Raw genomic sequence first — 42,689 nt, forward strand, 5'->3', positions numbered from 1 at the left:
GCGGGGATGGTCGGCCGTGCCTCGACCGTGTCGTCAGCTCGCCGCACGGAGGTCGACCCGCCGTTCGGCGGTGCCGGGAGCGAGGAACGCCAGCAGCTCGGCTGCCTCGGCGTGCACCGCGTCGACGTCGGTGGCGGCGAGCCGCCGGTACGGGCGGACGACAAGCGTCGCCGCGCCCGGGGCCCGCTCGAGCCGCCAGTCGCCGGCGGTGAACCCGTCGACCAGCAGCAGTTGCGAGACCGGCCCGTGCGGGTCGTACCGCTGGTTCCGGTGCTCGCTGGTGACCACGCGGCTGCGGTCGGCGTACGAGACGAGGAGGTTGTCGAAGTCGTACAGGAAACGGGGTGGCGCCGGGGTGTCCCCGTCGGGGCGTGGGGCGTCCGGCAGGTCCACCAGCTCCCGGCCCCGCTCGTCGCGGAACGTCACCAGCCGGGGCCGGAGCCGGTCGACCACCTCGGCGAGCCGGGTCAGTCCGCACCATCGCTGCACGTCGGCGACGGAGGCGGGGCCGAAGGCGGCCAGGTACCGCAGCACCAGGTCGTCCAGGGTCGCCCCGGCGGAGGGGGCGGGTCCCAGCCAGGCGTCGGCGGTGGTGTGCGCGATCGGGCCGCTGCGCCCCCACAGCCCGCGCGGCGGCACCTGGACGAGTGGTACCTGGGTGCGTACCGCGTACGCCAGGCTGGCCCGCGGCCGGTCCGGGAAGCGGACGGCGAGCCGCTCGCCGAGCTGACGGTTGGTCATCGGCGTCTCGGCGAGGATCTCCTGGGCGGCGGCGATCAGGGCGGGCAGGTCGATGCCGGCGGTCGGCGGTCCGTGCGTCGAGTTGCCGAACAGGTCCCGGTCGAGGGCCGGCTGCACCAGCGGCCGCAGCAGGCGCGCGTCGGCGGCGGTGACCAGGTGCAGGGTGGAGCGCATCAAGGCGATGCGGACCAGCCGGCGGTCGACGAGCAGGCCGGCGACGGCGGCCGGGTCGAGGTCGGCGAGCCGGCTCCACAGCCCCACGTACCAGGTGTGCGGGGTCTGTGCTTGAACGCCGGCGAGGTGCGTCACCGCGTCGATGACCGGCAGGTCGTGCCGGCGCAGCAGGAGCTGTCGGGCCAGTGTGGCGCGGTTGAGGCGGCGGCGGTCCAGCATCGGGTTCATGGGTGGTCCTTCCGGGTGGCCGCCGGCCGGCCCGGGTGGGGCCGGCCGGCGGGAGCGGTTCAGCGCACGGCGCGGAAGAACTGCCGCAGGTCGGACACGAGCAGGTCCGGCGCGTCCTGCGCGGCGAAGTGGCTGCCCCGGTCGTAGGCGTTCCAGGACACGATGTTCTTGTGGTCCCGCTCGGCGAGCGGCCGGATCGACTGGTAGTCCCAGGCGAAGTTCGCCAGGCCCAGCGGCACCGTGGTCGGCGCGAGCGGCTCGGTGCCGCGCCCGTTGACCTTGTGCCGGGGGTGTACGGCCGCCGCGTCCTCGTAGTAGAAGCGTGCCGACGAGCCGCCGGTGTTGGTCAGCCAGTAGATCATCGCGTTGGTGATGACGAAGTCCGGGTCCAGGTGCTCGCCCATCAGCTGCGCGCTCCAGGCGAGCTGCCCCACCGGTGAGTCGGCCAGGGCGTGCGCCAGGTTCTGCGGCTCGGTCGACTGGAGCTTGTCGTACGTGCCGCGGTTGTTGACGAACCACTCGGCGAACGCGAGCTTGCTCCGGTCGGCCTCGGACAGGCCGGTCAACTCGTCCGGGTCGCCGGACGGGAACGCGAAGACCTGGGTGACGTGCACGCCGAGCACCCGCTCCGGGTCGGCCCGCCCCACCTCGGGGGAGATCAGCGAACCGCCGTCGTTGCCGGCCGCGCCGTACCGGTCGTAGCCGAGGCGGCGCATCAGCTCGGCCCAGGCGCGGGCCACCCGGAAACGGTCCCAGCCGCGCTCGGTGGTGGGCCCGGAGAACCCGAAGCCGGGGATCGACGGCAGCACCAGGTGGAACGCGTCGGCCGGGTCGCCGCCGTGGGCGCGGGGATCGGTCAGCGGGCCGATCAGCTCCAGCCACTCGACCGGGGTGGTCGGCCAGCCGTGGGTGAGGATCAGCGGGGTGGCGTCCGGCTCGGGGGAGCGGACGTGCACGAAGTGGACGTTCTGGCCGTCGATCTCGGTGTTGAACTGCGGGTACGTGTTGAGCCGCTCCTCCTGCGCCCGCCAGTCGTAGCCGGTGCGCCAGCGCTCCACCAGGCGCTTCACGTAGCTCAGCGGGACGCCGTACTCCCAGCCGGGCGGGACCGGGCCGGCGGGCGCGGCGGCGGCGTCCGCCGGCAGCTCCTGCGCCCAGCGGACCCGGGCCAGCCGGTCGGCCAGGTCGTCGAGGTCGGCCTGCGGGACGTCGATGCGGAACGGGGTGATCGCCGTGTTGTCAGCCATGCCAGCAAGCCTAGAGATCAATTAGGAAGACTTCGTTCCTGATTGTCGGCCAGAATGAGGAAATGTTGGAGACCTCCGCGCGGCTGCTGCGCCTGCTGTCCCTGCTGCAGGCGCCGCGCGCCTGGACCGGAACCGAACTCGCCGAACGGCTGGAGGTCAGCACCCGGACCGTCCGCGCCGACGTGGAGCGGCTGCGCACCCTCGGCTACCCGGTGCACGCCACCCGGGGCGCGATCGGCGGCTACCGGCTCGGCGCCGGCGCCGCCCTGCCCCCGCTGTTGCTCGACGACGAGGAGGCGGTCGCCGTCGCGGTCGGGCTGCGCACCGCCGCCGCCGGCAGCGTCACCGGGGTCGAGGAGACCTCGCTGCGCGCGCTCGCCAAGCTCGAACAGGTGCTCCCCACGCGGCTGCGCCGCCGGCTGAACGCGCTGCACGCGTACACCGTGCGGGTCCCGCACGACGAGCCGGGCCCGCGCGTGGACGCCGCCGCGCTGGCCACCATTTCCGCCGCCTGCCGGGACCGGGAGCGGCTGCGGTTCGGGTACGCGAGCCACGACGGCGCCGGCAGCGGGCGCACCGTCGAGCCGTACCGGCTGGTGAACTGGGGGCGGCGCTGGTACCTGGTGGCGTACGACCCCGAGCGGGCCGACTGGCGCACCTTCCGGGTCGACCGGATCACCGCACCTGTCCCGACCGGCGGGCGATTTCCGGCCCGGGAGCTGCCCGAGGACGTCGTCGACCGGGTCCGGCGCGGCGTGTCGTCGGCCGGCTGGCGGGTCCGCGCCCGGGTCACCGTGCACGCGCCCGCCGAGCTGGTCAGCGCGCGGATCAACCCGGCCGTCGGCACCGTCGAGGCGGTGGACGCACAGACCTGCGTCCTGCACACCGGCGCCGACCGGCCGGAGACCATCGCGGTCTGGCTCGGCCTGCTCGGCGTCGACTTCACCGTCACCGACCCGCCCGAGCTGGTCGAGGCGCTGCATACCATCGGCGAGCGCTACCTGCGCGCGACCGGAAATTGAGCTGCGGGCGTTGTTAGGGTTGGAGCGCAACCGGATCGAGGAGTTCGACATGCTCAGCGGGGACGACGACATCTCCGGGTGACCGCACCCGCGGGCGCCCGCGCCCGCCCCGTCGTCATCGGGCGATCACCGCCAGCCCGTCCGTTTCGCCTCCCCGAGGATCGATCCATGTCCGACGCCTGCGTCGTCTGCTCCCACCTGTCCTTCTCCTGGCCGGACGACACCCCGGTGTTCACCGACCTCTCCGGCACCGTGCCGGCCGGCCGCACCGGCCTGGTCGCGCCCAACGGCGCCGGCAAGAGCACCCTGCTGCGGCTGATCGCCGGCGAGCTGGCCCCGACCGGCGGCAGCGTCACCGTCGACGGGGTTCTCGGCTACCTGCCGCAGACCCTGCCCTTGGACGCCGGCCGCACCGTGGCCGAGGTGCTCGGCGTCGACGCGGTGCTGCGCGCCCTGCACGCCATCGAGTCCGGCGACGCCGCCGAGGAGCACTTCGCCACCGTCGGCGACGACTGGGACGTCGAGGACCGCAGCCGCCACGAGCTGGACCGGCTCGGCCTCGCCGACGTCGCGCTCGACCGGCGGCTGGGCACCCTCAGCGGCGGGCAGGTCGTCTCGCTCGGCCTCGCCGCGCAGCTGCTCAAGCGTCCCGACGTGCTGCTGCTGGACGAGCCCACCAACAACCTCGACCTGGCCGCCCGGCACCGGCTCTACGCGGCGCTCGACGGGTTTCCCGGCTGCCTGCTGCTGGTCAGCCACGACCGGGCCCTGCTGGACCGGATGGACCGCATCGCCGAGCTCGACCGCGGTGAGCTGACCTTCTTCGGCGGGAACTTCACCGCGTACACCGAGGCCGCGCAGGTCGCCCGGGAGGCCGCCGAGCGGACCGTCCGCAGCGCCGAGCTGGAGGTGAAGCGGGAGAAGCGGGAGATGCAGCAGGCGCGCGAGCGGGCCGAGCGGCGGGCGAGCAACGCCGCGCGGAACCTGAAGAACGCCGGGCTGCCCCGCATCGTCGCCGGCGGTCTCAAGCGCAGCGCGCAGGAGTCGGCCGGCCGGGCTCAGGACCTGCACGCCAACCGGCTGAGCGAGGCGCGAGCCCGGCTCGACGAGGCCGGTCGCGCGCTCCGCGACGACGCCACCCTCACCCTCGACCTGCCGGACACCACCGTGCCCGCCGGCCGCACCGTCTTCGAGGGTTCGGGGCTGCGGGTGCGGGGCCTCTTCGCCGCCGACGGGGTCGACCTGACCGTCCGGGGACCCGAGCGGATCGCCCTGACCGGCCCGAACGGCGCCGGCAAGTCCACCCTGCTGCGCGTGGTCGACGGTTCCCTCGCCCCGGACTCGGGAACGGCGCGGCGGGCCGACGGCCGGGTCGCGTACCTGTCCCAGCGCCTCGACCTGCTCGACCCGGACCGCACGGTGGCGGAGAATCTCGCCCGGTACGCCCCGGACCGGCCGCCGGCCGAGCGGATGAACCTGCTGGCCCGCTTCCTGTTCCGGGGTGCCCGCGCCCACCTCCCGGCCGGTGCCCTCTCCGGCGGCGAGCTGCTGCGCGCCACCCTCGCCTGTGTCCTGTACGCGCAGCCGGCGCCGCATCTCCTGCTGCTCGACGAGCCGACCAACAACCTGGACCTGGTCAGCGTGAGCCAACTGGAGAGCGCCCTCACGGCGTACCGGGGCGCGTTCGTGGTGGTCAGCCACGACGAACGGTTCCTGACCGAGATCGGGGTCGACCGCTGGCTGCGGCTCGCCGACGGGCGGCTCGGGGAGACCGGGCCGCCCGACGGCGACTGACCCGCCGCGGCACCCGGCGGCGGCCGCGGCCGCCCGCACCCGGTCGTCGCGCATCTTCCGGGAAGATGTGCCCTCCGGTGGTGGTCGAGGCCGCATCTTCCCCGAAGTTGTCGCGGGGGCAGGCGTGCGGCCGTCCGGAACGGACGGCCGCACGCGGCCGTCAGCGGTTGCCGCGGACCCGGCGGACGGTGTCGCGGTACCAGAGCGCGCTGCGCTTGGGGGTGCGCCGCTGGGTGTCGTAGTCGACCCGGACGATGCCGAACCGCTTGCCGTAGCCGTACGCCCACTCGAAGTTGTCCAGCAGCGACCAGGCGAAGTAGCCGCGCACGTCCGCGCCGGCCTGGCGGGCGCGGGCCACGGCGCGCAGGTGCTCGGCCAGGTAGGTCACCCGGTCGTCGTCGGCGACGAACCCGTCGGCGTCGGGCCGGTCGTCGAACGCCGCGCCGTTCTCGGTGATCACCAGTGGCACGCCCGGGTAGTCGCGGCTGAGCCGGACCAGCAGGTCGGTGAAGGAGTCCGGGACGATCTCCCAGTCCATCGCGGTGCGGGGCAGGTCCCGGCGGATCACCCGCTGCACCGGCCGGCCGTCGTCGTCGCGCTCGCGCCCCTGCTCGTCCACCCCGGAGAAGAGCTGCCCGAAGTAGAAGTTGACGCCGAGCACGTCGATCGGGCTGGCGATGACCGCGAGGTCGCCGTCCTCGACGGGGATGCGTACGCCCTCGCGGGCCAGGTCGGTCACCACGTCCTCCGGGTACCGGCCGTGGATCAGCGGGTCCAGGTAGAGCCGGTTACCGAGGCCGTCGGCGGCGCGGGCGGCGTTCCGGTCGGCCGGGCTGTCGGTCGCCGGGTCGGCGGTCGCCAGGTTGACGGTGATGCCCAGCTCCAGCGGCTGTTCGGCCGCCGCGCGTAGCCGCCGGACCGCCAGCCCGTGGCCGAGCAGCAGGTGGTGGACGGCGGCGATGGCGGCCCCGAGGTCGCGCCGGCCGGGGGCGTGGGCGCCGTAGGCGTACCCCAGCATGGCCGAGCACCACGGCTCGTTGAGCGTGGTCCATGTCCGTACCCGGTCGCCCAGCGCGTCGAAGACCAGCTCCGCGTAGTCGGCGAACCGGTACGCGGTGTCCCGGGCCGGCCAGCCGCCGGCGTCCTCCAGCTCCTGCGGCAGGTCCCAGTGGTAGAGGGTGACCCACGGGTCGATCCCGCGGCCGAGCAGTTCGTCGACCAGCCGGTCGTAGAAGGCGAGCCCGGCGGCGTTGGCCGGCCCCCGCCCGCCGGGCTGCACCCGGGGCCACGCCACCGAGAAGCGGTACGTGTCCATTCCGAGGTCCGCGATGAGCGCCACGTCCTGCGGCATCCGGCGGTAGTGGTCGCAGGCCACGTCGCCGTTGTCGCCGTTGGTTACCGCGCCGGGCACCCGGCAGAAGGTGTCCCAGATGGACGGCGTGCGGCCGTCCTCGGCGACCGCGCCCTCGATCTGGTACGACGAGGTCGCCACGCCCCACCGGAACGTCGGCGGGAGCGTGTCGATCGGGTCGGCCGCGGTCGTCGCCGGGCTGGTGGGGTTGCTGTCCATGGTTCTCCTCGCGGTCGCCGACGGTGGGTCGGAATCGGGGGTGCGGGCGTCCGCCGGGCGGGTCACCGGGGGGCCGCCTCGCCGGCCGGGTGCAGCCAGCAGGCGACGGCCCGCGCCGGGTCGCCGCCGGGCGCGCCGAGCGACGGGATCCGGCTGTCGCAGGGGTCGAAGGCCCGGGGACACCGCGGGTGGAAGGCGCATCCGCCGGGCATGGCGCGCAGGTCCGGCGGGGAGCCGGGGATCCCGGTGAGTTCGCGCCGCGGCCCGCGCAGCGCCGGGAAGGAGTGCAGCAGCCCCTCGGTGTACGGGTGCAGCGCCGCCCGGTACAGCTGCGCCGCGGGCGCCTCCTCGACGATCCGCCCGCCGTACATGATGGCGATCCGGTCGGAGAACTCGACAAGCAGCGAGAGGTCGTGGGTGATGAACAGCACCGCGAAGCCGAGCCGTTCGCGCAGCTCGGCGAGCTGGCCGAGGATCTGCCGCTGCATGACGACGTCGAGCGCGGTCGTCGGCTCGTCCATGATCACGATCTGGGGCTCCAGCGCGAGCGCCATGCCGATCATGACGCGCTGGCGCATGCCCCCGGAGAGCTGGTGGGGATAGCTGTCCATCCGGTCCGCCGAGATGCCGACCAGCTTGAGCAGGTCACGGGCCCGGGCGGTGCGGGCGGCGGCGCTCATCGTCGGCTCGTGCGCCTTGATGACGTCGAGCAGTTGCGTGGAGATCCGGTGGACCGGGTTGAGCGAGTTCATCGCGCCCTGGAACACGATCGAGGTCTCCGCCCAGCGGAACCGGCGCAGCTCGGCGGGGGAGAGGGCCATGATCTCGATCGGGGCGCCGTCGGCCGGGTGGTAGCTCACGGACCCGCCGCGGATCACGCCGGGCGGCGGCAGCAGCCGGGTGATCCCGTACGCCAGGGTGGACTTGCCGCTGCCGCTCTCCCCGGCCAGGCCCAGCACCTCGCCGCTGCGCAGGGTCAGGTCGACGTCCCGGACCGCCCGTACGGCCTGGTCGCCGACGCCGTAGTCGACGTTGAGTCCGGTGATCTCCAGGACCGTCCGCGTCATCGCCGTTCACCCTTCCGGTCGGTGCTGTCCAGGACGACCGCGTCCACCGGGACCGGTGGCGGGCTCGCCGGCGGTGGGTCGAGCACGGGGGTGAAGCCGACCCGCATCCGTACGGTCCGCCCGGACGCGGTCCGGATGCGGCTGCGGCCGCTGCTGCGCAGGCGCGGGCTGACGAACTCGTCGATGCCGAAGTTGATCAGTGCGAGGGCGGTGCCGAGCAGCGCGATGGCCAGGCCGGCCGGGACGAACCACCACCACGCGCCCTGCGCGAGAGCCTGCTGGCCCTGCGCCCAGAACAGGATGGTGCCCCAGTTCCACGAGGTGATCGACGAGATGCCGATGAAGGCCAGCGTGATCTCCGACATGACGGCGAAGATGACGGTGCCGACGAAGCCGGACGCGATGATCGCGGTGAGGTTCGGCAGGATCTCGAACAGGATGATGCGCCAGGTCCGTTCGCCGCTGGCCCGCGCGGCCTCGACGTAGTCGCGCCGACGCAGCGACAGCGTCTGCGCGCGCAGCACGCGGGCGCCCCACGCCCACGACGTGAAGCCGATGATGAGCGCGACAAGCGTGTCGCTGGCCCGCTCGACGATCGACGTCACGATGATGATCAGCGGCAGTGCCGGGATGACCAGGAACACGTTGGACAGCGCGGACAGGCCCTCGTCGGCCACCCCGGCGAGGTAGCCGGAGGTCACGCCGATGAGGATGGACAGGATCGTCGCGACCACGCCGGCGATCAGGCCCACGACCACGACGCTGCGGGTGCCGACCAGGATCTGGCTGAAGATGTCCTGGCCGAGGTGGGTGGTGCCGAACCAGTGCTCGGCCGACGGCGGCTGCAGCACGTCGTTGCTGCGCGCCGACGGGTCGTACGGCGCCACCCACGGTCCGATGACCGCGAAGAGGCCGTAGACGGCCAGCACGACGAGTCCGGTGGCGACCTTGCCGTTGGCGAGGAACCGGAACCGGCGCCGTTTCGCCCGGCCCGGCACGGCCGACGGCTGCGCCATCGCGCCCTGGCCGGGGATGACCTGCTCGATGCTCGACGGTGAGATCGCCATTCGCTCAGCTCTTTCGGGTCCGCGGGTCGAGAAGCAGGTACGCCACGTCGGCGAGCAGGTTCGCCACCAGCACGGAGATCGTGATGATCAGGAAGATCCCCTGCATCAGCGGGTAGTCCTTGGCGCCGACGGCCTGGAAGAGCTGGTACCCGAGGCCCGGGTAGGAGAAGACGATCTCCACCAGCAGGGTGCCGCCGACGATGAAGCCGAGCGACAGCGCGAAGCCGGAGACGTTGGGCAGCAGCGCGTTGCGGGCCGCGTAGGCCAGCGCCACCCGGCGCTCGGACAGGCCCTTCGCGTGCGCGACGGTGATGTAGTCCTCCGACGAGACGGTGACCATCATGTTGCGCATGCTGAGGATCCAGCCGCTCATCGAGGAGACCAGGATGGTGGCGGCGGGCAGGATGCTGTGCTGGATGGCGCTGGGGACGAAGTACCTGTCGAACGCCGGCACCAGCCCCGGCTCGTAGCCGCCGGAGGACGGGAAGAAGCTGCCCGGCCCGGCGAACAGGGCGATCGCGACGAGGCCCAGCCAGAAGTACGGGATCGAGGACAGGAACGTCGTGGCCGGTAGCAGGGCGTCGATCCAGGAGCCGCGCCGCCAGCCGGCGCCGACGCCGAGCGCGGTGCCGAGCAGGAAGCTGACGACGGTGGTGACGCCGACCAGGCCGACGGTCCACGGCAGGCTGTCGCCGATCACCGTCGACACCGGCGTCGGGAAGAACGTGAACGACAGGCCCAGGTCGCCGTGCAGGAGCTGCCGCCAGTAGTCGACGTACTGCTTCCCGAGGCTCTCGTTCTCGTCCAGGCCGAACAGCACGCGCAGCGAGGCGATGGCGTCCGCGCTGATCCGGCCCTGGTTGCGGGAGATGAGCGACTGCACCGGGTCGCCGGGGACCAGCCGCGGGATGAAGAAGTTGAGGGTGATCGCCGCCCAGGCCGTGAACAGGTAGAAGGCCGTGCGTTGCAGCAGGAACCTCATCGCGCGTCCCCCACGGTGGCCGGGTCGTAGAGCCAGCAGGCGGCCCAGTGCCCCGGCCGGTCCCCGATCTCCAGCCGGGGCGGCAGCTCGGTGGCGCAGCGGGGCATGGCGTACGGGCACCGGGGGTGGAACCGGCAGCCGGCCGGCGGGCTGATCAGGCTCGGCGGTTCGCCGCGGGCGCGGTCGGCCCCGGTGCCGCCGCCGTCCGCGCCGGTGATCCGGTCCGGGTCCGGCGCCGACTCGATGAGCAGCCGGGTGTACGGGTGGGCCGGGTGCTGGGTGACCGTCTCGCTGTCGCCGCCCTCGACCATACGGCCGGCGTACATGACGATCGTCTCGTCGGCGAAGTAGCGGGCCGAGGCGATGTCGTGGGTGATGTACAGGATCGCGAGTGCGAGCCGCTCCTTGAGGTCCCGCAGCAGGTTGAGCACCCCGAGGCGGATCGAGACGTCCAGCATGGACACCGGTTCGTCGGCGAGCAGCACGTCCGGGTCGGCGCCGAGCGCCCGGGCGATCGCGACGCGCTGCCGCTGGCCGCCGGAGAGCTCGTGCGGGAACGCGTCCAGGTAGCGCTCGGGCGGGGTGAGGCTGACCCGGGCGAGCAGGTCGGCCAGGGCCCGCTCCAGGTCCTCGGCGGTGCGCCCGGCGTTGCCGTGGATGCGTAGTGACCGGGTGAGGTGGTAGCGGACGGTGTGCACCGGGTTCAGCGACGCGAACGGGTCCTGGAGGATCAGCTGGACGCGGCGCACGTACGCCCGGAAGGCGCGACCGCCGCGGACCCGGGTCGGCGTGCCGTGCAGGCGGATGTCGCCGGCCGTGCGGGGGTGAAGCTGGGCCAGCAGCCGGGCCACCGTGGACTTGCCGGAGCCGGACTCGCCGACCAGCGCGGTGACCCGGCCCCGGCGCAGCGCGAACGAGACGTCGTCGACGGCGTGGACGGCGGCGGTGGTGCGGGAGAGGAGGTCGCGCAGGCGCCTGCGGACGGGGAAATGCTTGGTCAGGCCCACGGCCTCCAGCACCACCTCGTTGACCGGCGCCTCCGCGCTTTCGCTCAACGTCATGGGCGAGTTCCTGTCTCGGGGGTGGGTCCTCCTCCCCGGCCGCCCCGTGGCCGGCCAGGGAGGAGGCGTGAAGATCAGCTGCCGGCCGGCTTGAGGTGCAGGACCACGTCCAGCGCGTTGGGCTGGGTGGGCTGCATCGCGCCGTACGGGTTGGAGTCGTCGGGCCAGCCGACCCAGTTCTTCGTGCTGTACGCGCCGCCGATGTTGTCCGCGCCGACCGGGATCATCGGCATCTGCTCGACGAAGATCTTCTGCAGCGTGTGCAGCGCCGTGGTGCGGGCGGCCTCGTCGGTCGCGTTCGCGTACGCGACCAGGGCGTCGGTCGCCTGCTTGTTGTCGAAGCGGCCGAAGTTGCCCGCTGGGGAGGCGGTGCCGACGGGCTTGAGCACGCGGCCGTCCATGACGGTCCGGTAGATGTCGTACGGCGTGGCGCCGCCCTCGGTCCACCGGAAGGTCGCGTCGAAGTTGCCCTGCTCGACGTTGCGGAACCAGGCGTCCTGGTTGGCCTTGTCGATCGTCGCGGCGATGCCGATCGTGGACAGGTTGTCCTTCACGATCTCCAGGCTGGTCTGGTAGTCCGACCAGCCGGCCGGGTCGGTCAGCGTGAGCGTGACCGCCTTGCCGGTCCGGTCCTTGAGGGTGTTGCCCTCCAGCTTGTAGCCGGCGCCGGCGAGCAGCGCCTTGGCACCCTCGACGTCGACCTTGTGCTCCTGGCCCTTGAACTCGGGGGCGATGAAGGCGTCACCGGCGGGGCTGGGCAGGCCGGTCACGCTCTTCACCAGCGGGTGGAAGTACTCGGCCTCGGCGGTGACGAAGATGTCCTCCCGGTCGATGACCATGTTCATCGCGCGCCGCAGCGCCGGGTCGTCGAACGGCTTCTTGGTGGTGTTGATGTAGAGGCCGTGGATGCCGAGGATCGCCGGCGCCCACACCTTGTGGTGGGCCGGGTCCTTGTCGACGAAGACGGCCTTGTAGTTGGGAATGAAGACGAAGCTCCACTCCGACTCGCCGTTGGCCAGGGCGGTGGTCTGCGCGCTGTTGTCGGTGTACGACGTGAAGCGCAGCTCCTTGACCTTCGGCAGGTCCTGCCAGTAGCCGCTGTCCCGAACGGACAGGGTGGTGGTGGCCGGGGTGAACGACTTCAACGTGTACGGGCCGCTGCCGACCGGCTGCTTGACCGGGTCGGTCGTCGGGTCGCTGATCTTCTCCCAGATGTGCCTGGGGACGATCGGCACCCGCCACAGCACCTTCTGCTGGTTGACGAACTGCGGGCTGGACGTCTTGATGGTGACCTCGTTGCCGCTGGCCGTCGCCTCCGTGTACGGCACGCCCTGGTCGTTGAGCGCCGGGTACTTGACGAGCAGGTTGTAGGTGAACGCGACGTCCTCGGCGGTGACCTTCTGCCCGTCCGACCAGGTGGCGTTGTCCCGGATGGTCACCTTCACGGAGGTGTAGTCCGCCGACCACTCGGCCTTGGTGGCCAGCCAGGGCTTCATGGGGTCGGCCGGCTTGACCGGGTTCCACATCATCAGCGGCTCGTAGAGCTGCCACCGGTAGCCCAGCGAGGCCGCCGCCGACGTGGTGAGGAACGGGTTGTTGTTCTCCGTCTGCGGGCCGTTGGGCATGCCGACGTTGAGCACGGTGGCGGCCTGGTCGCTGTTCCGGTTGGCGTTCGGGCTGTCGCCACACGCGGCGAGGGCGGTGGCCACCGCGCCGGCGAGCGCGATGGCGAGGAGCCGTCGTCTTCTCATGGGGGTCTCCCTCGGTGTTCCCCGAGCGGGGATGTGGTGGATGGAGGGTGTGCGGTGTTACCACCGGTGGGCGGTGCCCGCCGGCGTCGTCGGTGTCGGTGTGGGGTCAGGTGGCGCGGGTCGAGGCGCGCACGGTGAAGCCGGTGGGGATGACGATGGGAGAGTCGGGCAGGGGTGTGCCGTCGAGGTGGGAGATGAGCGTGCGGGCGGCCGCCGCACCCATCTCCCGCAGCGGCTGGCTCACGGAACTCAGCGGCGGGTGCGTGTGCCCGGCCAGGGGCAGGTCGTCGAAGCCGACGACCGCGACGTCGTCCGGCACCCGGCGGCCGGCGTCCGTCAGGGCCTGCAGGGCCCCGGCGGCGGACAGGTCGTTGTGGGCGAACACGGCGTCGAACGGCACGGCGGCGGCGAGCAGCCGCTGCACCGCCGCCCGGCCGCACTCGAAGGTGAAGTCCCCCTCGACCACGCGGTCCGGGTCGATCGGCAGCCCCGCCTCGGCGTAGACGTCGGCGAACCCGGTCAGCCGCTCGGTCGTGCAGCCGAACTGGGGCACGCCGGTGATGACGACGGGTCGCCGCCGCCCCAGGTCGAGCAGGTGCGCCGCCGCGTCGCGGGCACCTGCCTCGTTTGTGGTCTGCACGGACGGGAAGCGGGGACGGTGGGCCCGGTCGTCGATGAGGATGACGGGCAGGCCCTGCTCGTGCAGGGCGGTGATGTAGTCCAGCGTGCCCTCCGGCTCCACCACCAGCAGGCCGTCGAACGACTTCGCCGAGACCTGGGAGGCGAACCGCCGCATCGACTCGTCGCCGCGGTGGCAGCTGAACAGCAGCAGCCCGTACCCCTCGTCCTCGACCACGTCGACCGCGCCCTGGAGCACCTCGCCCATCCACGGCCAGGTCAGCGCGGGCACCAGCATCCCGAGCACCCGGGTCCGGCCGCGGGCCAGGTTGACGGCACGCGCGCTGGGCACGTAGCCGAGGGCCGAGATGACCGCGCGCACCCGGTCGGCGGTGCTCTGGTCGACCTCGCCCTTGCCGTTGAGCACCCGGGAGACGGTCGTCTTGCTCACGCCCGCCCGGCTGGCGACGTCGGCGATGGTGATCGGCACGGCAGGACGCTCCTCGGCGGCGGTCGGAACCGGTTGCGGAACCGGTTACGGAACCGGTTCCGTCGCAGTCAACTAAAGTGATGGCGGTCACGTCAATAACGTGCCGGTAACAATGGTTAGCTTTCTTACCGGTGCCGGCGCCGCCCGGCAGCGCCTAGGCTCGGCGCATGGCGAGGTACTACGACGTGCACCCGGAAAACCCGCAGCCCCGGATCCTCCGGCAGGTCGTCGACCTGCTCCGGGACGGCGGCCTGATCGCCTACCCCACCGACTCGTGCTTCGCGTTCGGTTGCCAGCTCGGCAACCGCGACGGGCTGGACCGGATCCGCGCCGTCCGGCACCTCGACGACCGGCACCACTTCACCCTCGTCTGCCGGGACTTCGCGCAGCTCGGCCAGTTCGTGCACGTCAGCAACTCGGTCTTCCGCCTGGTGAAGGCGTCCACCCCGGGCAGCTACACGTTCATCCTGCCGGCCACCAAGGAGGTGCCGCGCCGGATGCTGCACCCCAGGAAGCGCACCGTGGGCGTACGGGTGCCCGCGCACACCGTCACCCAGGCGCTGCTGGCCGAGCTCGGCGAACCCCTGGTGTCGAGCACGCTGATCCTGCCCGGTGAGGACGAGCCGCTGACCCAGGGCTGGGAGATCAAGGAACGGCTGGACCACGCCCTGGACGCGGTGGTGGACGCGGGCGACTGCGGCAAGGAGCCGACCACGGTGGTCGACCTGTCCGGGGACGAGCCGGAGATCCTGCGCCGGGGCGCCGGCGACCCGTCCCGCTTCGAGTGACGCCCGCTAGCCCAGCCAGGCCGTCAGCAGCGCCCCGACGAGCGCGCCGGCCAGGAACGTCACCGCGTACGGCGCGATGCGCCGGGCCGTCGCCCGGACCCCGGTGACGGCGAGCAGGTCGATCGGCTCGGCCGGCGCCCGCGGGGCGGGCACGGCCGGGGCGGGTGCCGCAGCCGGGGACGAAACGGCGGGCTGACCGGTCGGCGCGCCGGGCCGGGTGTCCGGGGCGGCGGCCGTGGTCCCGCCGGAGTCCGGGGCGGCGGCCGTGGTCTCGCCGGCGCCCGGGGCGGCGGCCGGCGCCGTGGCCGGTGCCGGGGCGAGCTGTCCGGCCAGGCAGGCGGTGAACTCGTCGAGCAGGCGGGCGCTCACGTCCGCGATCATCCCGCGCCCGAGCTGGGCCACCCGGCCGGCGATGGTGAGGTCGGTCAGCACCGTGACGGCGGTGACGTCACCGTCGGCGCGCAGGGTGGCGTGCACCCGGGCCGACGCCGAGCCGGCCCCCTTGGTGTCCCGCCCGGACGCCTCGACCACCATCCGGTGCGCCGCGGCGTCGCGTTCGACGAACCGGCCCCGGCCGGCGAAGGTCATGGCCATCGGGCCGAGCTTCACCCGGACGGTGCCGGTGAACTCGTCCCCCTCGTGCGAGGTGAGCGCCGCGCCGGGCATGCACGGGACGATCCGGTCCAGGTCCAGCAGCACCTCCCAGGCGCGGTCGACGGGTGCTGCCACGACGAAGTTCTGTTCCAGCTGCATCAGTACCGATCCAGGTTCTCGTGAATGGAACCGTCCAGTCCGGACAGTCGTTGGCCACTGCCGCCCCACCGCGCGGCGATCAGCTCCGCGGCGATGCTCACCGCCGTCTCCTCCGGCGTACGCGCGCCGAGGTCCAGCCCGATCGGCGAGGCGAGCCGGGCGAGCTGCTCCGGTGTGACGCCCTCGGCCCGCAGCCGGGCGAGCCGGTCGGCGTGCGTGCGCCGCGAGCCCATCGCGCCGACGTACGCGAACGGGTGCCCGAGGGCGACCCGCAGCGCCGGGACGTCGAACTTGGGGTCGTGGGTGAGCACGCACACGGCGGTGCGCCCGTCGACCCGGCCCGCCTCGATCTCGCCGGTCAGGTACCGGTGCGGCCAGTCGACCACCACCTCGGCCCCGGGGAAGCGGCGGGCGGTCGCGAACACCGGCCGGGCGTCGCAGACCGTGACCCGGTAGCCGAGGAAGCCGCCCAGGCGCGCCAGCGCCCCCGCGAAGTCGATCGCACCGAAGACGATCATCCGCGGCGGCGGCGCGAACGCGGCGACGAAAACGGTCAGGTCGTCGCCGAGGCGATCGCCGTCCACGCCGTACCCCAGGGGACCGGTCCGTCCGGCGGCGAGCAGGCCGCGGGCGTCGTCGGCCACGGCGTCGTCGAGCCGGGCGGCGCCGAGACCCCCGGCGCGCCGGTCGGGCCAGACGACCAGCCGCCGGCCGACCCGGTCGGCCGGGCCGCGGACCACTGTGGCCACCACGACCGGCCGGCCCGCCGCCAGGGCGTCCGCCACCTCGCCGAGCTGCGGGTACGCCGCCCGATCGACCCGCTCGACGAAGATCTCGATGGTGCCGCCGCAGGTCAGGCCCACCTCGAACGCGTCGTCGTCGCTTACGCCGTAGCGGGCCAGGCGCGGCTCGCCGGACTCGGTCACGGCTAGGCCGAGGTCGTACACGGCGGCCTCGACGCACCCGCCGGAGACGCTGCCGACCGCCGTGCCGCCGGGCCCGACGAGCATCACCGCCCCGGGCGGCCGGGGAGCGCTCTGCCAGGTGCCCACCACGGTCGCCATCGCGACCGGATCGCCCGCCCGCCACCAGGCCAGGAGATCGCCGAGCACCTCGCGCATGCTCACCCACCCCCGACGGTAGTTGACGGCACAACCATCACTATGGCCCCCACGGCACGGCGTCGCCAGGGTCGATCCCGTGCCGGCGGGCGTCCTCGGCGGTGTCCACGTCGGCCGGGGCGGCGATGCCGTCGCAGGGCACCTCCACCACCGCCGGGCCGGCGGCGCGCAGGTACCGGCGGGCCCCCGCGTCACCGTCGGCCCGGGCGGCGATCGCGGCCCAGTGCGCCCGGCCGAGCAGCACCGGGTGGCCCGGCCGGCCGCCGTAGGTCGCGCAGGCGAGGACGTGCTCGTCGTCGCCGTGCGCCGCGACCCGGCGTACCGCCTCCGCGCCGACGCCGGGCGTGTCGACGAGCAGGACCAGCGCCGCCGTGGCGTCGGTCCCGCCGAGCGCGGCGAGCCCCGCCCGCAGCGAGGAGCCGAGCCCGGTCGCCCACCGCGGGTTGACGACGACCGTGGCGGCGGTCAGGTCGGCGACGGCGCGTACCCGGTCGGCCGCCGCGCCGAGGACGACCACCACCGGCGCGCAGCCGCCGTCGCGCGCGCCGCGCACCGCCCGCTCGGCAAGCGGTACGCCGTCCAGCCGCAGCAGGGCCTTCGGCCCGCCGAGCCGGCGCCCGGCGCCGGCGGCCAGCACCAACCCCGCGACGCCGGTCACCGCGGCCGCCGGGATGTCCGCGGCGCGGCGCGGGACGGTGCGCCCAGCGCCGCGAGCAGGTCGTCCAGGGCCGCGAGGTCGTGGGCGCTGACCACCGCGTCGCAGTACGGCCAGGCCGCCGCCATCCCGCCCACGAGCGGCCGGTACCGGGCGCTCTTCGTGCGCGGGTTCGCCCAGACGATCCGGTACGCCAGCCGCGACAGCCGGGCCATCTCCCGCCCCAGCCGCGTGGGGTCACCGGTGTCCCACCCGTCGGAGACCACCAGCACGACGGCGCCGCGCGCCAGCCCGCGGGCCCCGTACCGGTCGTTGAACTCCTTCAGCGTCACGCCGATGCGGGTGCCGCCGGACCAGTCGGGGGCGGTCCGCCCGGCCCGGTTCAGGGCCGACGCCGCTCCGGTGCGGCCCAGCGACCGGGTCAGCCGGGTCAACCGGGTGGCGAACGTGAACACCTCGGCGTCGGCGCCCCCGGCCGCGCACCAGAGCAGTTGGAGCATCGCCCGCGCGTACGGCGCCATCGAGCCGGAGATGTCGCAGAGCACGACGAGGCGGCGGGGACGGTGGCGGGGCCGCCGCCGGTGCAGCCGTACCGGCTGGCCGGCGGTGCGCCGGGCCTGCCGCAGCGTGGCCCGCAGGTCCACGGTGGAGCCCCGGGCGGCCGGCCGGTTTCGCCGGGTGCGCCGCAGCGGGGTGGCCAGCCGCAGCCGGCGCATCAGCTCGACCAGCCGGGCCAGCTCGTCGGGGGAGAGGTCGGCGAAGTCCCGTTCGGCGAGCCGCTCGGTGGCGGCGGCCAGCGCGCGGTGCGGCGTCGCGGTGGCCGCGCGGGCGTCGCGGTGACCGCGGTCGGCGAACCACGGCTGGCCGCCGGCCGGGTGGAGCCGGTGGGCCGGTGCCGGCGGGGCGGGTGGCGCGCCGCCCGCCGCCGGGTCCGTGTCGCCGGCGTCGCCGCGCTGCTCGCCGGGGTCGGCGAGGCCGCCGAAGACGAGGTGGAAGACGCGGTCGAAGACCGGCCGGTCGCCCGGGTCGGCCAGCAGGGTGGCCGTGGCGCAGAAGTAGAGGACGCGGGTCGTCGCGGGTCGCACCAGCAGGACGGCGCGGGCGAACCGTTCGCCGCGGTCCGGCCCGACGGGCAGCCCGGCGGCGTGCAGCGCCGCGCCGAACCGGGCGACCAGCAGCGCCAGGTCGGGCGGTTCGCGGCGAACTGACGCCGGGTCCGTCGAACGGCCCAGGGCCGGCGTCGCCGGCTCGCGGCCGGCCGGCTCACGCATCGCCGACCAGCCCGGACAGGCCCGCCTGGCGTACGGCCGTCAGGTCCTCGTCGTACTTGACGACGGCGGACAGGGTGCGCGCGGCGGCCGCCTCGTCCAGGACGGCGACGCCGAGCACCTGGAGTGCGGCGGCCCAGCTGATCGCCTCCGCGACGCCCGGCGGCTTGTACAGGTCGAGCGCGCGCAGCCGCTGCACCGCGGCGGTCACCTGGTCGGCGAGCGGGTCGCCGACGCCGGGCACCCGGCGGCGGACGATCCGCGCGACCCGGCCGGCGTCCGGGTAGCCGATCCAGTGGTACAGGCAGCGGCGTTTGAGCGCGTCGTGCAGGTCGCGGGTGCGGTTGGAGGTGAGTACCGCGATCGGGGGCAGCGCGGCGCGGCGGGTGCCCAGCTCCGGGATCGTCACGCTCGCCTCGGCGAGCAGTTCGAGCAGGAACGCCTCGAACTCGTCGTCGGCCCGGTCCACCTCGTCGATCAGCAGGACCGCCGGGCGCGGCCCGGGATGCTCGACGGCGGCCAGCAACGGCCGGGCCAGCAGGTAGTCGGGGTGGAACAGGTCCGCCTCGCGCCGCGCCGCCCCGCCGGCCTCGGCCAGCCGGATGGCGAGCAGCTGACGCGGGTAGTTCCACTCGTACAGCGCCTCGGCGACGGTGAGCCCCTCGTGGCACTGCAACCGGATCAGCCGGGTGTCGAGCGTGGCCGCGAGGGCCTTGGCCGCCTCCGTCTTGCCGACGCCGGGCTCGCCCTCCAGCAGGATGGGCTGGCCCATCCGCACGGCGAGGAACAGGGCCGTGGCGAGCGACTCGTCGGCGAGGTAGCCGGCGGTGTCCAGGCCGGAGCGCAGCGCCTCGATGTCGGCGGGAGGCGTCATCCGCCGTACCGGGCGGGGTCGCCGGCGAACGCGGTGCGGCACCCGGTGGCGCAGAAGTACCAGGTCCGACCGGCGTGCTCGAGCTGCAGGCCGGTCGGGGTGACGGCGACGCTCATGCCGCAGACCGGGTCCACGGCGGTGGCGGGGTCCACCACCGGGAGCTGCCTGCGCGGCCCCGGGGCGACGGCCTCGCCGGCCGCGTCGCCGTCGCGCCGCGTCGGGACGGGCGTCTCCCGGGCCGCCGCCGCCCGCACCTGCACCAGTTCGGCCAGCACCGACAGCGCCACGTCGCCGGGGGTGCGGGCGCCGAGGTCCAGCCCGGCCGGGCTGCGTACCCGGGCGGCGAGATCGGCCGGCAGCTCGGCCTCGGCAAGCGCCGCGGGGGCGCGCGTGCGGCTGGCCACGAGCGCGACATAAGGCACCTCGGCGTGCACCGCGGCGCGGACCACCGGCGCCTCGTCGTGGCCGTGGGAGGCGACCACGACGGCGGTCGCGTCCGGCGGGATCGGCGCGGCCGGATCGGTGCTCAGCGTGACGGCGTACCCGGCGGCCGACCCGACGTCGACAAGCGCCCGGGCGATGGGGGTGTCGCCGAAGACGTGCACCAGCGGTGTGGGCACGACCGCCTCCAGGAAGATGTCCAGGGTGCCGCCGGACAGGCACGGGTTGTCCACGACGACCATCCCCTCGGCGGCCGGCTGCCCGTCGGCCGCCGGGGTGACGCGCAGCAGCGTCGACCGGCCGGTCCGCAGCACCGCGAGGCTCTGCAGCCGTACGGTCGACTCGGCGCACGCGCCGCCGACGAAGCCCTCGATCGTCCCGTCCGGCAGGACGATCGCCCGGTAGCCCGGCTTGGCGCTGGTCGGCCGCTCGGCGCGGACGACGGTCGCGAGGACGAACGGGGTGCGCCCGGCGCGCAGCCCGTCCGCCCTCGCGAACAGGTCGACCGGTGTCATGTGAGCGCCAGGTCGGTGCGCAGCGGCCGGCCCTGGATCGCCGACCACACGTTGGCCGGGGTGAGCGGCATGTCGGCGTGCCGGACCCGGTACGACTTGAGCGCGTCCAGGACCGCGTTCACCACCGCGCAGGGTGAGCCGACGGTGGCGGACTCGCCCACGCCCTTGGCCCCGATCGGGTGGTGCGGCGACGGCGTTACCGTCTCGCCGAGTTCCCAGGACGGGCACTCCATCGCGGTGGGCAGCAGGTAGTCCATGAAGGACGCGCCGAGATGGTTGCCGTCCGGGTCGAACGCCATCACCTGCATCAGCGCCATGCCCACGCCGTCGGCGAGGCCGCCGTGCACCTGACCCTCGACGATCATCGGGTTGATCCGTACGCCGCAGTCGTCGACCGCGACGAACCGGCGCACCTTCACCTGGCCGGTGTCCGGGTCGACGTCGACCACGCAGATGTACGCCCCGAACGGGTAGGTCAGGTTGGGCGGGTTGTAGACCGTCGTCGCGTCGAGGTGACCCTCGACGCCGTCGGGCAGCTCCAGGCTGGAGTGCGCGGCCATCGCGATCTCCTGGATGCTCCTGCCCTGCTCGGGGTCGCCGCGCACCTGCCAGCGCCCGGACTCCCACTCCAGGTCGTCGGGGGAGACCTCCAGCATCGCCGACGCGACGATCTTCGCCCGTTCGCGGACCTTGCGGGCCACGATCGCGGTGGCGGCCCCGGACACCGGCGTCGACCGCGAGCCGTACGTGCCCAGGCCGAACGGGGTCTGGTCGGTGTCGCCGTGCACCACCTCGATGTCCTCGGTGGGCAGGCCCAGCTCGTGCCCGACGATCTGGGCGAAGGTCGTCTCGTGCCCCTGGCCCTGTGACTGTACGGAGATCCGCAGCACCGCCTTGCCGGTCGGGTGCACCCGCAGTTCGGCGCCGTCGGCCATGCCCAGCCCGAGGATGTCCATGTGCTTGCGCGGCCCCGCGCCGACCGCCTCGGTGAAGAAGGCGACGCCGATGCCCATCAGGCTGCCGCGCCCGTGCGCCTGCCGGTGAGCCAGCTTCTGCGCCTGCTCGCGGCGCAGCTCGTCGTACCCGGCCATGTCCATGGCCAGCCGCAGCGCCCGCGGGTAGTCGCCGGAGTCGTACTCCCAGCCGGTCGCGCAGGTGTACGGGAACTGCTCGGGCCGGATCAGGTTCTTCATGCGCAGCTCGGCCGGGTCCATCCCCAGCTCGTACGCCAGCACGTCGACCATCCGCTCGACCAGGTACACGGCCTCGGTGATGCGGAACGAGCAGGCGTACGCCACGCCGCCGGGCGCCTTGTTGGTGTAGACGCCGGTGACCGTGCAGTGCGCCGCCTCCAGGTCGTACGAGCCGGTGAAGACGTGGAAGAACCCGGCGGGGAACTTGGTGGGCTGCGCGGTGGCGTTGAACGCGCCGTGGTCGGCAAGCACGTTCACCCGTACGCCGAGGATCTTCCCGTCCCGGGTGGCCGCGACCTCGCCGCGCATGTGGTAGTCGCGGGCGAAGGCCGTGCTCATCAGGTGCTCGGCGCGGTCCTCCACCCACTTCACCGGCTTGCCGCTGACGATCGAGCCGACGACGGCCAGCACGTAGCCGGGGTAGATGCCGACCTTGCCGCCGAAGCCGCCGCCGATGTCCGGCGAGATGATCCGGATCTTGTGTTCGGGCAGGCCGGCGACGAGCGCGTACACGGTGCGGTGCGCGTGCGGGGCCTGCGTGGTGGTCCACATCGTCAACTTCCCGGTGACCCGGTCGAAGTCGGCCACCGCGCCGCACGTCTCCAGCGGCGCCGGGTGCACCCGCGGGTAGAGCATGTCCTGCGCGACCACCACGTCGGCGCGGGCGAACACCTCGTCGGTCCGCGCCCGGTCGCCGGCCTCCCAGTCGAAGATGTGGTTTGACGCCTTGTTCTCCAGGTCGTCGCGGATCACCGGCGCGTCCGGGTCCAGCGCCCGCTTCGCGTCCACGACCGGGGCCAGTGGCTCGTACTCCACCTCGATCAACTCGACCGCGTCCCGGGCGGAGTAGTGGTCCTCCGCGACGACGAACGCGACCTCCTGCCCCTGGTAGCGCACCTTGTCCGTGGCGAGCACGGCCTGCACGTCGTACGACAGGGTGGGCATCCAGGCCAGGTTGAGCCCCTTGAGGGTCTCGCCGGTGACGACCGCCTTCACCTTCGGGTGTGCCTCGGCGGCCGAGGTGTCGATCGAGACGATGCGGGCGTGCGCGAACGGGCTGCGCAGCATCGCGCCGTGCAGCATGCCGGGCAGCTTCACGTCGTCGACGTACGTGCCCCGGCCGCGCAGGAACCGGGCGTCCTCCTTGCGCAGCGTCCGGCCGAAGCCGACCGTGGCGCGCTCCTGTGTGTCCGTCATGCCGGCACCTCCTGGGCGCTCTCGTCGGCGGCGTCGCGCGGCGTGGGCACCGGGCCGGGTGCGTCGGCCGTACCCGTGCCCTCCCCGGCCGTGGCGCCGTGCGTGGCGGCCCAGCGGACCGAGCGGACGATGTTCTCGTACCCGGTGCACCGGCACAGCTGCCCGGAGATGGCCTCCCGGATCCGCTGCTCCGGCGGGTCCGGGTCACGGTCGAGCAGGGCCCGGGCGGTCATCAGCATGCCCGGCGTGCAGAAGCCGCACTGCAGCCCGTGGCACTCCATGAAGCCCTGCTGCACCGGGTCGAGCGTCCCGTCGACCTCGAGGCTCTCGACCGTGCGCACCTCGTGCCCGGCGGCCATCACGGCCAGGATCGTGCAGGCCTTGACCGGCCGGCCGTCCAGCAGCACCACACAGGTGCCGCAGTTGGACGTGTCGCAGCCCCAGTGGGTGCCGGTCAGCCCGAGCGACTCGCGCAGGAAGTGCACGAGCAGCAGCCGCGGCTCCACCTCGCGGGTCTCGTCGACCCCGTTGACGTTGACGGTGATCTGCACGTCAGGCCTCCTCGCCCCGGGCGCGGGCGGCGGCCCGGCGCAGCGCACGGGTGGTCAGTTCCGCCGCCAGGTGCCGCTTGTAGTCCTCCGGGCCGCGCTGGTCGGCGACCGGGCTGCACTCGGTGGCGGCGGCCAGGCCGGCGGCCACGAAGGTGTCCTCGGTGGCCGGTGCGCCGCGCAGCACCGCCTCCGCCCGCGGCGACACGAAGTGCGGCGCGCCGACGGCGGTCAGCCCGACGCCCGCGTCCGCGATGGTGCCGTCGGCGAGCCAGAGCACCGCGCCGGCCGCGGCGACCGGGTAGTCGCCGACCCGGCGCTCGACCTTCTCGTACGCGCTGCCGCCGCCGCCCCGGATCGGCACCCGCAGCTCGACAAGCAGTTCCTGCGGGGCGAGCACCGTCTCGTACGGTCCACGGTGGAGTTCGCGGACCGGAACCGTGCGGGTGCCGTCCGGGCCGCGCAGCACGGCGGTGGCGTGCACCGCGGCGAACACGGCGGACAGGTCCTCGGACGGGTCGGCCTGGCACAGCGAGCCGCCGACGGTGCCGAAGTTGCGCACCACCGGGTCGGCGATCACCCGTTCGGCGTCGTGGAAGATGGGGAAGTGCTCGCCGGCGACGGCGGAGTCGAGCAGTTCGGCGTGGCGGGTCAGCGCCCCGACGCGCAGCTCGGCGCCCTCGACGCGGACGTAGGACAGGTTGCGCAGGTCGTTGATGTCGATGAGCGCGTCCGGCCGGGCCAGCCGCAGCTTCATCATCGGGATCAGGCTGTGCCCGCCGGCGACGACGCGCGCCTCGGGGCCGTGTCTGGTCAGGAGTTCGATCGCGTCTTCGACGCTCGTGGCTCTCTCGTAGGCGAATGGTGCCGGAACCTGCATCCGCACCTCCGTGGGGCGTGAACCGCCGCACACGGCGGTCATCGAGGATGCTCGCACGAACGGTGTTGATTCTTGTCCCGTCAACCACCTGCGGGCAATCCCCGATGACGCCAATCCCGTCCCCCGGTTCGGAGCGGGCGTAGGCTGGCGGCCGTGGATCAAGAGGACCGTATCGCCCTGTTCCTCGACTACGAGAACCTCGCCCTCGGCGTACGCGACCACGGCGGCGGCCCGCCGTTCGACTTCCGGCCCATCGCCGACGCCCTCGCCGAGCGCGGTCGGGTCGTGGTGCGCCGCGCGTACGCCGACTGGTCGTTCTTCGACGAGGACCGCCGCATGCTCACCCGCTCGCACGTCGAGCTGATCGAGATACCGCAGCGGATGGGGGCGTCCCGCAAGAACGCCGCCGACATCAAGATGGCCGTGGACGCCATCGAGCTGGCCTTCGAGCGCGACTACATCTCGACGTTCGTGATCTGCACCGGCGACAGCGACTTCACGCCGCTGGTGCACAAGCTGCGGGAGCTGAACAAGCGGGTGATCGGCGTGGGGGTGGAGAAGTCCACGTCGGCCCTGCTGCCGCCGGCCTGCGACGAGTTCCTCTACTACGACCGGCTGGAGGGCGTCGAGATCCCGGCGCCCCGGACGCGCCGGGGACGGCCCGCGCGGGCGCCGGAGCCGCAGCGGGTCGAGCAGGAGCCCGAGCCGCAGCCGGAGATCGAGGAGCCGGCCCGCGACGTCGACACGCTCGCCGCGCTCGTCGCGCAGACCGTCGCCGGCCTGCAGGGCAGCTCCGGCGGGGAGGTGACGGCCTCGCGGTTGAAGCGCACGCTGCTGCGCAAGGACCCGACGTTCAGCGAGTCCGACTACGGGTTCCGCACGTTCGGCGAGCTGCTGCGGCACCTGGCCGACCGGAACGTGGTGGAGCTGGCCGAGGGGCCGGCCAAGGGCGACCCGGAGGTGTCCCTGCCCGAGCAGGGCGACCGGGAAACCGCGTTCGGGCTGCTCCGCTCGGTCGTCGCGGAGCTGGCCGGCGCGGGCGGCAGTGTCCCGCTGTCCGGCCTGAAGACCCAGCTGTTGCGGGCCCGACCGGACTTCAGCGAGAAGAAGCTCGGCTACCGCAGCTTCCTGCAGTACTGCCGGGCCGCGGCCACCGCCGGGGCGGTCGACCTGCGGTGGAGCCCCGAGGTCGACGACTACCTGCTGACGGCCGCCCGTCCCGAGTAGGCCGCGGGGGCGGCGCACCTGCCCGCTGGACGCGGGCGGCCGGCGAGAGCGGCGAGGCCTGCCCTTCGACCTCACGGCCCGCCGGGGGTGAGCTGCAACCTAGGCCCGGCAGCCAGCACGTCGGCGGTGACGAAGGCCAGGTCGATGGCCGGGTGGGTGACGGTGACCGGGCTTGTCGACGCGACCGGGATGGCGTACGCCAGGTCCGGCGTCAGCGTGAACTCGACACCGTGCAGCCGGCCGGTGAAGCGGGTGACGTAGAACACCACCTTCCCCTGCACGGTCAGTCGCCGCGTGGCCAGGCGGGTGCCGCGGCCTGCCCGTCCCGGCGACCGGAGCAGGGCGTCGTCGATGACGGCCTGCTCCATCGTGAACTTGAGCGTTCGCAACGTGCCGTCGGCGATGGGCAGGTCGACGATCCCTTCGAGACGCAGCCCGGTCATGGTCACGGCGGAGCCGGTGAGAGTCGCCGGGCTGTCCGCCACCACCGGCTGCCCCGGCTCGGCGACCAGCCACGGCAGCGGAAGCCGGCCGTCGACGCCACCGCGCGGACTCCGGGGCGAATCCGGCGTGACACAGCCGGCGGCGGGAGCCGTCGGCCGAGGGTCACCCGCGCCGGCCGACACCGGCCCGGGCGGGGCCGGGGCGCAGGCCCGGGCCGGGTCCGGCGTGGTCAGCGCCGCGGCGGCAGACAGGCCGAGCAGCCCGAGCAGCACCGCGGCGAGCCGCTGGTCGCGTTGCCCGGACCCCGGCGGCGACTCCGCCGGCCTCCCGGTTCGCCGGTCGGGCGCACTGTGCGATTCGTACGCGAGGGGCGTTGGCCGGGCGGCACGCGGCCACCTGCCGTCCCCGCCGGGCATCAGCGTTCGTACCGGGGCCGGCGGCTCGCGGTCGGGGTCTCGTCGGCGCCGGTGTCGTCCTCCGCCGTCCGACCGTCGCCGGCGGACTCGTCCGTCGCCGTACCGCCGTCGGCGGAGCCGCTACCGGAACGGGCGTCCGGTCGGGCACCGGGCACCCAGGCGAACGACAGGGCGCTGCCGACGGCGCCGAGCAGGAAGCCGACGAAGAAGCCACCCAGGTTCACCGCGATCAGGGAGAAGAGCGCGGTGACGGCGGCGATCACGGCGTAGAGGATCCGGTGCTGCGGGCTGAACCACATCAGCAGCCCGCAGGTCACCAGGATCGCGGGGATCAGCCAGGAGAGGAAGCCCACCGGTCCCAACTGAAAGGTGAGCGCCCCGAACGAGACCTTCGTGGTGCCGAGGATCGCCAGGCCGGCCAGCGCGGTGAGCAGGCCGCCCCAGAACGGCCGGGTTCGCCGCCAGCGGTGGAAGCCGCGCCACGCGCCGTGGAATCGGTACGGCAGGGGGGCTCGTCGTTCGGCAGTTGCCACTACGCCTCCCGCCGGGTACGGAGTTGGGGCAGGTACGGGCGCCCGGCCTGCACCGTCGCGGGCACCCTGTGGTCAGCTCAGAAGCATTCCCGGGCGGCCGCGCCGACGTTGACCTTCAACTTCAGCCCGGTCAGGTTGAACGTCCCCGCCTGGGCGGAACGGGCCACCTGGCGGAGGTTCGTGATGGTCACCGCGTCGGCCTGCTGGCCGAAGGACCCCGGCTCGCCGCGGGCGCCGGCGGGACCGCCCTCAAGGGTCGACGCGTCCTGTCCGATGTTGATGTCCTGGAACACCACGTCGCCCTCGAGCGACACCACGTCCAGCACCAGATCCTTCGCGGTGGCGGGCCGGCCACCGCCGCCGGCGGTGATGGTGAGTACGACCGGAGCTCCCGGCACCTTTACCGACTGGCAGAGGTCGAAGATCTCCGCGTCGCGGATACCGGTGACGGCGACGGGATTCCGCGTGCCGTCGACTTCCCGGGCGACCCCGCCGTACTGGACGAAACCCTCACCCTGCAACTTCGACGCGGAGATCTTGAACGTCTGGCCGGAGACGAGGAACGAGGCCGCGAGCGCGCCGTCGGCCACGGCGAACACGATCACGGCGGCCACGGCCGCGACCGACGCCATCATGACGGCGAACCGCGACCAGCGGGTATGACCCGGGTTGTCGAGCCGATCCTGCACGATTCCTCCTCAGGGCGGATGTCGCGCGGAGTGGCCGGACGGACCTGACGGCCGCCACCGGACTCCACCTGTCACCAGCGGGGAACGAACGTGCGATGGTGTTGCACCAGTTGAGCGCAGGTCATGTGCTGCCCTGCCAAGCCGAAGCTAACACGGGTCGTGACGCTGCGTGGTCGGCAGTTGACAGGAGGCCGAAGTTGCGCCGACCACACCACCACCCGACGGCGCAAACCACCCAGAACGCCGGCCGTCAGCGCTGCGGGTCGAACGGCGCGAGTTCCGCGGGCCGCCGGCCGGTGGTGATCTGCTCGGCGAGCAGCTGACCGGTGAGCGGGCCCAGGGTGATGCCCCACATGCCGTGCCCGCCGGCGGCGAAGACCCGCGGCGAGCGGGTACCACCGATAAGCGGCAGCCCGTCCGGCGTGCAGGGCCGGGAACCGACCCACTCGTCGACGCGGGCGTCGAGATCCGCGCCGCGCAGCAGCGGGCGGGCCGCCGCGGCGATGGCCCGTACGCGGCGCTGGTCCAGCGGAGCCTCGGCCTTGCGGAACTCCATCATCCCGGCCACCCGCAGGCGGTCGCCCAGCGGCGTGCACGCGACCCGCTGCGCCGGGAAGTACACCGGCCCGGACGGGACGTGCTCGATGCGGACGCTGAAGCTGTAGCCGCGGCCGGCCTGCACGACGGTGCGGACGCCGAACCGCCGGGCCAGGTCGCCGAGCCAGGTGCCGGTCGCCAGCACCACCGCGTCGTACCGCTGGTCCGCGCCGTCGGCGGTGAGCACCCGCACGGCCGGGCCCTCGTCGCGGACGTCCACCACGTCCGCCCCGGTCACCAGTGACGCCCCGCGGGCGCGCACCGCGTCGGCGAGCGCGTGCACGTACTCCCCGGGGTTGATGAACCGCTGGCCGTGCAGCCGGATCGCGGCGCCGACCGCGTCCGACAGCGACGGCTCCACCTCCCGCGCCTCGGCGCCGGTGAGCACGTCGAACTCGATCTCCTGGCCGGCGGAGCGGATGTGCGCCAGCTCGTCCAGCAGCACCTTCCGCTCGGTCTCGGTCCGGTACGCGGCGAGGAACGACTTGGCCTCCTGGGTGCTCGCACCGACCCCGCCGTCGGTGAGCGCGTCGAACGCGTCGAACGCGCGACCGTTCATCGGGATGTAGGCGCGCATCGCGGTGCGCCACTTCGCGGCGGTGCTGTGCCGGGTGAAGCCGGCCATGAACCGCAGCAGCCGGGCGTCGGCGCGCGGCGGCACGTACACCGGCGACGACGGGCTCAGCACGGCCCGCAGCCCGTACTTCAGGACCGCCGGCTCGGGCAGGGGGGTGGTGATGCCCGGGGTGAGCCAGCCGGCGTTGCCCCACGACGCGCCCGCCGCGACGCCGGTGCGGTCGAGCACGGTGACCCGCACCCCGCGCTGCTGGAGGAACCAGGCGGTGGCCAGGCCCACCATGCCGGCGCCGATGACGGCGACGTGCTGGGGGGCGGGCGGGGGCGTTGTGGCGGACATAGCGTCTCTCTCCTCCGGAGCACCTGGTGTCGCGCCCATCGTGTCCCGGCCCGCGGGATTCGTCATTGTCCGCGCCGGCCAATGATGCGGCCGTTCATTGGCCGGCACGGACAACGCCGTGGCATGATCCGGTCATGATCACGGTGGCCGGGGTGGTCGACGCCGTCGGCGCGGCGCTGCTCAAGATCGTCGTGCCGGCGGCCGGGCTGGAGGTCCGCGACGTCACCCTCGCCGAGCTCGACGACGCGCCCATCGGCGAGGCCGGCGACCTGGTCCTCGGCGCCGGCATCACCACGCCCGAGGGGGCGCTCGCCGCCGTCGGGCGTAGCGCCGAGGTCGCCGCGGCCGGGCTCGTCCTCAAGCCGCCGCTGGCCACCCACCCGGACGTGACGGCCGCCGCCACCGCCCGCGCGCTGACCCTTGTCGAGCTGCAACGGCACGGCTCGTGGACCCAGCTCGTCTGGCTGCTGCGCGGCGTGATCGACCGGGCCACCGCGCCCGGCCCGCCGGAGACCGGCGAGGCCGGCGTGTACGACGAGCTGTTCGCCCTCGCCGACGCGACCGCCGCCCTCGTCGACGCGCCCGTCACCATCGAGGACGCCCAGTCCCGGGTCCTCGCGTACTCGTCCCGGCAGGACCGCACCGACCCGGCGCGCGTCTCCACAATCGTCGGTCGCCGGGTCCCCGGCGACGTCGTGGCGCACTTCCGTTCCCGCGGCGTGTTCCGGAAGCTCGCCACCGGCAGTCAGCCGGTCTACGTGCCGAAGGGCCCGGACGGCACCCTGCCCCGGCTGGTCATCCCGATCCGCGCCGGCGGCGAGCTGCTCGGCTCGATCTGGGCCGTCGTCGAGGGTCCGGTGCCGCAGGAGCGCCTGCGCGACCTGCAGGGCGCCGCGTCCGGGCTGGCCCTGCACCTGCTCCGCCTGCGGGTGCAGGCCGACGTGACCCGCCGGGTGACGGCCGAGCGGCTGCGCGCCGCCCTGCGGTCGCCCGTCGCGACGACCCGCCGGGACCTCGGCCTGCCCGACGGCCCCTGGCGGGTGGTGGCGCTCGGCGCGCACGGCGGCGCCGGCGGGACGGTGGACAACCTGGCCCTGTGGGAGTCGATCGCCCGCCGGCACGGCTGGCGGCAGCCGCTGATCACCGACGTCGACGACGTGCTGTTCGCGGTCGTCGCCGACGGGGGTGCCGCGCCCGGCACCCGGCGGTGGCTGGAACGGCTGGTCCACGACGTCGCCGTGCAGGACCCGGGCCTGTGTGCCGCCTCCGGCAGCGTCGCCGGGGACGTGGCCGACCTGCCCCGCTCCCGCGCCGAGGCGGCCGAGTTGCTCGCCCTGCACGGGCCGGCCCGGCAACGGCCCGCGGTCCTGCGGTTCGAGGACGCCTGGGCCGACGTCGTGGTGCACCGCGTGGTCACCGCGGTGCCGCAGCCCGACCTGCTCGTCGGCGGCCCGCTGCCCGCCCTGGTCGCGCACGACCGCCGGCACGGCACCGACTACGTCGCCACCGTCGCCGCCTGGCTGGAACAGCAGGGCGACCCGTCGAAGGCCGCCCGGCAACTGCACGTGCACCCCAACACGCTGCGACACCGGCTGCGCCGCCTCGGCGAGGTCGTCGACATCGATCTGGAGTCACCGCGCGACCGGCTGGCGCTGCAGATCCAGCTCGCCGCCCTGCGGCAGCGGCCCTGACCTGGCCGGGCGGGGCGGCGAAGCGCGCTGTTCACGCCGCCGACGGCCGGGCGCGTCGATAGCGTGGCAACGACGCGAACGACGGGAGTGAGATGAAGCAGAACTATTTGCGGTTCGGGGCCGTGCTGCTGATCAGCCTGGTGCTGATGTTCCTGCTGACCATGTCCCAGGTCCGCCGGCCGTCCGACTTCTTCCTGAACCTGAGCAACTTCTACATGTCGATCCTGATGGTGTCCGTGATGGGCGTCGTCATGCTCGGCGTCATGCACCAGATGTTCAACGACAAGCGACTCACCATCGTGTCGTACGCCGTGCTGATCGCCGTCTTCGTCGGCGGGTTCGCGGCGGTCCGCACCGAGCCGTTCGTCGGCAACGAGGCGTTCCTGCACTCGATGATCCCGCACCACTCCCGGGCGGTCCTCGTCTGCCAGGAGTCGAACATCACCGACCCGGAGATCGTCGAGCTGTGCGACCAGATCGTCCGCTCGCAGGAGGAGGAGATCACCCAGATGAAGCGGATCCTGCGGGACCGCTACTGAGCGCACCGTTCGCGGCCCACCACCGGCGCGTCGCGGGGCAGGACTACGTCGAGAGCAGCTCGCGGAGACGCGTGTCGAGGCTGATGAGCCGCTGCAGAGAGGACGGGGCGTCCGTCGCCAGGGTCCGCACGGAGTGCATGACGGTGTTGCGGAGATCGATGAGGGGCGCCGACACGTCCCTGTCCCACTTGGTGGCGCTGTAGGTGCCGAAGGCGCCGCGGATCTCGTCGGCCCGCTTGGCCAGTTTCATCAGGTCGGTGAACTCCATGGCCGCGACGACGTCGGCCGCGACGTCGTCGCGTGTCTCGGTGGCCAGCCGCTCCCGGATCCTGTCCTGCCGTGCCTCGGGCAGCAGCCTCAGCGCCTTCTCCTGGTCGACGAAGACCTCTCGGGCCCGCTCGGCGAGCGCCAGTTCCAGTGCGCAGACCAGCAGGTAGAAGTACGTCCGCCCCGGCTGCTTGTTCAGGTCCGCCGGGCTGACGATCCCGACGATGTCGTGCCCGTCGACGACGAACAGGAACTCGGCGCGACGCAGCGCCGGCAGGAGCGTCGCCAACGGCGTGTCACCCGCGATCACCCGGGAGGCGGTGAGCGGACGTACGTGGCTGGCCAGGACACCGTTTCCGCCGGTCAGGTCGATGTGGCGCACGTAGCCGAAGATCTCGCCGTCCCGGGTGACCGGGGCGTGGTCGAAGCCACCGTCCGCCAGAGCGGCGGCCACATCCGCCGTGGGTGTGTCGACACCGTAGGTGAGCACCCGACTGATGGGCGTCTGCAGGTGCCGGGTGCGGATCGCACTCGCGATGTCGTCGGAGTGTGTGAGGTGCATGCCCGACAGTGTGGGGTACTACCTGCTGGTCGTGGCCGTCGCCCCGGCATCGAAGAGCGCACGGACCGTCGCCCGCACCTCGTCGGGGTCACCGGTTCTCACCCCAGGGACGGCTGGCGGCCCGCAGGTGCGACACGAGCGTGTCGACGGGGATGCCCAGGACGCCGGCCAGCAACGCCAGAGGTTCGGGATGACCCTTGGCGGTGATGTCGTCGAAGATGGCCAGCAGGCCACGCAGCCGGGCGTCGGTCGCTTCGGGGCCGGTCGGCAGCGCGGCGAGCCGCCGCTGCACGTACCGGTGGGTGACGATGTGGTGTGCGACGCCCGGGTCCGTCTCGTGCTCGTTGGTGTTCATCGTGTGTGTCTCCCCTCGGTAAGTGGTCGGTGGCGTGCCAGTCGCGCAGTGACGCGTCGACCAGGGCGTGGGCCGCAGACGGCGACCGCGCCGGTCGTCCGGGCCCGGCCGGCACGAGCGCTGGCAGTCCGCGCAGCGGGTCGGCGGAGAAGTACTTGGCTGTGGCGCTTTGAAGCTGATGTCGCAGACGGATCAGGCCGGCGTGATGGTCCAGTTGCCGTCGGCGGTGATCTGGACGAGGGCGGGGGCCTCCAGCGGGCGGACACCGGAGTAGCCACCGATCTCGTTGACCAGCAGGCCGCCCTCACCGGTCTCCAGCGAGTAGGCGTAGACGACGAAGTTCGAATCGCCGCGGGAGTGGGTGATCTTGGCGGCGGTAGCGTCGCCGCCCAGCACAATCACGTCGTCGCCCTTGCCGGCGGCCTTCCCGGTGAGAGCCTTGGTGGCCATCTGGTCCACCGTGCCGATCGTCAGGGTCCAGGAACCGGATGCCTCGATCTCGAACTGGGTGGTCAGCGAGCCGTCCTCGAGATTGATCCACCGCTTGCCCGTGTACGAGCCGATCTCGTTGACGAGCAGGCCGTCACCATCGCTGCGCAGCACCGTGTTGCTGGAGCACTTGCAGGCGAACTTGATGACCGCCAGGTCGGTGAGGTCGGGGATACGAACCACGTCGTCGCCGCGTCCCTTGAGCACCTTCGGCTTCGGAGCCGGCGGCGGTGTCGGTTCCGGGGCGGTCGTCGTGGGAGCGGCCGTGGTGGGGGCAGCGGACGTCGGCGCCGCCGTGGTGGGGGCGCTGCTGGTCGGAGTCGCCGACTGCGAACTGCTGGCGCCGGTGGTCTCCTCGGGGTTGCCGGCACTGATCGCACCGATGACGGCGCCACCGCAGCAGAGGGCGACGACGAGGGCGAGGCCCCCGACCAGCCAGGCGCGCGCGTTGGAGCCCTTGCCCGGCAGGTCAGCTCCCGGAAGGGTGGCGCCGGGCGGAACGGGCGGTACGGCGGGGTTGCCCGGGGGATGGGGCAGCTGCGGCGCGGGGACGGTCGGTTCGGCGGGGTGCTCAGGCCCGAACTCGTGCTGATCGCTCACGGCGAATCTCCTGTCTGGAATGTCGAGGAACGGCGAAGTGGATCGGGCGAGCCCGCGTGATCAGTCGTCGATGGTGAGGACCATCTGGAGCCCGTGGTCCGGGTGGTAGCTCCAGGAAGCGCGCATCTTGTCCCACTCGCCGGTCTGGCGACCGTCGAGCGCGCGGGTGGCACCGATCTCCGAGACGATCGCGTCCGGGACATCGAGCGCTCGCCAGTAGCACAGGAGAACGCTGTAGGAGAGGCCGGCGTCTTCCTCGCCGGCACCGTGGAGGGTCAACGTCCTACCCTCGTCGCCCAGCTCCGCGTAGCGGGTGTCGCCTGGACTGCACTCCTCCCGGGCGGCGGCGAGTTCGGACTGCTTCGCTACCGCTTTGCCGTCGGCCTCGGAGTCGCCGCTCAGCAGAGCGGCAGCGCCGCCGACGCCGATGAACAGCAAGGCGGTTGCCGCCACAGCCAGCAGGACGTTTCCGTTGCGCTTCCCACTCGTCGGCGCGAGGGCTAAGGTCGCCGCCTCGTCCGGATCGACCGAGGTCGGCGGGGTTGCGGGCTGGTCGGGCGGTACGGGCGCGGTCGGGTCGGTCATTGCGCACTCCTGACGTGTGAACGGCGAGCTGTGAACAGTCGGGGCGGGCGGGGACGGGCCCGCCCCGACGCGGGGGAAAGTCAGCTGAGCGCGACCTCGACGCCGCCGGAGAACGGCGAGTCGTGCAGCTCGAGCTTGGTGAGCTTGACGTTCTTCGGGATGTCGAAGACGAGGACGCCGGTCACCTGGTTGCCGGGGTTGATCTCGGCGAACAGGGTCTGCTGGTCCTTGTTGGCGTAGATCGCGGCCTCCGAGTCGGTGGAGTACTCGGTGCCGTCGGCGGCGTACGCCTTCTGGCTGCTGTCGATCAGCGTCTGCGGCTCCTTGCCGATGTTCTTGACGTTGACCGTGACCAGGCAGAACTGGCCCTGGGCCTTGTCGCCGAGCAGGTCGGAGCCGACCTTGGCGACGCCGCACTTGTTCGACTTCACCGTGAACTCGAACTTCCCGTCCCGGACGGCCTGGCCGATCTTCGCGGTCTTGGGCTTGTCCTCGCCCTTGGCAGCGGTGTCGCCGCCGCCGGCACTGCCGGCCTCGTCGGTGGCGCCGGCACCGCAGCCAAGCGCGATAAGGGCGGTGGCGAACAGAGCGAACGTGGTCGTCTTGCGCATCATTGTCCTCCTGGTGTGAGCGTTGCGGCGTCAATGAGAGCATGAGCTGTGAACGCTGTCAACAAGCATGATGCTTGACACGTATGACACACTACGGAGGTGCAGGTGAACCCGACCATCACGGCAGCGGAGATCGCCCGGCTCGCCGGGGTCGGCCGCGCCGCCGTCAGCAACTGGCGCAAACGCCACCCCGACTTCCCGACCCCCGTCAGCGGCACGGCCGCCAGCCCGGAATTCGACCTCGGCGAGATCGAGACCTGGCTACGCGAGCAGGGCAAGCTCCCCGAGCTGTCCCGCGCCGAGCGACTCTGGCGGCACCTCGCCGCCGCCACCGAGAGCCCAGCGGCCGCACTCGCCGGCGTCGGCGCTCAGCTCCTCAGCCGACAGCGCGGCGGAAAACGTGTGGCGGCCGACCCGGCGGTCAAGCCGCTGCTGCCAGACATCGACGCCCTCGCCGACGAACTGACACCATCGGCCGCCTTCGACGAGCTGTGGCAACGCTTCTCCGCGCCCGCCCCCGGCCGCCCCTGGGCCACCCCGGACGAACTGGCCGATCTCATGGTCCGGCTCGCCGCCGCCGACGGCGGCACCATCCTCGACCCGGCCGCCGGCTCCGGCGCCACCCTGCGGGCCGCGGTGCGCGCCGGCTGCACCGAGGCGTACGGGCAGGAGCTCGACCAGGACCTCGCCACCCTCGCCACGCTCTGGCTCGCGTTGCGCGGGGTACCCGGCGAGGTTGAACCAGGCGACTCGTTACGCGCCGACGCCTTCCCCCGCCGCACCTTCGACGCAGCCGTATGCCACCCGCCGTTCGGCGTCACCACCTGGGGCCACGAGGAGCTCAGCTACGACCCGCGCTGGCAGTACGGCGGGGTGCCACCGCGCACCGAACCGGAGCTGGCCTGGGCGCAGCACTGTCTGGCACACCTGAACGTCGGCGGGCACGCCGTACTCCTCATGCCGCCCACCGCGGCCGGGCGCCGCACCGGCCGGCGAATCCGCGCCGAGCTGCTGCGCCGCGGCGCGCTCCGGGCCGTCATCGCGCTGCCCAGCGGGGTGGCCGCGCCGCACGGCGTACCCCTGCATCTGTGGGTGCTGCGGCGCCCCGCCCCGGACGCGCCGCCACCGGCGCGGACCCTGCTGGTCGACGCCGCCGACGGCGACCTGGCCGAGCTGGCCCCACGGATCCTCGCCACCTGGCGGGCCTTCACCGCCGCCCCCGACGCGGACGTCGAGGACGTCGGCTTCGCCCGCGCGGTCCCGGTCATCGAGCTGCTCGACGAGGAGGTCGACCTCACGCCCGCGCGGCGCCAACCCGCCGGCGGGGGCGAGCGGACGGGGAAGCAGATGGTACGCACGAGAGAGCGGCTCGCCGCCGTCGTGCGGGACCTGCCGGCGCTGATCCCGCAGGTCACACCCACGCCCGACGGGGCGACGTCACCGGCCGTGCCGGTCGCCGAGCTGGCGCGAACGGGGGCGTTGCAGTTGCTTGGGCCGGTACGGGCTGCGCGTGACACCGATGCGCAGTCGGCGCTTCCGGTGCTGCACGCGCGGGATGTCATCGAGGGGACCGGGCCGTCGTCGCGCGGCGACCAGCCGGCGGGGGAGCCGATCCAGCTCGCGCCGGGGGACGTCGTGGTGCCGGTGGTCGCCCGGCGCATCACCGCGCGGGTCATCACCGACGAGAAGGCGGTGCTCGGGGCGAACATGTACCTGCTGCGGCCCAACCCGGCGGCGCTGGACTCGTGGTTCCTAGCCGGGCAGCTGCGCAACACGGCGAACGAGAAGCAGGCGTCGAGCCTGTCCGGGACGCTGCGGTTCGACATCCGACGGGCGTTGGTACGGCGGCTGCCGCTGGAGGAGCAGCGGGCGCACGGAGAGGCGTTTCGGCGGCTGGACGCCTTCGAGTCGGCGATGCGGCAGGCGGCGACGCTGGGGGCGGAGCTCCTGCAGCTCACCGCCGACGGGCTCGCCCAGGGCAACCTCCGCCCGCAGGAAGGCGACCGGTAGGCCGCGTGCGTCGGATATCCGACGCTGGCGGAGCACTTTGACGACAGGCGCTGGAAGGGTGGCGCTTCGCAGGCAGGTCAAGGGCTGCGCCTGTACCGGCGACACCGTGTGAACGAGCGAAAGCAGTCCGCTGACACTCGGCTGATCCTCCAGGCCGAGTGGGGGACTACAACGATGCAGGCCAACGGGCATACTGCATGGCTTAAGGAAAACGAAAGGAACCTGGTGAGTACCAAGCACCACGAACTCGCGAACTTCATCTGGTCGGTTGCTGATCTGCTTCGCGGCGATTACAAGCAGTCCGAGTACGGTCGGGTGATCCTCCCGTTGACCGTGCTGCGCCGCCTGGACTGCGTGCTCGAGCCGACGAAGGACGCGGTGCTCGCCAAACATGCCCAGCTCAAGCAGCTCGGGGTGCAGAACATGGACCCGGTGCTTCGCAAGACGTCTGGGCTGCCCTTCTACAACACCAGCCAGCTGTCCTTCAAGAGGTCTTTCGGCGATCAGGACCATGTGGCGCTGAACCTGCGCGCCTACATCGGCGGCTTCTCGCCGGGCGCGGTCGACGTGCTCGACAAGTACGGCTTCGACACCCAGATCAGTCGGCTCGCCGACGCCGGCCTGCTCTACCAGGTGGTCGCCAAGTTCGCCGATATCGACCTGCACCCGGACGTGGTCTCCAACCACCAGATGGGCTACGTCTTCGAGGAGCTGATCCGCCGCTTCTCCGAAATCAGCAACGAGACCGCTGGTGAGCACTTCACCCCACGCGAGGTCATCAAGCTGATGGTCAACCTGCTCCTCGCCCCCGACGAGGACGACCTGGTGACCCCGGGCATCGTCCGCAAGGTGTACGACCCAGCGTGCGGCACCGGAGGCATGCTCACCGAGGCCCAGGAGCACATCCAGGCGCACAACCCGCACGCCACCGTCGAGGTGTACGGGCAGGAGCTCAACGGCGAGACGTACGCCATCTGCCGGTCGGACATGATGCTCAAGGGTGGCGACCCGACGAAGATTGCCTACGGCAACTCGTTCAGCCAGGACGGGCACGAGGGCGAGCGCTTCGACTACATGCTCGCCAATCCACCGTTCGGGGTGGAGTGGAAGAAGGTCGAAGCCTTCATCAAGGCCGAGCACGGCCGCGGCCACGCCGGCCGGTTCGGCGCCGGCCTACCCCGGATCAACGACGGCTCGTTGCTCTTCCTCCAGCACATGATCTCGAAGATGAAGCGGCCGGAGGACGGCGGCAGCCGCCTGGCTATCGTCTTCAACGGCTCGCCGCTCTTCACCGGCGCCGCCGGGTCGGGTGAGTCGGAGATCCGACGCTGGATCCTGGAGAACGACCTGTTAGAGGGCATCGTTGCGCTGCCCGATCAGCTCTTCTACAACACCGGCATCTAGACGGTCGGCCTGCTCGCCGAGGCGAAGGCGGTGGTCAAGTACGCGGAGCGCGAGTCGCTGCTGGCGGCGGCGAAGTCGTTGATCGGTACGCGGTCTTCGACGCGGGCTGACTTTGCGATGAAGCTCAACGGGCTCGGGAAGTTGCCGGCTGCGGTGGAGAAGGCGGTGTGGGAGGCGTTCTCGGTCAGCGATCCCGACGGGGAGGTACAGACTGACCGGAAAGGTAGGCCGCTGCCGGACGCCGACCTGCGCGACAACGAGAACGTCCCTCTGGACGAGGACATTCGCGAGTATTTCAAGCGCGAGGTCTTCCCGGATGTTCCTCACGCGTGGATCGACGAGGGCAAAACGAGGATTGGGTACGAAATACCCTTCACTCGCCACTTCCATGTATACGGGCGCGTGCGTCCAATTCACGAGATTGACGACGAGATCAAGCGATTGAGCATCGCTATTAGTGCAATCCTTTCCGAGGTGGTTGCGTGATGGACCTCTTTGACCAGATCCCGGCCCATTGGCGGCTCTCTCGCGTAGACCGAGTTGCCACTGTTCAGGCGCGAATTGGCTGGAAAGCGCTCACTGCGGCGGAGTATCAGCCTGACGGCTATCCGCTGCTCGCTACACCTAACATCAAGGGGCGGGAGATTGACTTCGAAAATGTCAATTACATCTCCGAGTACCGATACGGGGAGTCCCCGGAGCTGAAGCTGCGCCTGGGTGACGTCCTTCTGGCAAAAGACGGAAATACCCTGGGAATCACAAACGTTGTCACCGTCTTACCTCGACCGTCTACTGTCAACGGCTCAATTGCGGTCCTTCGTCCCTTTAATGTTCACCCGGCTTTTCTTCGGTATGTACTGGCGAGCAAGGTTACTCAGGATAAGATTAATGCACTGAAGGATGGTATGGGTGTCCCCCACCTCTTTCAACGAGACATCAGAAAACTCGCAGTTCCTCTTCCGCCGCCCAATGAACAGGTCCGCATTGCTGAGTTTTTGGACCAGGAGAGCGCCAAGCTTGATCGCGTTACCGAGATGGTGCGACGGCAAGCAATTTTGATTGCTGAACGGAAAGAGACGCTTATTGCCTCGACGGTTACAGGCTCTATTGCGCCATAGTTGTCCTGTTGTCTCGAGCGGGCGGGTGGAGAATGGCAAACGCTAGCAACGAAAAGGCTTTCGAGTCGGCGATGGAGGCGGTGCTGCTCGGCTCCGGTTGGCTACCTGCGGTGGCGGGCAACTACGACAGGGGGCTTGGGCTCGACACGGCTGAGCTCTATGCCTTCATTGGGGCGACTCAGCCCGACCAGTGGGGGAAGCTGCTTGCGTATCACGGCAACAACCCGGACGAGGTGCAGCGCCAGTTCGCCCAGCACCTCGCCAAGCAGATCGACGAGCGTGGCCCTCTCGACGTCCTCCGTCGCGGCGTCAAGGACAAGGGCGTCCCGATCCGTCTCGCCTACTTCAAGCCCGCCCACGCCATTACCGACGACGCGCTAAAGCTCTACCGCGCCAACCGCCTCACTGTCACCCGCCAGCTCGCCTACTCGACCAGCAACAACAACACCCTCGACCTAGTCCTCTTCGTCAACGGCATCCCCCTCGCCACCGCCGAGCTGAAGAACCCGCTCACCGGCCAGACCGTCGAGGATGCCAAGAGGCAGTACCGCGAGACCCGCGACCCGAAGGAACTGCTCTTCGCGAGGCGTACCCTCGTGCACTTCGCCGTCGACCCCGACCTGGTCTTTGTCACGACGAAGCTGGCACGCGACAAGACCCGGTTCCTGCCCTTCAACACCGGCTCCGACGGGCCGGGCGTCTCCGGCGGCGCCGGCAACCCGCCGGCGGGCGCCTCCGGTTACCGCAGCTCCTACCTATGGGAGCAGATCTGGCACCCGGACACCTGGATGGACCTGGTCCGGCGGTTCCTACACAGCGACAAAGAGTCCCGAAGCCTGATTTTCCCGCGCTACCATCAATGGCACGCGGTCACCCAGCTCACCGACCATGCCGCCCGCAACGGCGCCGGCCACAACTACCTCGTCATGCACTCGGCCGGGTCGGGCAAGTCGAACACCATCGCCTGGCTGGCGCACCGGCTCTCCAGCCTGCACACCGCACCCATGCTCGGCCACTACGCCCTCACCAGAGGGCTGCGCCTCAACGAGCCGGTCTTCGACAAGGTCATCATCATCACCGACCGAGTGGTGTTGGACCGGCAGTTGCAGGACACGGTCTTCCAGTTCGAGCACGTGCCCGGCGTGGTGCAGCGAATCGACAAGGACTCGGCTCAACTCGCCGCCGCCCTTCAGGGCGAGACCGCAAAGATCATCATTACCACGATGCAGAAGTTCCCCTTCATCCTCGACAAGGTGCAGCGTCTGAAGGGCAAACGGTTCGCGGTCATCGTCGACGAGGCGCACTCGTCGCAGTCCGGTGACTCGGCCGCCGCGCTGAAGAAGGTGCTGCTCAAGCTCGGCAGCGACGACGTGGACGAGTCGGGCGACCTGCTCACCGCGTCGGCGCTGGCCCGCGGCCGGCACGAGACGCTGTCCTACTTCGCATTCACCGCCACGCCGAAGCCGAAGACCCTGGAACTGTTCGGCACACCGCATCCGGTGACGGGCAACCCGCAGCCGTTCCACACGTACTCGATGCGCCAGGCCATCGAGGAGGGCTTCATCCTCGACGTGCTGCGGAACTACCTGACCTACAAGGCGTACTGGAAGCTGGCCAACGCCAACCCCGACGACCCGGAGGTCGACCCGAAGAAGGCCGGCTCGCAGCTCGCCCGCTTTGCCCGCCTGCACCCCACGATGCAAGCCCAGAAGGCAGAGATCATCGTTGAGCACTTCCGCACGCACACCGCGCCGCGCCTCGGTGGTCGCGCCAAAGCCATGGTGGTCACCGACTCCCGCGAAGCCGCCCTCCGCCTGCACGCCGCCATCCGCAAGTACGTCGAGACGCAGGGCTACGTCGGCTGCGACTCCCTGGTGGCGATCTCCGGCGACCTGGAGATCGACGGTGTGCAGTGGAGCGAGGCGCGGGTCAACGGGTTCAGCGAGGGTGAGCTTCCCGGGCGGTTCGCCTACACGGCTGCCGATGACAAGTACGCCGGGACGCCGAAGGCCAAGCAGGACACCGAGTACAAGCTTCTTGTCGTGGCCGAGAAGTACCAAACCGGCTTCGACCAGCCACTGCTCACCACCATGTACGTCGACAAGGTGCTTATGGGCGTCGCCGCCGTGCAGACCCTGTCGCGGCTCAACCGTACCCACCCGCTGAAGGTCCAGGGCGACGTCTTCGTCCTCGACTTCGTGAACGAGGCCGGTGACATCGCCGAGCAGTTCAAGCCTTACTTCGAGACGGCGGCGACGACGCCAACCGACCCCAACCTGCTCTACACCGCCCAGAACGCGGTGACCGGCTACCCGATCCTGGTCGAATCGGAGATGCAGGCGTACGCCGAGGCGCTGCTCGCCGCGGAGCAGAAGGCGACCAGTGACACCGCGCTGCAGCGGGCGCACGGGTCGCTCTACCGCTTCACCGAACCGGCGGTTCAGCGCTTCAAGGCTATGGCCGACGAGGACCCGGAGGCCGCGGACGGCTTCCGGGCCGCGCTGCGCGACTACACCCGCATGTACGCCTTCCTCAGCCAGATCGTGCCCTACCAGGACCCGGACCTGGAGCGGCTCTACCTGTACGGGCGAGCGTTGCTCAACCGGCTGCCACGTCGGCAGGACCCGAGCGTCGACATCGGCGAGGTTCAGCTGACGCACCTGCGGGTCAGCAAGACCGGCGAGCACGACGCGTCGCTGACGCCGGAAGGCGAGCAGATGCTGCCCGGGTTCGTTGGTGGTGGCGCCGGCCCGCAGCACGACCCCGACAAGGTTCCGCTGTCGGAGCTGATCGACGCGTTCAACGACCGGTTCGGCATCGGTCTGGGGGAAGGCGACAAGGTCTGGCTGGAGCAGCAGATCGTCGCCGCGTCAGAAGACGAGGTGATCCAGCAAGCGGCCCTCGTCAACGACGAAGACAACTTCGGCGTCGTCCTCGAACGGCGGATGGAGGACGTCATCCTGTCCCGGCACGACGACAACGGCAGGCTGATGCAGCGCTATCTGGACGACGAGGGTCTGCGGTCGCGAATGCACCAGTTCGCGCGCCGTCAGGCGTACCAGATGATCCGCCGCCGCAAAGGCATCGCTTAACGAAACCAGTCGAGTCAACAAACGAAGTGCTGGCAGTCAAGGTCTCGCTGAGGGGGATAAGACTTGAATGCTATGGGGAGCGAGACAGAAGTCTGGGTAGCCAGGGATCCTGATACAACGGCTGTCGCACTCTGTCCGGTCTCAATCTCTAGTAGACCTGACCGTCGTAAGTGGGGAAAGATACACGAAATTACCCCTGGGTCACCGTTGACCGCGAAGGCCGCTGATCGCCGGGCCAAGTTTCAGCTGATTCTCGTCGTGGTGGTCTCCTCCTACTTGTGCAGCCTTGGATCGGGTGCCTACTGGTGGTTGATCATCTTGCTTGCCATCGCGTGGCTGGTAGCGATGTACTCGGCGAACTCGAAGGCCCAGCAACCGGGCCGCGTGATCACTCCAGAACGCGGGGTTGCGTCCACGGAAGTGGTGTACGACTTGCCCGTGATGGGCGTGTTGCGTAGATAAGAGACGGCCATCGCGTCGATCCTTCAAGACGACCAAG

37 protein-coding genes and 1 pseudogene are annotated in these 42,689 nt (G+C 71.9%); 11 read left to right on the forward strand and 27 right to left on the reverse strand.

All coding sequences use genetic code 11. From position 1 onward, the window contains the following. Nucleotides 1–33 precede the first annotated feature (33 nt). Both ABTW87_RS22825 and ABTW87_RS22830 read right to left on the reverse strand, forming a co-directional pair. Nucleotides 34–1,143, reverse strand: a complete 1,110-nt coding sequence (locus ABTW87_RS22825; RefSeq protein ID WP_350652979.1) for a winged helix DNA-binding domain-containing protein — start codon at nt 1,141–1,143, stop codon at nt 34–36. Nucleotides 1,144–1,202: 59 nt separating this feature from the next. Beyond that, nucleotides 1,203–2,390, reverse strand: a complete 1,188-nt coding sequence (locus ABTW87_RS22830) for an epoxide hydrolase family protein (RefSeq protein WP_350652980.1) — start codon at nt 2,388–2,390, stop codon at nt 1,203–1,205. Nucleotides 2,391–2,452: 62 nt separating this feature from the next. Here ABTW87_RS22830 and ABTW87_RS22835 point away from each other — a divergent pair, with 62 nt between their 5' ends. Together ABTW87_RS22835 and ABTW87_RS22840 are read left to right on the forward strand one after the other, a co-directional pair. Beyond that, nucleotides 2,453–3,412 (forward strand): helix-turn-helix transcriptional regulator, encoded by a 960-nt coding sequence (locus ABTW87_RS22835; RefSeq protein ID WP_350652981.1) that lies wholly within the window; start codon nt 2,453–2,455, stop codon nt 3,410–3,412. 168 nt (nt 3,413–3,580) lie between these two features. After that, nucleotides 3,581–5,206, forward strand: coding sequence for an ABC-F family ATP-binding cassette domain-containing protein (locus ABTW87_RS22840; protein ID WP_350652982.1), 1,626 nt, complete (start codon nt 3,581–3,583; stop codon nt 5,204–5,206). Nucleotides 5,207–5,366: 160 nt separating this feature from the next. On the opposite strand, the gene ABTW87_RS22845 is transcribed toward ABTW87_RS22840, so the two are convergent. From ABTW87_RS22845 to ABTW87_RS22875, 7 genes are all read right to left on the reverse strand, one after another. Next, the gene (locus tag ABTW87_RS22845) at nt 5,367–6,776 is read right to left on the reverse strand and encodes a GH1 family beta-glucosidase (protein WP_350652983.1); all 1,410 of its coding nucleotides are present in this window, start codon (nt 6,774–6,776) and stop codon (nt 5,367–5,369) included. A gap of 62 nt (nt 6,777–6,838) precedes the next feature. Then, entirely contained in the window at nt 6,839–7,843 is a 1,005-nt protein-coding gene (locus ABTW87_RS22850; RefSeq protein ID WP_350652984.1) for an ABC transporter ATP-binding protein, read from the reverse strand. Continuing rightward, nucleotides 7,840–8,910, reverse strand: coding sequence for an ABC transporter permease (locus ABTW87_RS22855; protein ID WP_350652985.1), 1,071 nt, complete (start codon nt 8,908–8,910; stop codon nt 7,840–7,842). Before ABTW87_RS22855 ends, ABTW87_RS22850 begins: the two co-directional genes overlap by 4 nt. A gap of 4 nt (nt 8,911–8,914) precedes the next feature. After that, nucleotides 8,915–9,892 carry an ABC transporter permease gene (locus ABTW87_RS22860; RefSeq protein ID WP_350652986.1) on the reverse strand — a complete coding sequence of 326 codons (978 nt, stop codon included), beginning with the start codon at nt 9,890–9,892 and terminating at the stop codon, nt 8,915–8,917. After that, the gene (locus ABTW87_RS22865; RefSeq protein ID WP_350652987.1) at nt 9,889–10,953 is read right to left on the reverse strand and encodes an ABC transporter ATP-binding protein; all 1,065 of its coding nucleotides are present in this window, start codon (nt 10,951–10,953) and stop codon (nt 9,889–9,891) included. Before ABTW87_RS22865 ends, ABTW87_RS22860 begins: the two co-directional genes overlap by 4 nt. A gap of 74 nt (nt 10,954–11,027) precedes the next feature. Then, on the reverse strand, nt 11,028–12,704 hold the full coding sequence (locus ABTW87_RS22870; protein WP_350652988.1) for an ABC transporter substrate-binding protein: 1,677 nt from the start codon (nt 12,702–12,704) through the stop codon (nt 11,028–11,030). 106 nt (nt 12,705–12,810) lie between these two features. After that, a complete protein-coding gene (locus ABTW87_RS22875; RefSeq protein ID WP_350652989.1) occupies nt 12,811–13,812 on the reverse strand; it encodes a LacI family DNA-binding transcriptional regulator in 1,002 nt (333 codons plus the stop codon). A 167-nt stretch (nt 13,813–13,979) separates the two neighbouring features. On the opposite strand from ABTW87_RS22875, the gene ABTW87_RS22880 reads away from it, so the two are divergent. Then, nucleotides 13,980–14,600: an L-threonylcarbamoyladenylate synthase gene (locus tag ABTW87_RS22880; protein WP_350652990.1), complete on the forward strand. Its 621-nt coding sequence runs from the start codon at nt 13,980–13,982 to the stop codon at nt 14,598–14,600. A gap of 6 nt (nt 14,601–14,606) precedes the next feature. Here ABTW87_RS22880 and ABTW87_RS22885 read toward each other — a convergent pair whose 3' ends face one another. Genes ABTW87_RS22885 through ABTW87_RS22925 form a run of 9 tightly spaced genes read right to left on the reverse strand, consistent with a single transcriptional unit; the run spans nt 14,607 to nt 24,045 of the window. Next, nucleotides 14,607–15,353, reverse strand: coding sequence for an SRPBCC family protein (locus ABTW87_RS22885; RefSeq protein ID WP_350652991.1), 747 nt, complete (start codon nt 15,351–15,353; stop codon nt 14,607–14,609). Further along, entirely contained in the window at nt 15,353–16,474 is a 1,122-nt protein-coding gene (locus tag ABTW87_RS22890) for an XdhC family protein (RefSeq protein ID WP_350653016.1), read from the reverse strand. Before ABTW87_RS22890 ends, ABTW87_RS22885 begins: the two co-directional genes overlap by 1 nt. A 40-nt stretch (nt 16,475–16,514) precedes the next feature. Then, the gene (locus ABTW87_RS22895) at nt 16,515–17,132 is read right to left on the reverse strand and encodes a nucleotidyltransferase family protein (RefSeq protein ID WP_350652992.1); all 618 of its coding nucleotides are present in this window, start codon (nt 17,130–17,132) and stop codon (nt 16,515–16,517) included. Beyond that, nucleotides 17,129–18,400, reverse strand: coding sequence for a vWA domain-containing protein (locus ABTW87_RS22900; protein ID WP_350652993.1), 1,272 nt, complete (start codon nt 18,398–18,400; stop codon nt 17,129–17,131). Before ABTW87_RS22900 ends, ABTW87_RS22895 begins: the two co-directional genes overlap by 4 nt. Next, nucleotides 18,393–19,271, reverse strand: coding sequence for an AAA family ATPase (locus ABTW87_RS22905; protein ID WP_350652994.1), 879 nt, complete (start codon nt 19,269–19,271; stop codon nt 18,393–18,395). Before ABTW87_RS22905 ends, ABTW87_RS22900 begins: the two co-directional genes overlap by 8 nt. Further along, nucleotides 19,268–20,227, reverse strand: a complete 960-nt coding sequence (locus ABTW87_RS22910) for an XdhC family protein (RefSeq protein ID WP_350652995.1) — start codon at nt 20,225–20,227, stop codon at nt 19,268–19,270. Before ABTW87_RS22910 ends, ABTW87_RS22905 begins: the two co-directional genes overlap by 4 nt. Further along, nucleotides 20,224–22,617: an aerobic carbon-monoxide dehydrogenase large subunit gene (locus tag ABTW87_RS22915; protein ID WP_350652996.1), complete on the reverse strand. Its 2,394-nt coding sequence runs from the start codon at nt 22,615–22,617 to the stop codon at nt 20,224–20,226. Before ABTW87_RS22915 ends, ABTW87_RS22910 begins: the two co-directional genes overlap by 4 nt. Then, entirely contained in the window at nt 22,614–23,168 is a 555-nt protein-coding gene (locus tag ABTW87_RS22920) for a (2Fe-2S)-binding protein (protein WP_350652997.1), read from the reverse strand. Before ABTW87_RS22920 ends, ABTW87_RS22915 begins: the two co-directional genes overlap by 4 nt. A gap of 1 nt (nt 23,169) precedes the next feature. Further along, on the reverse strand, nt 23,170–24,045 hold the full coding sequence (locus ABTW87_RS22925; RefSeq protein WP_350652998.1) for an FAD binding domain-containing protein: 876 nt from the start codon (nt 24,043–24,045) through the stop codon (nt 23,170–23,172). Nucleotides 24,046–24,198: 153 nt separating this feature from the next. Here ABTW87_RS22925 and ABTW87_RS22930 point away from each other — a divergent pair, with 153 nt between their 5' ends. After that, nucleotides 24,199–25,272: an NYN domain-containing protein gene (locus ABTW87_RS22930; protein WP_350652999.1), complete on the forward strand. Its 1,074-nt coding sequence runs from the start codon at nt 24,199–24,201 to the stop codon at nt 25,270–25,272. Between the two features lie 71 nt (nt 25,273–25,343). Here ABTW87_RS22930 and ABTW87_RS22935 read toward each other — a convergent pair whose 3' ends face one another. The 4 genes and pseudogenes from ABTW87_RS22935 to ABTW87_RS22950 form a co-directional block, all read right to left on the reverse strand. Next, a complete protein-coding gene (locus ABTW87_RS22935; RefSeq protein WP_350653000.1) occupies nt 25,344–25,988 on the reverse strand; it encodes a hypothetical protein in 645 nt (214 codons plus the stop codon). A 248-nt stretch (nt 25,989–26,236) separates the two neighbouring features. Then, nucleotides 26,237–26,665 (reverse strand): annotated as a pseudogene (locus tag ABTW87_RS22940) (DUF6114 domain-containing protein); the annotation flags it as partial. A 77-nt stretch (nt 26,666–26,742) separates the two neighbouring features. Continuing rightward, nucleotides 26,743–27,354: a DUF6230 family protein gene (locus tag ABTW87_RS22945; RefSeq protein ID WP_350653001.1), complete on the reverse strand. Its 612-nt coding sequence runs from the start codon at nt 27,352–27,354 to the stop codon at nt 26,743–26,745. A 250-nt stretch (nt 27,355–27,604) separates the two neighbouring features. Continuing rightward, nucleotides 27,605–28,867: an NAD(P)/FAD-dependent oxidoreductase gene (locus ABTW87_RS22950; RefSeq protein ID WP_350653002.1), complete on the reverse strand. Its 1,263-nt coding sequence runs from the start codon at nt 28,865–28,867 to the stop codon at nt 27,605–27,607. A 134-nt stretch (nt 28,868–29,001) separates the two neighbouring features. Here ABTW87_RS22950 and ABTW87_RS22955 point away from each other — a divergent pair, with 134 nt between their 5' ends. Next, entirely contained in the window at nt 29,002–30,558 is a 1,557-nt protein-coding gene (locus tag ABTW87_RS22955; RefSeq protein ID WP_350653003.1) for a PucR family transcriptional regulator, read from the forward strand. A gap of 92 nt (nt 30,559–30,650) precedes the next feature. Continuing rightward, nucleotides 30,651–31,097: a DUF305 domain-containing protein gene (locus ABTW87_RS22960; RefSeq protein ID WP_350653004.1), complete on the forward strand. Its 447-nt coding sequence runs from the start codon at nt 30,651–30,653 to the stop codon at nt 31,095–31,097. Between the two features lie 43 nt (nt 31,098–31,140). Here the strand turns inward: ABTW87_RS22960 and ABTW87_RS22965 are convergent, their stop codons facing one another. The 5 genes from ABTW87_RS22965 to ABTW87_RS22985 all read right to left on the reverse strand — a co-directional run bounded on the left by ABTW87_RS22965 (nt 31,141) and on the right by ABTW87_RS22985 (nt 34,566). Beyond that, entirely contained in the window at nt 31,141–31,926 is a 786-nt protein-coding gene (locus tag ABTW87_RS22965) for a CBS domain-containing protein (protein ID WP_350653005.1), read from the reverse strand. Between the two features lie 88 nt (nt 31,927–32,014). After that, a complete protein-coding gene (locus ABTW87_RS22970) occupies nt 32,015–32,281 on the reverse strand; it encodes a hypothetical protein (RefSeq protein ID WP_350653006.1) in 267 nt (88 codons plus the stop codon). Nucleotides 32,282–32,473: 192 nt separating this feature from the next. Next, nucleotides 32,474–33,370, reverse strand: a complete 897-nt coding sequence (locus ABTW87_RS22975) for a hypothetical protein (protein WP_350653007.1) — start codon at nt 33,368–33,370, stop codon at nt 32,474–32,476. A 60-nt stretch (nt 33,371–33,430) separates the two neighbouring features. After that, the gene (locus tag ABTW87_RS22980) at nt 33,431–33,955 is read right to left on the reverse strand and encodes a hypothetical protein (protein WP_350653008.1); all 525 of its coding nucleotides are present in this window, start codon (nt 33,953–33,955) and stop codon (nt 33,431–33,433) included. Between the two features lie 80 nt (nt 33,956–34,035). Next, nucleotides 34,036–34,566, reverse strand: coding sequence for a DUF4352 domain-containing protein (locus tag ABTW87_RS22985; RefSeq protein ID WP_350653009.1), 531 nt, complete (start codon nt 34,564–34,566; stop codon nt 34,036–34,038). Between the two features lie 105 nt (nt 34,567–34,671). On the opposite strand from ABTW87_RS22985, the gene ABTW87_RS22990 reads away from it, so the two are divergent. From ABTW87_RS22990 to ABTW87_RS23010, 5 genes are all read left to right on the forward strand, one after another. After that, nucleotides 34,672–36,576 carry an N-6 DNA methylase gene (locus tag ABTW87_RS22990; RefSeq protein WP_350653010.1) on the forward strand — a complete coding sequence of 635 codons (1,905 nt, stop codon included), beginning with the start codon at nt 34,672–34,674 and terminating at the stop codon, nt 36,574–36,576. A 225-nt stretch (nt 36,577–36,801) separates the two neighbouring features. Beyond that, entirely contained in the window at nt 36,802–37,980 is a 1,179-nt protein-coding gene (locus ABTW87_RS22995) for a type I restriction-modification system subunit M (protein WP_350653011.1), read from the forward strand. 30 nt (nt 37,981–38,010) lie between these two features. After that, nucleotides 38,011–38,466 (forward strand): hypothetical protein, encoded by a 456-nt coding sequence (locus tag ABTW87_RS23000; RefSeq protein WP_350653012.1) that lies wholly within the window; start codon nt 38,011–38,013, stop codon nt 38,464–38,466. Continuing rightward, on the forward strand, nt 38,466–39,098 hold the full coding sequence (locus tag ABTW87_RS23005) for a restriction endonuclease subunit S (RefSeq protein ID WP_350653017.1): 633 nt from the start codon (nt 38,466–38,468) through the stop codon (nt 39,096–39,098). Before ABTW87_RS23000 ends, ABTW87_RS23005 begins: the two co-directional genes overlap by 1 nt. A gap of 32 nt (nt 39,099–39,130) precedes the next feature. Next, nucleotides 39,131–42,190, forward strand: coding sequence for a type I restriction endonuclease subunit R (locus tag ABTW87_RS23010; RefSeq protein WP_350653013.1), 3,060 nt, complete (start codon nt 39,131–39,133; stop codon nt 42,188–42,190). Nucleotides 42,191–42,689: the final 499 nt, after the last annotated feature.

Source organism: Micromonospora sp. NPDC126480 (genome assembly GCF_040302465.1).
In the GTDB taxonomy this organism is placed as follows: Bacteria; Actinomycetota; Actinomycetes; order Mycobacteriales; family Micromonosporaceae; genus Micromonospora.

What these genes read in the sequence shown, in the direction of transcription:
- ABTW87_RS22825 (WP_350652979.1), bottom strand. Translation starts at nt 1,143, where the DNA reads ATGAACCCGATGCTGGACCGCCGCCGCCTCAACCGCGCCACACTGGCC.
- ABTW87_RS22830 (WP_350652980.1), bottom strand. Translation starts at nt 2,390, where the DNA reads ATGGCTGACAACACGGCGATCACCCCGTTCCGCATCGACGTCCCGCAG.
- ABTW87_RS22835 (WP_350652981.1), top strand. Translation starts at nt 2,453, where the DNA reads ATGTTGGAGACCTCCGCGCGGCTGCTGCGCCTGCTGTCCCTGCTGCAG.
- ABTW87_RS22840 (WP_350652982.1), top strand. Translation starts at nt 3,581, where the DNA reads ATGTCCGACGCCTGCGTCGTCTGCTCCCACCTGTCCTTCTCCTGGCCG.
- ABTW87_RS22845 (WP_350652983.1), bottom strand. Translation starts at nt 6,776, where the DNA reads ATGGACAGCAACCCCACCAGCCCGGCGACGACCGCGGCCGACCCGATC.
- ABTW87_RS22850 (WP_350652984.1), bottom strand. Translation starts at nt 7,843, where the DNA reads ATGACGCGGACGGTCCTGGAGATCACCGGACTCAACGTCGACTACGGC.
- ABTW87_RS22855 (WP_350652985.1), bottom strand. Translation starts at nt 8,910, where the DNA reads ATGGCGATCTCACCGTCGAGCATCGAGCAGGTCATCCCCGGCCAGGGC.
- ABTW87_RS22860 (WP_350652986.1), bottom strand. Translation starts at nt 9,892, where the DNA reads ATGAGGTTCCTGCTGCAACGCACGGCCTTCTACCTGTTCACGGCCTGG.
- ABTW87_RS22865 (WP_350652987.1), bottom strand. Translation starts at nt 10,953, where the DNA reads ATGACGTTGAGCGAAAGCGCGGAGGCGCCGGTCAACGAGGTGGTGCTG.
- ABTW87_RS22870 (WP_350652988.1), bottom strand. Translation starts at nt 12,704, where the DNA reads ATGAGAAGACGACGGCTCCTCGCCATCGCGCTCGCCGGCGCGGTGGCC.
- ABTW87_RS22880 (WP_350652990.1), top strand. Translation starts at nt 13,980, where the DNA reads ATGGCGAGGTACTACGACGTGCACCCGGAAAACCCGCAGCCCCGGATC.
- ABTW87_RS22885 (WP_350652991.1), bottom strand. Translation starts at nt 15,353, where the DNA reads ATGCAGCTGGAACAGAACTTCGTCGTGGCAGCACCCGTCGACCGCGCC.
- ABTW87_RS22890 (WP_350653016.1), bottom strand. Translation starts at nt 16,474, where the DNA reads ATGCGCGAGGTGCTCGGCGATCTCCTGGCCTGGTGGCGGGCGGGCGAT.
- ABTW87_RS22900 (WP_350652993.1), bottom strand. Translation starts at nt 18,400, where the DNA reads ATGCGTGAGCCGGCCGGCCGCGAGCCGGCGACGCCGGCCCTGGGCCGT.
- ABTW87_RS22905 (WP_350652994.1), bottom strand. Translation starts at nt 19,271, where the DNA reads ATGACGCCTCCCGCCGACATCGAGGCGCTGCGCTCCGGCCTGGACACC.
- ABTW87_RS22910 (WP_350652995.1), bottom strand. Translation starts at nt 20,227, where the DNA reads ATGACACCGGTCGACCTGTTCGCGAGGGCGGACGGGCTGCGCGCCGGG.
- ABTW87_RS22915 (WP_350652996.1), bottom strand. Translation starts at nt 22,617, where the DNA reads ATGACGGACACACAGGAGCGCGCCACGGTCGGCTTCGGCCGGACGCTG.
- ABTW87_RS22925 (WP_350652998.1), bottom strand. Translation starts at nt 24,045, where the DNA reads ATGCAGGTTCCGGCACCATTCGCCTACGAGAGAGCCACGAGCGTCGAA.
- ABTW87_RS22950 (WP_350653002.1), bottom strand. Translation starts at nt 28,867, where the DNA reads ATGTCCGCCACAACGCCCCCGCCCGCCCCCCAGCACGTCGCCGTCATC.
- ABTW87_RS22955 (WP_350653003.1), top strand. Translation starts at nt 29,002, where the DNA reads ATGATCACGGTGGCCGGGGTGGTCGACGCCGTCGGCGCGGCGCTGCTC.
- ABTW87_RS22960 (WP_350653004.1), top strand. Translation starts at nt 30,651, where the DNA reads ATGAAGCAGAACTATTTGCGGTTCGGGGCCGTGCTGCTGATCAGCCTG.
- ABTW87_RS22965 (WP_350653005.1), bottom strand. Translation starts at nt 31,926, where the DNA reads ATGCACCTCACACACTCCGACGACATCGCGAGTGCGATCCGCACCCGG.
- ABTW87_RS22970 (WP_350653006.1), bottom strand. Translation starts at nt 32,281, where the DNA reads ATGAACACCAACGAGCACGAGACGGACCCGGGCGTCGCACACCACATC.
- ABTW87_RS22980 (WP_350653008.1), bottom strand. Translation starts at nt 33,955, where the DNA reads ATGACCGACCCGACCGCGCCCGTACCGCCCGACCAGCCCGCAACCCCG.
- ABTW87_RS22985 (WP_350653009.1), bottom strand. Translation starts at nt 34,566, where the DNA reads ATGCGCAAGACGACCACGTTCGCTCTGTTCGCCACCGCCCTTATCGCG.
- ABTW87_RS23005 (WP_350653017.1), top strand. Translation starts at nt 38,466, where the DNA reads ATGGACCTCTTTGACCAGATCCCGGCCCATTGGCGGCTCTCTCGCGTA.
- ABTW87_RS23010 (WP_350653013.1), top strand. Translation starts at nt 39,131, where the DNA reads ATGGCAAACGCTAGCAACGAAAAGGCTTTCGAGTCGGCGATGGAGGCG.